Source organism: Ruegeria sp. BE3 (assembly GCF_056538865.1).
This window is the reverse complement of record NZ_JBQFTW010000008.1, coordinates 1-57671: the sequence shown is the minus strand read 5'-3', so window position 1 is coordinate 57671 and position 57671 is coordinate 1. Positions and strand designations below refer to the sequence as shown.

The following is a 57671-nucleotide window of genomic DNA, read 5'->3' as shown; positions in this document are numbered from 1 at the left end:
TGCGATCATTCGGTCGTTCCTTCAGGCCGGATTTGTACAAGACATGAAGATAACTGTGGTTCCTATACTACTGGGCGATGGCATTCGCACTTTCGGTGAAATGAACGGCGATGTTGATCTTGAACTGATCTCTGCCACTACCTTTCCATCGGGTATGGTCGATCTGGTTTACGAAGTGAAAAGTGCATGACCAAAACACCGACTGTCGGGTGACCAAAAGTCAGAGGAACGTCTGTCGAAACAGCTTATCCTGCAAACTGCCCTGCCCATTGTTCAAAAGCAGGGAGCCGATGCGCTTTCGTTTCGGCTATTGGCGGGTAAGCTAAAGGTCACGCCGATGGCGGTAGCTTACCATTCTTGCAGCAAGCGTAAGCTGCTGGCCGACCTGGTTGAATTAGCCTTTGCGAACACGCTTCAGGGCATCGTTGACGAAGGAGCAAGCGCGAAAGCGCGGAGCATATTAAGTGCCTACTATCTTCGGGCCATGTAGAAAGCGAACCTGCTGGGCGCAGTTCTGGATGATATCACTCTCATCAGCAAAGACCTGATGGACGCCACAGTTAAACTGCGGGCGTGCACGCAGGAAATCGACGATGGTGACGAGAACGATGTACTTTATTTGTGGTTTACAAAACCCATTCCAACTAAAGTTTGGTTTTGCTGGCTCTTGTCCTTCTTCGACACGCGGTATGTGCCCCGCTCTGTGATCAGTTCCCGAAAGTTGTAGCTGTCGGGGTGGTTCGCAGGGTCGGAAACTGAAGGGCTACTACCTTCGCGACAACTTATGACTTCAAGCCAAGCGTCGCGAAAAAATAGGTCAGCGCTATCGTTTCGATACGAAAATGACCAAAAGCATGAAATGCCCCTGGTGCCAACCAAGCCCACAAAGGTTTCACAGATTGCGCCTTCGGGAGCGGCAGCAGTGGTTTCGTAGCTTTCCAGCATAGTAATCCGATCACATTCGTCCGCCAAACCGGGTGTTGAACACAACGCCAGTAAAGCGACCATGGTGATTTGAAAGAACGGCAATCTGAAAATGCCCGTTTTGGACAGAATCTCAAAGTCGAATGACGAGTACTTTCTCAAGGCTGGCAAAGATCGGACATGATGAACTCGAATGTCGTCACCGTACTTAGCTGCTATTCTGCAGCGTCCGGAACCGTCGCCTCTGCGTATATACCTTTCACACGTTCCTTTGTCGGATCAAAATGCGGGAATGGAACGATCTTGGCTTTCAACCGTTTTTGCTGCCCGTCCAACTGCCCAATTTCAATGTCTGACCCAATGGTGGCATGGGTAACCGAAACCCGGCCCAATGCGATTACTTTGCCAAGAACGGGTGATTTCATTGCGCTGGTAATCTCGCCAACCTGCGCTTTTCCAACGCGCACGCAATCGCCCGGCGAGGGAACAGTGCCGCCTTCGATCTCGAAACCAACCAGTTTGCGGTGCGGGTGTGTCTTGCGTTCCTCGATCGCAGCCCGTCCAATGAAATCGTCGGTTTTTGACTTCAGCGGTACAGTAAAGCCAATGCCTGCCTCAAACGGGTCCGTCTGATCGTCGAATTCCGACCCAGCAAAGATCAATCCACCTTCGATCCGCAACATGTCGAGTGCCGCAAGCCCGAGCGGTGCGATGCCATATTTCTCACCGACGTCCCAAACGCGATCAAAGATTTCCGACGCGTCTTTGGGGTGGCAGAAGATTTCGTATCCAAGTTCACCGGAATAACCGGTCCGGGATATAACCACTGACGTCCCCTGCACATCGCCCACACGTGCGACAGTAAACCGGAACCATAGCAGTTCTTCGATCGTTGGTTGCTGAGGTGGCGTCCAGAAGATCTTGGAAAGAATGTCGCGGCCGTGACGCCCCTGCACCGCGATGTTGTGCAACTGGTCCGTCGAGTTACGCACCCAGACATTCATATTGCGTTTGAGCGCCTGTTCCTGCAGCCACAATCCGCTGGTGTCATTCCCGCCAATCCAGCGAAAGTTTGTTTCACCCAAACGATAGACGGTGCCATCGTCAATCATCCCGCCGTGTTCATAGCACATGGCCGTATAGACGACCTGACCAACACTCAGCTTTTTCATGTTGCGAGTCACACAAAGTTGCATCAGCTCTTCTGCGTCAGGCCCGACAACCTCGTATTTCCGCAGGGGGCTTAGGTCCATGACCGCGACCTTGTCCCGACAGGCCCAGTATTCAGCAATGGCACCATGATTGGTCATCGTGTTGGGCAGCCAATAGCCATTGTATTCTATGAAATCACGGGAGTGCCGTGCAAAGCAGTCGTGAAATGCTGTTTTCTTGGTTTCTTCCACATCCGCCTCCGCAGATTTTCTGTAGCCATAGGATCGCTTGAAATCCTCGGTCGCCTTGTAGGTTCGCACCTGAATATCTGTTGGATTCCAACCATTTGCCGGATCAATGTCGCAGGGGCAGCCGGTGCTGACGCAGACCAGATCCGTCAGTGCGCGCAGCAGCACGAAATCACCGGGCCGCGACCACGGGTCATCCATGCCTATTGCGTTGGTCTCGTCCAGCATTGTGTTGAAGAAGAAGTTGATCGCCGGCCAACCTCCGCGCGGCTTGATACCATACTGATCAAGATCCTTGTTGATATTGTCCGAACAATTCACGTGACCGGGATAGCCAAGGTCTTCGTAATACCGCGCGGTACAGGCAAGGCCGAACGTGTCGTGCCGTCCGCATGTATCCTGCACGATCTCAACCAGCGGTTCCTGATCCACTGACCAGTATTTCGAGAATATACCTGGTTGCGGATACAAGCTGCCCATCAGGCTGCGCGTTGTGGTGGGATCAATCTCGCGTTCGATCCCCTGATCTAATGCACGACGGCTGAACGCCTGAAAGTCTGAGCATTCGCGGCCCCTGATATCCACGATCTGGATGAACTCTCCGGCTTTGACCTCATAAGATTTGGCATTGCCAGGCTGAATGTTGATGTCTCTGAGAGGGTCGGCCAACGGATCGGGCGGGCCCACGTCCGGTTTTTCCAAGCCGGGAGCGGCACGCTGAATGTACAGGATAATGTCGGTCGGTGGGTTGTTGTCTTCCGGTCGCATCGCTTCACCGGGGGCAGAGACGATCAGAAGACCGTCGCATTCCGCCACGAAGTGCGCCATGTCACCGGGGCGTGATCCATCCGAGAAAGCCCTGATCGCATCCCCGCGTCCGATGTCGAAACCTGCAACCTCTAAGGCGCGCAACACTTTCTTGCCCGAAGCCGAGCCATTCGCCAGAGTTGCAATCAGCCCTTCTGGTCGACCGTGCCCCTGCACGCCAAGCATGGCAGCGTCCGAGCTTCGATCGGGGGCAAAGAATACCATCTCGGACGGTTGCATCCCATCGCGATCCAGCAAAGTGATCTTGTCGCCCTTCGACACCGGAACCGCACGCGACCCGGCTCCAGGGACGGGATGGCGTTCCGTTCCATGAGGCAGGATCGGAAGGCCGGGGGCCAGAACCCCGCTGCGTTCATACGGTACCTCAAAAACCGGCTTCACATTCATATTACACCTTCCTGAATGGATTCGGTTGCACCGCGGTGCGTCACCACCAAAAGGCATCCCGATTTGGTGTGTGAAAAATGGCTGGAACCTGCGGCAAGACTTACGAAGTCACCGCTGCGATAGCTGAATCCATCGTGATCGGTCAGGTCACCCTCAAGGACAAAGAACTCTTCCGGGCCATGATGGACATGCGGGTTCGAGCGCGTGCCTGGCTCCATTTTCATCAGATAGCTGCCTTGCCCGGTATCCTGGTCAAAGCTGACATTCTTCCACCAAACTTGTTCGTCGGGCAGGTCTGTCATCTGCATCCTGACAAAGCCGTTGTCGTCGAAACGGGCAACACTGCGTCTGTTTTTTAGCTGTGCCATCTCAGTCGAGCCCCAGTCGCTTTTTACGTTTTTCCGCCCAGCTGCTGATGGCCATGTCAAAGGTCAGCGCCATCAGCGACACGTTCAGGCCAAGGACAAAGTTTTTGCCCAACTCGGTACCTGCCAGCGTGCGTTGCAATTCCTGTCCCAGGTCCTGTGTGCCGATGAAGGCCGCGATGATGACCATGAAAAAGGCAAACATGATCGCCTGATTAAATCCGACGGCCATTGTTGGCAGCGCCAGCGGAAATTGAACCGACATCAGCTTTTGGCGCCGCGTGGACCCGGACATGTCCGCCGCTTCTGTCATTTCCGGGGGCACGCTGCTGAGGCCAATAATGGTGTACCGGATCAATGGCACAGCGGCGAAGATCAGGATCGAGAACACGACGGCCACATCATTGACGCCGAACAGCATGATTGCTGGGATCAGATAGATGAAACTGGGGAAAGTCTGAGCGGTGTCGCAGGCTAAAAGGATGCTCTTGGACCAGCGGGTGGATCGGGCCGCGACAACTCCCAGGGGGATACCGATCAGTGTCGCCAGCGCGACCGCCGAAATCACCGTGTAGAGCGTGATAACGGAGCGATCCCACCAGCCCGAGAAAGCCACGATCGTGAAGAAGACTGCAGCATAGATGCCGGGGCGGCGTCCGCCGATCCAATAGGCAAAGGCAACGACCAGCAGGATGAAGGCGGGGGTAGGGATCGCCAGCAACGTGTCTCGGAACGGGATCAGAACCTTGACGTTCAGGAACCAGCGCAACCATTCGGTCGTTCCCTTGATGGCATCAATCGCCAGAATCGACTTTATTACCACGTCAATTTCCTTGCCTTGGCTCAGGTGCTGCTTGCGGCCAACTTCGGCAAGGATCGGGAAGACCTGCGAGAGCAGGATAAACCCGACAAACAGACCCAGCGCGACCAGCGAGATCTGGTGCCGCTTCCACCATGGGGTGCCGCGTTCGAAATGAACGGGCTGTTTGACGACCCAAGCCTTTGACATCCGATCGAGCATGACCGCCAGAAGAACGATGGTCACACCAATCTCAAAAGAACGCCCGAGTTTGAAACTGCCCATCATCGCTAACAGCTTGGCGCCAAGGCCGGGCATGCCGATGAATGCGGTCAGCACCACCATGGCCAGACACAACATGATCACTTGGTTAACTCCAACCAAAATCTCGGTGCGCGCGGCGGGAACATAGACATGTCGCAGCATCTGCCAGCGGGTGCAGCCCGACATCTGACCCGCTTCGATCACTTCGGGACTGACCTTTTTAAGGCCCAGTGTTGTCATCAGGATCATCGGCGGGATGGCGAAGGTAATCGTTGCCACGGCACCGGCTGTTGGCCCGACTTTGAAGAAGATCACCGCAGGCAGCAGGTAAGTAAAGAAGGGCAAGGTTTGTAACACGGACAAGATGGGCTTCAGTATCCGCTCGAACCAGCCGTATTTCCACGCGGCGATACCCAGAACCAGACCCAGCAGGAACGCCAAGGGTGCCGCGACAACAATCACGGACATGGTTTGCATGGCGATTTTCCACTGTCCGATTGCGGCTGTCCAGATGAAGGTGCCCGCACCAAGGGCTGCCAACTTCCATCCCCCGACGGCATAACCGACAACAGCTGCAACAGCTGCAATCGCAGACCATGGGATTGGTCCCAGATTAGGCCAGCGGCGCTTGCCTTCCAAAAGGTTGGCCGATGTGTCCAACAAAAACTCCAGCGGGCCTTCGGCGATGAAGCGAGTCACATAGATCAGGCCAAGGTCGTTCTGGATGAAGTTGAAGATCGCATCCAGAAGCTGTGCTGTGGGTGGGATGGCCGCTTCGGGAATGCGGTTCAGCCATTCGGGCAAAACACCGACGACCTTGACAAGGATCAGTGCAAAGGCCACGGCCAGCAATGCCGTAAGCACGCGGGTACGCCCCCATGGCTTGTGCGAGGCCTCGTGCAGATCAGTGGATAGCGTTGCCATCATTCGGCTCCGAGCAAGACATTCAAAGCGGCGTCGCGTTCCAGAACACCGGTGACAATGCCCTTGTCATCGGCAACCGGCAGAAGGATGCGGTTGTCATTAACGAGAACCCGCGCCAATTCGTGGATGGTCGAGCCGCCATTGACGGGCGCTCCTTCAAGAGCATGTCCATTGATCGGTTTCGCCAGCCCTTTTGCGTGTACGACACGGGCTTTGTCGATGTCTTCGGTAAATTTTGCCACGTATTCGGTGGCCGGGTTCATGACGATCTGATCAGGTGTATCGCATTGTTCAACCGCACCGTTGCGCATGATTGCGATGCGATCTGCGAGGCGTAGCGCTTCGTCGAAATCGTGAGTAATAAAGACGATGGTCTTACCCAGCATCTCTTGCAGCCGCAGGAATTCATCCTGCATTTCGCGGCGGATCAATGGATCAAGGGCCGAGAACGGCTCGTCCAGAAACCAGATATCCGGCTCAATCGCCAAGGACCGGGCGATGCCGACCCGCTGCTGTTGCCCACCGCTAAGCTCGCGTGGGAAGTATTCTTCGCGGCCCTCAAGCCCGACCAGCTTGATGACTTCCAGTGCACGTTCACGGCGGTCATGGCGATCCTGACCGCGCATTTCCAGCGGGAAGGCCACGTTATCCAGGACCGTGCGGTGCGGCAGCAGGCCGAAGGACTGGAATACCATGCCCATCTTGTTGCGTCGCAATTCGATCAGGTCACGCTCGCTCAGGCCCATGATATCCTGACCATCAACCTTGATCGTACCGCCGGTGATGTCGTGCAGGCGCGAGAAGCACCGCACCAGAGTTGATTTGCCTGATCCGGATAGTCCCATGATGACCAGCATTTCGCCCCGGCCAACCTCAATCGAGACGTCCTTGACCCCGGCGATGTAGCCATCTGCGCGAATCTCGTCGAAGCTACGGCCAGCCGGCATGGAATTCAGATAGCTCTCGGGCGAAGGTCCAAATAATTTCCAGACATTTTGGGCTGAGATTACAGGCGCTGTGGCGGACATGGCTGCCTTTCTTTCTTGTTAAGCACGGCCTTGCTCCAATGAGGTCAGTAAGGCCGCGCCAGTTTCGTTGCGTGTGACCGGATTATCCGCTGCAGGCGCTGATCCAGGGATCAACAACAGCGCGGTTCGCATCCAGCCATTCGGCTGCTGCTTCTTCCGGTTCCAGCTCGTCCGTATCGACCAGCTTGGCCATCTCCGCGATCTGCGGATTGGTGAAGGAAATTTCAGTCAATACACAGTAGGCAGCGGGCCATTTGTCTTTCATACCATCCCAAGCGGCCTTTTTCAGGTAACCGGTAGCCGGATTGCCGCAATCATACAGCGCATCCGGGTTCGGACCTTTGGATGGGTCCTTATCGCATCCATCTTCCCAGGCCGGAAACTCGACAAACTCACCGGGCCAGACGGCTTCGGCAAAGTTGGGTGTCCAGTTAAAGACCAGAACCGGCTTCTTATCCGCCTCTGCGGCGCCGATCTCGGCCCATAGAGCCGCAGCCGAACCCGCGTTGATCACGGTGAAATTCAGATCGAGCGCTTCGGCACGCTCTTTACCATGCTTCAACCAGTCAACGGGGCCGTCCAGATACCGACCTTTGTCGCCGGTTTCGGCTGTCGCGAACAGATGGGCACAATCGTTCAAGGCTTCCCAGTCCGGCAGGCCGGGGCAGGACTCTTTGGTCCACATCGGATACCACCAGTCCTCGCGGGTGACAGCATCGTGGTCGCCTGCATCATGCAGACCGCCCTTTTCCAGAGCTGCGCGGAAGGATGCGCCAAACGCGCCTTCCCAGACTTCCATCTCAAGCGTGACGTCGCCCAGTCGCACCGACTCGTAGACCGCCTGACTGTCAGTCGTGACGTATTCGACATTATCGCCGATCTCTTCGAACAACTGGCCGACCACGTAAGACATCACGATCTGGCTGGACCAGTTGTGAATTGGGATGACGATCGGGTCGCTGCTGTCTTCTGCGATCGCACCGGTGCCCGCTACCGCTGCCAAGGTTGCAGCAGAAAGTAGGTTTGAAAGTTTCATGATTGCTCCCTGAGTGACGTTCGATTTTTGGATTGTGGGCTCTTCCGGCCCCGAATTTGCGTATTCTGCCTAAATTTGCGCGAAACGCAGAACAGAAATTTGAGAGGCGTTGCCCATAAAATCTTGAGGCTAATCCGGTTTTTTACTATCTTAACAGTCAGTTGCCTAATCGTTTTCAGCCGACGCGGGCAAATGCTCTTTGATTGCAATCAGCTTTAGATTGGGACTCCGCCGTCAGATGCCGAAGAAAGCACCAGTTACCGGGAAGGTTCTTCCGCCGCTCGACTACCTTTTGGCTTTTGAAGCGGCCGCCAAGGCCCAGAGCTTTGCGCAGGCCAGCAAGGTGCTCAACATTTCAGAAACGGCAATCAGTCGCAAAGTGCGTCTATTGGAACAACATTATGACGTGCCCTTGTTTGTCAGAGGCCATCGGTCGGTCTCGTTGACGCAGCAAGGTGCCATATTGTTGGCAACCGTGGAAAAATCACTGGATCTAATGCGGGAGGTCAGCCGGGATATGCTGGCCAAACATCAGGCCAACACGGTTTCGATCTCTGCGACCAACTCCGTTGCCTCGCTCTGGTTGATGCCGCAGCTACGCAAATTCAACAAATCCAATGGCCGCATCCGTATATCGCTGGTGTCTTCGGACAGCGACGCAGAGTGCCTGTCTGATTCTATGGATCTGACGATATTGCGCGGGGAAGGGGATTGGCCCGGATATGAGGCGCAGCTTTTGTTCGGGGAAACCGTTTTCCCGGTATGTAGCCCTGATTATCTCAAAAGTAATCCGAAGGCGGCAGTACTATCCGCGCTGCCGGAATTGGATCTGATTGAGGTGACCAGCAGCCACGCAGAATGGATGACTTGGCATACCTGGCTTGGCAGCAATGAAATTTCTACCTCATTGATGGAACGCGCTGTGGCCTTCAACACCTATCCTCTCTCTATACAAGCAGCTGTTGATGGTTTGGGCGTCGCACTGGGTTGGGCCCATCTTGTTGACCCCCTGCTTGAAAGCGGTGCGTTGGTCAGACCAATCCAGGACATATCGGTGCGAACACAGTCGGGATATTTTCTTCTGAAGAGCCCAACGCAAAAATCATTTCCCGAGCGACGTATCGTCGAGGATTGGTTGTTAGGGCTCAGCGCAGGGCGCAAACGTTACGCGTGATCCGATGGTGCCATCGCGCGATAATTGTTCTTTCCTTCAATGTCTCTGAAATTCAAAGGTTGACCGAAGGGAAAAAATATTTACCGTAATGAAAGTATCTGATTCCGCCCCGGGTCGCATATGCGGACGGGTCTGAATTCGTTCGGCCTACTTTTGCAGGGAGTCCAAAGCCCAATGAGCTACAAATCCGACATTGAGATTGCCCGCGAGGCGAACAAAAAACCGATTCAGGAAATCGGCGCGAAGCTGGGTATCTCCAGCGATGATCTGCTGCCTTACGGCCATGACAAGGCAAAGGTCAGCCAGGACTTCATCAACTCGGTCCAGGGCCGCGAAGACGGCAAGCTGATCCTGGTTACCGCGATCAACCCGACCCCTGCGGGTGAAGGTAAAACCACCACCACCGTGGGTCTGGGCGACGGCCTGAACCGCATCGGCAAGAACGCGATGATCTGTATCCGCGAAGCTTCGCTTGGCCCGAACTTCGGCATGAAGGGCGGCGCTGCAGGTGGCGGTTACGCGCAGGTTGTTCCGATGGAGGAAATGAACCTGCACTTCACAGGTGACTTCCACGCTATCACCTCGGCCCACTCGCTGCTATCGGCGATGATCGACAACCACATCTACTGGGGCAACGAGCAGGAAATCGACACCCGCCGCGTTGCATGGCGCCGCGTGGTCGACATGAATGACCGCGCTCTACGTCAAATCACTGCCAGCTTGGGTGGTGTATCTAACGGCTTCCCGCGTGAGGCAGGTTTTGACATCACTGTGGCGTCCGAAGTCATGGCAATCCTCTGCTTGGCAAACGACTTGAAAGATCTGGAAAAGCGTCTGGGCGACATCATCGTTGCTTACCGACGCGACAAGACCCCGGTTTACTGCCGCGACATCAAGGCCGAAGGCGCGATGACCGTGCTGCTGAAGGACGCGATGCAGCCGAACCTGGTTCAGACGCTGGAAAACAACCCGGCCTTTGTCCACGGCGGCCCGTTTGCGAATATCGCGCATGGCTGTAACTCGGTCATCGCGACCAAGACCGCGCTGAAAGTGGCCGACTATGTCGTGACCGAAGCTGGCTTTGGTGCTGATCTCGGTGCTGAGAAGTTCATGAACATCAAGTGCCGCAAGGCAGGCATCGCTCCATCGGCTGTTGTTCTGGTTGCCACTGTGCGTGCGATGAAAATGAATGGCGGCGTGGCCAAGGCTGATCTGGGCGCTGAGAATGTTGATGCGGTCAAATCGGGCTGTGCGAACCTGGGTCGCCACATCGAGAACGTCAAATCCTTCGGTGTTCCGGTTGTCGTTGCGATCAACCACTTCGTCACCGATACCGATGACGAAGTTCAGGCGGTCAAGGACTACTGTGGCGAGCATGGCGTAGAAGCGATCCTGTCGCGTCACTGGGAGCTGGGCTCGGATGGCTCTGCGCCTCTGGCCGAAAAAGTTGTCGAAATCGTCGAAAATGGTGCCGCGAACTTCTCGCCGATCTACCCCGACGAAATGCCGCTGTTCGCGAAGATCGAAACCATCGCCAAGCGTATCTACCGCGCGGATGAGGTTCTGGCCGACAACAAGATCCGCAACCAGCTGCGGGAATGGGAAGAAGCAGGCTATGGCAACCTGCCGGTCTGCATGGCGAAAACGCAGTACTCGTTTTCAACCGACCCGACTCTGCGCGGCGCACCCACCGGTCACTCGGTTCCGGTGCGTGAGGTCCGCCTGAGCGCCGGTGCCGGTTTCATCGTGGTTGTCTGCGGTGAGATCATGACCATGCCCGGACTGCCGCGCAAACCTGCAGCCGAAACCATCTGCATTAACGACGCAGGTGAGATCGAGGGCTTGTTCTAAGCCCCCAAATAAGACATCTCGTGGTCCGGGGAATTCCCGGGCCATGAGGAGACCACGATACCCACTCTGGCACCTCCAAAAGACTGCAATTCGATGCAGGAGTTGCGGGCTCAGATAGACCAGTTGGACCGCCAACTGATCGAGATGCTGGTGACGCGCGCAGGTTACATCGATCGCGCATCTGAACTGAAGCCGAACGCGGGTCTGCCCGCCCGTATCCCCGAGCGGGTCGAAGAGGTGGTGCGAAAGGTGCGCGCGGCTTCGGATGGGGCGGGAATGGACCCGGATTTGGCCGAACAGCTGTGGCGTATTTTGATTGACTGGTCGATTGCACGGGAAGAGCGTGTGCTTGGCTCAGACTGAATGACCGGGCGCGATAGTGCCCGATCCGTTTTGAAAGAAGGGATCAAAGGATGGTAGCGCAGGTTATCGACGGAAAGGCCTTTGCCGCCAAAGTGCGCGCGCAGGTGGCCGATCAGGTGGCTAAGCTGAAAGAAGAAAACGGGATCACGCCGGGACTCGCAGTGGTTCTGGTGGGCGAAGACCCGGCCAGTCAGGTCTATGTCCGTTCCAAGGGCAAGATGACCGTTGAGGTCGGCATGAACTCGTACGAGCACAAGCTGGATGCAGACACTTCCGAAGAGGATCTGCTGGCGCTGATCGATAAGCTGAATAATGACCCTGCCGTACACGGCATTCTTGTACAGCTGCCGCTGCCGAAGCATCTGAACGAGGATCTGGTGATCAACTCGATCGACCCGGCCAAGGATGTCGATGGGTTCCACATCTCGAACGTGGGCTTGCTGGGCACTGGCCAGAAGTCGATGGTCCCCTGTACTCCTCTGGGCTGTCTGATGATGCTGCGCGACTACCACGGCTCGCTGTCGGGCATGGATGCGGTTGTCATTGGTCGTTCGAACATCGTGGGCAAACCGATGGCGCAGCTGCTGCTGGGTGACAGCTGCACTGTGACCATCGCGCATAGCCGCACCAAGGACCTGCCGGATGTGGTTCGCCGTGCCGATATCGTCGTGGCGGCTGTCGGACGGCCCGAGATGGTGCCGGGCGACTGGATCAAGGAAGGTGCGACCGTGATTGATGTCGGCATCAACCGCATTGAGCGCGACGGCAAGAACAAGCTGGTCGGCGATGTCGATTATGCCAGCGCCGACGAACGCGCGGGCGCGATCACCCCGGTTCCGGGCGGCGTGGGTCCGATGACGATCGCCTGCCTCCTCGCGAACACACTCACTGCATGCTGTCGCGCTAACAAACTCCCAGAATTTGAAGGCCTAACAGCGTGAGCCTCGCTGCTGGCGCTTCAACCGGCAGAATGTCTGCCTGCGCCAGCGCGCACCAATATTGGTATAATGCGGGCCGTGCCGCGCGCATGGTGATCGTGTCCATTGGTCATTCGGCGTCGAATGCTGCGCGCGTCCGCGCGTTGGTAGCCCGCGCGGCACAAACTGGCATGGCGTTGGATCAGCAATTCTGGGGCAAGGATATGTCGCAGGATAAGTGCCGAACTCAGGTCAAGCAATTGAACGCGGCGGTGGATGTATATGCTGTCTTGTTGCTGCCTGACGCGCCTACACATATTGATATTCTCAACCTGCGAAGTGAATTGCAGGGACACAAAGATCTCAGTCGACCTGGCGCATGGCATCATCCCGGACCAGTTCGCCCGGGCGAAGTTGATTGCGTGTTATACAGCGCGATTGTGGCCCATCAGGCTCATGGTATTGCAATGGGCAAGCGGATGCTCAAATCGCAAGATAGCCAATTCCGAAAAAAGCTATGAGGCAACCAAGCCATTGAGAGATTGACATTTTCTCTCTCAGGATCGCCCAGGCCAGGACAACCGTCAATAACCCGAAGATCGAGGCCGCGACGGATGCATATTGGGCATTGGGCAACCCCCCGGCAGATACGACGCACAAAAGCGCCACCGCGTCGAGCGTGCCCATCAGGCACAACAGGGGAAGGGCCCGCGTGCCCGGCCAAAGCGACTTGCGGGATGCAAGGGCAATTGCGGCCAGGACCGGGATGGCGGTCAAGCGTCCAATCAGCGAAACGGTGAACTCATTACCAAGTTCGGCTGCATATTGTCCCAAAGCGAATGTCGCAGCAAACCCAATTGCAGCAAGAATTGAAAAGGCAATTGTCGGCCTGGCTGCAGGATATTCTGCTCCGTCACCCTTGGATCGTGCTGAGACAATGGACACGCCGACACCAATGGCGATGATTGCCAGCCAATGCCATATGCTGACTTCGGAACCGCGCCATATTGCAAGGGTGACTGACAAAACGGGATAGCTGGCGACAAGCGGGGCGACCAGACGTACAGGCCCGCGCTGAAACGCAGCATACATGCTGAGGCCAGCCAGCAGGTAAAAGCCGCCCGACGCAACTGCATAGGACACTGCCTCGACGGGCATGGGGGCAAACCCGGACCAGATCGCCACAAGTCCGAACTGAAGCACAGCCCCGGCAACCAGCACGGCCATCAACGCGGCGATGACGCTCACGGACTGGCTGACATATCGCACGGCAAGATCGTGAAAGCCCCAACATAATGCGGCCAGCAGACCCAGTACAAGGGCGCTCATCCGGTCGCCTCATGTATCTGGTCATGCCCACACATTACGTGCCCATCTTGCGATATCAACCGCGCCAACATGTCACTGGTGATAAACTTATTTTCCTGTTATGCAATATTTATTGACGGCTACAACTCGGGAAAGAGACGTATGTCATCTGCATTGGATCAAATCGGCGGTGAAGATCGACTTCGGGCTCTGGTCGAACGGTTCTACGACCGCATGGAGACCGATCCGGCCGTACATTCATTGCACAGGTTGCATTTTCGCGGACACGGGTTGTCTCATACGAGACAGGCACAGTTTGAATTTCTGAGCGGGTTCCTGGGCGGTCGGGCCTATTATCGTGAGCGATTTGGTCATATGGACCTGCGTGAAATTCATGCGCATGTGCCGATACGCGAGGCCGATGCCGAGCTTTGGCTGGATACGTTTGACGCCGCGTTGGCGGATTGCGGAATGGACGGTCCGGTGGTGGACAAAATGCGCAAAACTCTGCGCCGTGCCGCGTTGATGCTGGTCAACGATGTCCCAGACTGGAGAGTCGAAGCCGACAGCGGAAAGAACCTTGAGGTTCGTGGCTGATCAGATCTGTCGCAATCTGTCATAGAGGCTGGATGTGATCTTGAATTGTTCCGCAGCAATATTGTCGCTATCAGAGATCATCGTCTGCACCGCGTCTGCGGACCCAAGCCAATTCACAGCGCATTGATGATTTGCCGGATCGGTCATCCACGATTGGATCGTGCCCTGAACAAGTTCGGGGTGAAACTGCACGCCCCAGGCGCTATCTGAGACCCGCAAAGCCTGTACTGCGCAAGCATCAGATTGCGCCAGAACCGATGAGTTGGGCGGTAGGTCAATGGCCTCAACCCCATGCCATTGTAGCACCCGGAATTGATCGGGCAGGGGCTCGAACAGCGGATCACTGCGCGTGTTGTCAGTCAAATTAATAAAAAGCACACCGATCTCAGGCTTCTGCATAGGTACACATTTCCCTCCTAACGCATCAACCAGAAGTTGGTGGCCTAGACATATCCCAAAGTACGGTCGCTTGAGGTCTTGAATCCAGGTCCTGATCGCTTGTTTTTCGGGCACGAGCCACGGGTGCGCCTCGGTTTCCCAGACGTCCATCGGGCCGCCCAGAACCAGAAGCAAATCAAAATCGTCGAGTTGCGGGATTGGTTGGCCATCATACAGATGCACGACTTTGGCCGTATCACCGCATGATGAAATGTGCTCTAGAAACGCTCCGGGGTTTTCGCCCCACGAATGCTGGAAAATCAGGACATTCATTAGGCACGGGCCTCCATCCGAGCGTCTGTATCGGGGCGGCAGTGGTCTGCAGCCCCGAAGTTTCTTAGATATCGAGCGTGTGGTCCTTTTCCCAGCGTGAGAAATGGCTGACGAACGAGTTCCACTCCTGATGCTTCATCTTCAGAAACGCGCTTGAGAATTCCTGACCCATCATGGCTTTCAACTCGGTATCATTGTCGTATTCGCGCAACCCGTCGAGCATGTTCAGCGGTAGTTTGGGGGCGTCGGTCACGGTGTGGCCTTCGGCATACATGTCAATGTCCCAGCGACGTCCCGGATCGGCTTTGGAGCGGATGCCGGACAGACCCGCGGCGATGATAACTGCCTGCAGCAGATAGGGGTTGGTGGCTCCGTCGGCCAGGCGCAGCTCAAACCGGCCCGGACCGGGCACCCGGACCATGTGGGTGCGGTTGTTGCCGGTCCATGTCACGGTATTGGGGGCCCAGGTCGCGCCCGACATGGTACGCGGTGCGTTGATGCGTTTGTAGCTGTTCACCGTCGGGTTGGTGATCGCTGCCAGCGCACTGGCATGTTTCATGATCCCGCCCAGGAAATACTTGCCCTGTTCGCCAAGTCCCACCTCGCCGGTCGGACCGTCGCCTTCGCCGGCGAAGACGTTGGTTTTGGCGTCCGCTCCGGGTGCATCCCAGACCGAGATATGAGCATGGCAGCCATTACCGGTCAGCCCTTCGACAGGCTTGGGCATGAACGTTGCCCGCAGCCCATGCTTTTCGGCCACCGACTTGGTCATGAATTTGAAGAACGAGTGTTTGTCGGCGGTTTTCAAAACGTCGTCAAACTCCCAGTTCATCTCAAACTGGCCATTGGCATCTTCGTGGTCGTTCTGATAGGGCCCCCAGCCCAGTTCCAGCATATAGTCGCAGATCTCACGCACCACATCATAGCGGCGCATCACCGCCTGCTGGTCATAGCAGGGCTTTTCGGCGGTATCGAACGGGTCGCTGATCTGCTCGCCATCTGGGGTCAGCAGGAAGAATTCAGCCTCAATGCCGGTTTTGACATGCATTCCCATCTCGGCGGCCTCGCCGATCAGGCGGCGCAGTACATTGCGCGGGGCCTGGGCGACATCCTTGCCTTCCATCACGCAGTTACCTGCAACCCAGGCGACCTCGGGCTTCCATGGCAGCTGGATCACCGATGACGGGTCCGGGACCGCCAGCATGTCAGGATGTGCTGGGGTCATATCCAGCCAAGTGGCAAACCCGGCAAAACCTGCGCCATCTTCCTGCATCTCGGCAATCGCCTGCGCGGGTACCAGCTTGGCCCGCTGCCCACCGAACAGGTCAGTGAACGAGATCATGAAATACTTGACGTCTTTTTCTTTTGCGAAAGCTGCGAGATCTGTCGTCACGATGGCTTTCCTTTCCCTGTTGAATTTTCGATTTCCAAAGCAAAAGCGCGGCCCCCGTTAAGGAGCCGCGCAGCATCAGTTCAGAACCCTTCCTTGCCCGGGTACCAACTTGTCCCGGCCAATGGGACACGCGCCATTGCGGCGGCCTCCATCGTCAGGGCACACAAATCCTCGGGTTCAAGGTTGTGGAGGTGATTATGACCACAGGCCCGAGCGATGGTCTGCGCCTCAAGCGTCATTACCTTGAGATAGTTGCGCAGACGGCGTCCGGCCTCGATTGGGTTCAGACGGGCGGCCAGATCGGGATCCTGCGTGGTAATACCCGCGGGGTCCTGGCCTTCGTGCCAGTCGTCATAAGCCCCTGTGGTGGTGCCCAGCTTTTGGTACTCGGACTCCCATTTCGGGTCATTGTCACCAAGCGCCACCAGTGCGGCGGTGCCAATGGCCACTGCGTCGGCGCCAAGGGCCATTGCCTTTGCCACATCGGCCCCAGTGCGAATGCCGCCCGAGATCACCAGTTGCACCTCGCGATGCACGCCCAGATCCTGCAGCGCCTGCACGGCAGGGCGAATGCAGGACAGCGTCGGCAAACCTACATGCTCGATGAACACGTCCTGCGTCGCGGCAGTGCCGCCTTGCATACCGTCCATCACCACCACATCGGCACCAGCCTTTACCGCCAGTGCCGTATCATAATAGGGGCGGGTCGCGCCAACCTTTACATAGATGGGCACCTGCCAGCCGGTAATCTCGCGCAGTTCGAGGATCTTGATTTCCAGATCATCCGGGCCGGTCCAGTCGGGATGGCGACAGGCCGAGCGCTGGTCGATGCCTTTGGGTAGGGTTCGCATTTCCGCGACACGGTCGCTGATCTTTTGACCCAGCAACATGCCACCACCGCCGGGTTTTGCGCCCTGACCAACAACGACCTCAATCGCGTCGGCCTTGCGCAGATCATCGGGATTCATCCCATAGCGCGAGGGCAGATACTGATAGACCAATTTGCTGGAATGGCCGCGTTCCTCGGGCGTCATGCCGCCGTCGCCGGTAGTGGTCGACGTGCCCGCCGCTGATGCGCCGCGGCCAAGGGCCTCTTTCGCAGGGCCGGACAGGGCGCCAAAGCTCATACCCGCAATGGTGATCGGAATGTCCAGTTCAATCGGCTTTTTTGCAAAGCGCGTGCCCAACGTTACCGAGGTGTCGCAGCGCTCGCGGTAACCTTCGAGCGGATAGCGACTGATGCTGGCGCCCAGAAACAACAGATCGTCGAAATGCGGTACCTTGCGTTTGGCGCCGCCACCGCGGATATCATAAATACCGGTGGCCGCAGCGCGGCGGATTTCCGCATTGATCGGATTGGTGAATGTCGCCGACTGAATCGGCAGGGTGCGGGGGATCTGATCGTCCATGTCTTTCATACCCTTGTTCCTCAGTAAGCAGCGGCGTTGTCGACGTCGAAGTTATAAAGCTGACGGGCGGAACCGTAGCGTTTGAATTCTTCGGGGCTGGCATTCGCGCCCGCGCGGTCCAGCAGGTCCTTCAGGATATCCAGATGCTCGGGGCGCATCTCTTTCTCGATGCAATCGGCGCCCAGGCTCTTGACCGAGCCGCGCACGAACAGCTGCGCCTCATAAAGCGAGTCTCCTAGCGCATCACCCGCATCACCGCAGACCACAAGATTACCGGCCTGCGCCATGAAGGCCGACATATGACCGATATTACCATGCACCACGATGTCGATGCCTTTCATCGAGATGCCGCAACGCGAGCTGGCATTGCCCTTGATGACCAGCAAACCGCCATGGCCGGTGGCGCCAGCATATTGGCTGGCGTCGCCTTCGACAACGACCTGACCGGACATCATATTCTCGGCTACGCCGGGCCCGACCGAGCCTTCGACCTTGACCGTCGCCTGTTGGTTCATTCCCGCGCAGTAATAACCAGTTGAGCCCTTGACCGTCACTTCGATAGGCGCATCCAGCCCGACGGCAATCGCGTGGCTGCCTTTGGGGTTCACGACTTCCCAATGGGTCTGGTTGGTCTCGGTGGATTGCGACTGCAAGGTGGCGTTCAACCGACGAAGGCCGTCTGCTTCAAGATCATAAGTTTGCATGTTATGCGGCCTTTTCGTTGGTCGAGGGGCTGTCATTGTGGGACCAGAAGTAAACCGTCGCTGGCTCCGGCTCCCAGACGCGGGCCTCTTCGATACCCGGCAGGTTCACCAGCGCCCGGTATTCGCTGCCAAAGGCCACGTATTGATCGGTTTCGGCCATCACCGCAGGCTTACAGGCGATCGGATCGCGGACCACGCCGAACCCATCCTTGGTGCCGACGACAAAGGTGAAGAAGCCATCCAGATCCTCAAGGCTGCTTTCCAGCGCCTCACCCAAGGTGGCCCCGTTCATCATCTTCCAGGTCAGATAGGCGGCTCCAACCTCGGTATCATTCTCAGTTTGGATCACTACACCTTCACGGCGCAGTTTGCGGCGCAATGAATTGTGGTTCGACAGCGAGCCGTTATGAACCAGACACTGATCTGGCCCAGTGTTGAACGGGTGCGCGCCCATCGTCGTCACGGCAGACTCTGTAGCCATGCGAGTGTGGCCAATGCCATGTGTGCCGCTCATACTGCTGATGTCAAAGCGCGCGGCCACGTCTTTGGGGAGGCCTACTTCCTTGTAGATCTCCAGCATCTCACCCCGGCTCATGATCCGGACTGAAGGCCGGATTTCTGCCAACGCGACCCGTGCCGCTTCAAACTGCCCGGCCGGAACGTCCAGCACAGTGTGCGTGTCATTATCAGTCTGGCTTACCACCACGCCCAAGTGCTGCCCCAGCTCTTCGGCTAGACCGGCAAAGTCGTCCTTGGGATTGGGCGACTGCAGTGTCACCTTGGTCTTACCACCTGATTCCTCGCCATAAATCGCTATACCCGCGCTGTCGGGGCCGCGATCCGTCATCGTGATCAGCATGTCTGTCAGCATATTGCCCAGTTGGGGCGCAAGAGACTGGTCTTTGAGGAATAATCCAACAATTCCGCACATGGCTGGCAGATCTCCTTGTGTGTTTCGCTATGATTCTACGGTACCAACAATTCAAACGGACATCAATAATCACAGGAAATAAATTTTCCTGAGAGGCAATGGACAAGAAATTAGATTTATGCCCATTGCCAGCTTTCAAAGCCGGATCAGTATCGTTCCAGCTGTGCTTTCACTTTTTCTTCGTCGCCAGTGTGGCGGGCCTTCTCGAGGTGTTCACCTTCTCGGACAAATTGGATGCGATGCCAGCCGATCCAGAATACGACGCCCACGATGACCATAAGGACTTCGTAACCTTGGAAGGGATAGATCGGTCCGACTTCGGCCAGATCAACAGCCCAGCTTGTATATCCATTAGTAGACATTCTTTTTCTCCCTTACTCAGCGGCTACGCCACGGGCAGCCAATTCTTCTTTGTCGGCTGCAATGATCGCGGCTTTGGCGTCTTCATAGGCATGGTGTTCAGCGTAATCGAGGCCCTGAAGTTCGACTTCTTCCGGAATTCGAAGCACACCTGCGGCCGACTGGATTTTTGCAAGAATCCAACCTGGCAAGAAGCCAAGAACAAAGAACATGATGACAGCACCTGTGATCTGACCGACCGGGTTAATCGTCGCGTAACCTTCATATGGCGAAGAAGGCACGCCCCACAGGACAAAGCCAGAAATCACCAGGCCAACGAATCCTGCATAACCATGCACGGCAACGGCACCAACGGCATCATCCAGCTTGAACCGACGCTCGACCCAATAGTGCAACTTGTACACGATCACGACACCGATCGCGGCGATGATCATTGCCTGCACCGGGTGATAAAGATCGTTACCCGCAGATGCAGTGATAATACCGGCCAGTCCGCCCGAGAACGTCCAAAACGCGTCACCTTTGGAAACAACATACGCTGCCATCAACCCGCCAGACAGAGACATCAGGAAGTTGAAGGTAATCGCGGACAGCGTGGTCGGCGCCAGATAGATGTTGGTCGCGGTCCACGTAACACCCGTTATCTGACCGTCGATTGCCTCCGGAGATATCGCCGGAACATTGCATGCGGCATAGAAGCCCCAGAAACCAGTGTAGATCAGGAATATCCCGATGGTCAGCAGCCATGGGTTATGCGGCGGAATGTCCCGCGGCGTACCGTCTTTGGCAAATTTGCCTAGGCGGGGACCCAGAACCATGATCACCCCTAATGCGTAACCACCTGCGATAGCATGAATAACCCCGGAAGCATAAGCATCGTGGTACCCAAGAACGCGCACCATCCAACCGCCGTAGTGCCAACCCCACGCAGCGTCGATGATCCACCAGACTGAACCAATCATCACGGCATGGACCCACAAGGCCGAAGATCTAATCCGCTCGATCACAGAGCCAGATACAATCGAGGCTGCCGTCCACGAGAACAGCAGGAATGCCGCCCAGAAGACGCCGGTGATTCTGTCACCCAGATTGGTCGCCATGGTGTCGGCCCATGGCAGATTTGCAGCGCCCGCTTCGGTATCCAAACCACCCCAGAACGGAAAGTTTGGAAAGGCCCAGTAAATCCACCATCCAAAGAAGAAGAACGTGACCGTCACCAGTGGGATGATCATGATGTTTTTCATCAATGTGTGCATATGGTTACGAGCCCGGCTGGCGCCGACCTCGTACATGCAAAAGCCCACATGGATGAGGAACATGAAAACGACCGTTACCCAGTAGTAGAACTCGGTAAAGACCGTCGTGAGTGCATTTAGATTACCATCCACTTCGTAGTCTCCCTGTTGTTGCAGCAGGAGGTCTTTCTGCGAAGAATTTCCTGCTGGGAATAATTGTGCACTCAGGGGACAATTTCATTCGCGACCTGTCAATAGATATGTGGGGCAAACATCTTTGAGGCCAGTAATTCGCGCATGTTTCTTAATGCCAAATAAGTGGCTATGGCATTGATAAATAATCACTTATGAAACACTCGCGCACCCTACCCAGGGTGCAAAAATTGCAGGCAAATATTCCCAACAGGAAAAAAATCTGCACAGAGGTGTTGATTTTCGATCCGACTTCGGCCTCAATATGGTCAACAAAAAGCAATCAACGGGAGAGCTGAACAATGGCCATTCTTTGGAGGACGTCCGCCCTTGCGCAGCGCCATGCCGAGATCGGCGGCGAGCTGGAAGACTGGAACGGTATGGGAACCGCGTGGTTCTATGACCACAGCCCGGAACGCGCCAAAGCAGATTACGAAGCGATCCGCACCAAGGCAGGGCTGATGGATGTGTCAGGTCTGAAGAAGGTTCATGTGGTCGGCGAAGATGCGGCTTATGTCATTGACCGAGTCACTACGCGGAATGTGGAAAAAATCATGCCGGGCCGGTCGACTTATGCTTCGATCCTGAATTCCGAAGGTAAGTTTGTCGACGATTGCATCATCTACCGCCTGTCGGTGAACACCTGGCTTGTCGTACACGGCACCGGAACGGGGATGGAACAGCTGACATCGGTAGCCGCCGGTAAGAATTGTTCCGTCATTTTTGACGATGACTTGCACGACATGTCGTTGCAGGGACCGGTGGCAGTGGATTTCCTGGCCAAACACATTCCGGGAATTCGGGAACTGGCCTATTTTGGCATCATGCAGACCAAGCTCTATGGCTGCCCCGTGATGATCTCGCGGACCGGTTATACCGGTGAACGTGGGTACGAGATTTTCTGCCAGGCCAAGCACGCGGTGCACTTGTGGGACAACATTCTGGCTGAGGGTAAGGACATGGGCATTGTTCCGGTCCAGTTCTCGACGCTCGATTTGCTGCGCACCGAAAGCTATCTGCTGTTTTATCCCGGGGACAACTCGGAAACCTATCCATTCGACGACGAAACCTGCGGCGATACCCTGTGGGAACTGGGTCTAGAATTCACAGTTTCTCCGGGCAAGACCGGATTTATCGGCGCTGAGAACCACTATTCCTCGCAAGGCAAAGAGCGGTTCAAGATCTATGGTGTTAAACTGGATGGCACCACCCCGGCGGATGAGGGTGCTGACCTGCTGCAAAACGGTGAAAAGGTCGGTGTTGTCACCTTTGGCATGTATTCCGAAATCAATGGGCACAATGTGGGTATCGCACGGATGCCGGTCGCCTGTGCCTCGCCCGGCACCGAGCTGACAGTGCGCAACGGCGATGGGACAGAAATAGCGGCGACTGCGGAAGAGATGCCGTTCTACGATCAGGACAAATCGATCAGAACCGCAAAAGGCTGAGTTTCAGGGGGCGCTACGGACACACCGTGGCGCCCTTTTCCTATTTGAGGGCACAATGTCAAAGTTCGAATTTCCCAAGTCAATCGCAAGCCGCCCGGTCTGGGGCACGCTAGAGGTTCGCTCAGGTGAACATCATCTAATGATCGCCGAGGCCGAAGGGGCCGAAGCCGTTCTTGACATAGCGACACCTGATCTGATGGCTAAAACCCACCTGATCTACATCCCGAAAGGCGCGGATTATTCGGAAAAGCTGCAGGCGCTGAACCCTGCACAATTCTACGAAGGTCCGTCTTATGCAGCCGCGCTGCATCGTATTCGCCGCGTGTTGGAGGACGCGCATATGGGGTTGCAGGTCTATCTGACCGGTACCGAGGGCATGATGGGGCAGGCCATGAACGAGGTGATGGCTGTCGGTCTTCCGCATACTGCGATTCAGACCGAACATCGCGGCTCGGTCGCGCGCCGGATGCAATGCGTGCATTGCAAAGGCGTCACAGAAGATGTCGAGGTCGATCCGTTTATCTGCGCGCACTGTGGGCTAAATCTGTTTGTACGCGACCACTATTCCCGCCGTCTTGCCGCTTATCAGGGTGTCCGCGTTGATGCCGAGGACCATGGTAATGTGCCTGAGCCGAAGGGGATTTACGAATGAGTGGTGCCGAGAAAATTCAGGTCAAAGTGACCGAAATCACCCCATTGAACGAATTGGTGACGCGATTCCGGTTCGAACGCGTTGATGGTGGTCAGTTGCCGACCTTTTCGGGCGGAGCGCATACGGTTGTCGAAATGCAGGACGGTGGTATCACGCGGCTTAACCCGTATTCCCTGATGTCCGACCCGTTTGATCAGTCGTCTTATACCGTCTCGGTCCGGCGCGACGATCAGGGCAGGGGTGGCTCGTTGTTCATGCACCGCCAGGTCAAACTGGGCGATGAAATGACCATTAGCTATCCGGTCAACCTGTTCTCGCTTGATCTGCGGGCCCGCAAGCACCTGTTTCTGGCCGGTGGCATCGGTATCACCCCGTTTCTGGCGCAGATCAAACAGCTAGAACTTCTGCACGGTCATTGGGAACTGCATTATGCGTGCCGTAACAATGCGTTGGCATCTTATGCCGATCAACTGACAGACAGGCATCCAAACGAAACACATCTGTACTATGACGACCAAAATCAACAGATCGATCTGAAAAACCTGCTGAGCGGGCAGCCTTTGGGCACGCATGTCTATGTCTGCGGCCCCAAAGGCATGATCGATTGGGTGCGCGAAACTGCTGCCGCCGAAGGCTGGCCCGAGGATTGCGTGCATTATGAAGAGTTTCTGGCCCCGCAGCCCGGCAAACCGTTCGAAGCGCGCTTGGCGACATCGGACAAGGTCATTCATGTGGGTGAGAACGAAAGCCTGCTGGAAGCCATAGAACGCGAAGGCGTGGATGCACCCTATCTGTGCCGCGGCGGGGCCTGTGGCCAATGCGAAACCGTTGTGCTGGATCACGACGGCAATTTCGTTCATCGCGATCATTGGCTGACTGACGAAGAAAAAGCCGCAGGCAAGAAGATCATGCCCTGCGTATCGCGCTTCGAGGGCAAGTCCCTCGTGCTGGACCGCTGAGAGGAGGCCCACATGACCATTCAATTCAACGACGAGTCCTTCCGTGACGACTATACGTTCCACAACTCGGAATGGGCGATCAAACGCTTTCCTTTCCCGTTTCACGAAGACAGTTACATGTATTCCGTCAACATGGAACAGCACCGGGGCGGACCCGAGGGCTCGGTTTATGAAATGCGGTTCGATGTAGACGAACACTATGTATCCGAGATGAAAGACCGGGCCATCGTTCTGGATCAGGACCCTCTGCGCTGTCAGTCCCTGCCACACATGACATTGGCGGGTTGGGACCTGCTCGAGCTGATCATGGTCAGCAAGTCAGAGGATTATCCCGACCTGTTCGAATTGCACCGCAACGGCAATCAGTGGCGTTGGATCAACAAGCCACTGGGCATTGATCACAGTTTCACCTTCATGGATGAAACCACGCTGCCGTACGGGCCGATGGAATATATCACGCGTCAGGCACAGGGTGATTTCGCGGTGCTGGATCAGCGGGACGAGATGCTGTGGATGGACGCCGGGATGGTAACGACCCAAGCCGATTGGAGCCTGGATTTCGACATCGGCATGAACTTTTTCGAATGGCATGCGCCAGTTCCGAAAGCCCATGAGATGGGAATTTTCAAGCGCGCACTGAAATTCCTGCTGAACATTCAGCAAGGGGCTCCGGCGCGTCGTCTGAACTGGACGATGACGGTGAATCCATTGCTGGATACCAGCCCGGAGAACTATCACAAATGGGGTATTCAGAAGACAACGTTGACGCCTGAGAACATCGCTCACAAGCAGCATCTTCGGGTTGAGCTACAGACCTTCTTCCGGTTGCCACGGTCAAACGCGCTGGTATTTCCGATTCGCTGTTATCTGTGCAGTTTTCAGGATCTGATGACGGTACCGAAATGGGGTCGCCGCCTGCATCGTGTTATCCGCGATCTTCCGGTTGAGTTGGCCACCTACAAAGGGTTTATCGACAACCGTCCAATGATGCTGGACTACCTCAGCCAGTTTGACGACGGTCTTCCAACCTCACCGGGTGTATGGCCGGATCTGGAAACGGAACCGCCTTTGTCAAAGTAACGGGTATCGCGGCGGTCATGACTGGTCCGGACAAGACAATTTGGCAGGTACTCGGCAACGACTCAGCTTTGTATGACGTATTAGCCTTACTGCGTTCTTCGTTCCGATACATGGATGGCCGGATCGACCCGCCGTCCTCCGTTCATCGGCTGACCGTGGAGGGTATGCAGGCACATTGTCATGCCGGAGGTGAGATTTGGGCTATTGGCCGTCCGCTAACTGGCTGCATGTTCCTTATGCCAAAGTCTGGCAGGCTGTATATGGGAAAACTGGCGGTGCACGAGCGGATGCGCGGGCAGGGCCAGTGTTCGGTGATGGTAGACCACGCCGTACGTCGGGCCGCGGCCCTTGAATTGTCCGAGCTGGAGCTGGAAACCCGTGTCGAACTTACTGAAAATCATCGCGTGTTTTCACGCCTTGGTTTCACGATCGTAAGTATGGGAACGCACGAAGGTTACGACAAACCCACTGATTTCCTGATGCGCAAGCCAGTCAATTTGTCTGCGGATAGCTAATCACAGAAATGTATCTTGCCGGCAGGCTGACCAGTTTCTCTGGTCCATGCGGGGCATCCGCGTCAAAGAATAGGGTATCGCCGGGCTTCAATGGATAATTCTTATCTCCGTGGCGATAATCGACTTCGCCCTCCAACATGTAAATTGTTTCAATCCCACCGTGCTGGAACGTCGGAAAGACATCGGATTCTGCGGTAAGCGTGATCAAATACGGCTCGACAATCACACCGGACCCGTTAGCGCCGATATGACCCAAAAGATTGTATTGATGATTGGCGCGGGTTCCTTCGCGCTCAAGCTCTACACCCTCGCCCGCTTTTGTGTGAACGGCTTCCCGGCGTTCCTCGAACTGGCGGAAGAAGCTGGTCAGGGGAACCGAAAGTGCGTCGGCGAGTAATTGCAGCGTCGTCAGAGAGGGCGACGTGTTGCCGTTCTCTATCTTCGACAACATGCCAATTGATAATCCTGTCAGTTGGGCCAGTTCAGCGACGGTGATGTTTTGCTGTTTACGAAAGGCTCGGACCTCGCGGCCGATTGCTACTTCGAGCACCTTTTCACGTTCACTCGTTCGAACGGAATGCGGATCCTGAGTCAGATTTCCCACCATTTCTGTGTCGCGTTTTTTCAATGTTTCGCCTTCAATGTCTTGCTACACTTGTCCGAACCAACGGTGCAAGCAGCTGCGCCGTTTCAGCCAATCCAATTCGGGCTATCATAGCACCTATTTTTCCTGATAGTAAAATAATCATGCTGGTAGAAAAATGTAACGAGATTGGATTCTTGTTGTTCGACGGATTTCCGATGGCCTGCTTGACTTCGGTCATTGAACCTTTGAGAGCGGCAAATGAGATAGCGGGACAAGAGGCATTTTGCTGGTCATTGGTGACAGAAGACGGGGGCAAAGTCAGATCTAGCGCCAATGTCCGGTTCGAGGCCGAGCGCGACCTGTCCGACTGCCAGTCGATTGATATTCTATTCCTGCTCAGCAGCCCGACTTCAAAGTTTCAGAACCCGACTCAGGGTGATGGAGCATTACGCATGTTTGCGCGTCACGGAACCATTCTGGGCGGGATCAGCGCGGGCGTGTTTCCGCTGGTCCGCTCAGGCGTCATGAATGGTCATCCGGTGTCGGTTCACTGGTGCTACGAGGCGGCCTTTGAGGCCGAGTTTCCGGACATGGACGCCCGGCGCGAGGTTATTGTAACGGATAACTCACGCTACACCGCGGCGGGGGCCGCGGCCGCGTTCGATCTGGCGCTGCACCTGATCGAGGATCGTCTGGGTGGTGATGTCGCGCATGAGGTGGCCTGCTGGTTCCAGCACCCATTGATGCGGGGCGAAGGCGTGCGCCAACAGGTTCCAGACACCAGCAGGCCCGACACAGGTGAAAAGCTGCCGCCACTTGTGGCAAAATGCGTTGAGCTATACGCCAGCCGGATTGGCGATCCGTTGTCGATTGCCGAACTGTCAAAGCAGGCCGGTGTCACGCCGCGCCAAATCGAACGCGCCTTCAAACAGGCGACAGGTCAAAGCCCCAGCCACTATTTCCGCGCCATGCGCATGAAAGCGGCACGTCAGATGGTTGTCTATACCAAAGACCCCATTGCCGACATCGCAGCCGCTATCGGCTTTAGCTCGGTCACACCATTGGTGACACATTACCGATCTGCCTTCGGGCTAAGCCCCAGCGAAGACCGCCGCCGCATCAACCGCTTCCGAGTCGAAGACAACGCACCGCTGCCTTCAAGCTGAGCGAGACGCTCAAAGAGCGGATTTCATCGCTACCACAATCGCATGATGCATAGACCCTGCCGAAGAACGGGGACCATAAAGGCTGAACAATGCGGTGGACCTGCACAGAACGAAGCACCCGAGATGATGGATCGAAGTACGGGCCGTCTCGCCCGCACCCATCTTGCGGCAATCCAGATTACATAGCAGCTCCAGAACCGCCAGAATGTCTGCGCCCTCCAGATCGAACCGGGTCCAGGCATCGGTCTGTTCTGAAACGGACGCGGTGTCGCCGACACAGTCTTTCGTCTGATGCGCCAGTTCTTCATGAGTATCGAACGGGGCTTCGACCATCCACTGATCCGGTCCGGTCCAGAATGCCGAGACAACGTCACCACCGAACTTACCAACATCGGGTGCTGACGCACCGATTAGTCTTGCAAGCGCTTTGCGGGCTTCTGCTTCGAGGCCAGCGCGCGCGGCGACCGAGGCCAACGCAACACCAGGCACCTCGGTACATGTGACGGTTCCAACCGTATCGACATGGGGCTCAGATCCGCCCAAGGCGGTTATTGCAACAAGATCATGCACGAAGCCGTTCTCCCTCAGGGTCGACAAAATGAGCCGAGACAATCTCGACCTCGACGGTCAGATCGGTCAGCGGCGAGACAAGGCGCATTTTCTCGCCCTGACGGTCACCACCATTCTTCAGAAAGCCCAGGCCGATGTGACTATCCAGCGAAGGCGAGAACGCGGCCGACGTAACATAGCCCTGATCATGCGCGGCATCGACCGGGCCGGATGCATCCATGAGATGCGCGCCAGCGGTGATTTTGTCCGCGCTGTTCACGGGTTTGACGCCGACCATGTTCAACGCATCAGCCTCGTTCAGCCCCTCACGTTCGGACAGGGTCGAACCGATACTATCTTTCTTCTTGGACACCATCCGGCCCATGCCAAGGTTCAGCGCTGTGGTGGTCCCGTTGAGTTCATTCCCTGCGGCGTGCCCTTTTTCGATCCGCATGACGCCGAGAGCCTCGGTGCCGTATGGAACTACATCGAACTCTTCACCGTCCTGCATCAGACGCCGCATCAACGCATCGCCATAGCGCGAGGGAACCGCAATTTCGAACGCCAGCTCGCCCGAGAACGAAATCCGGAACAGACGCGCCCGCAGGCCACCGCAAACGGTGATATTCGCGCAGGCCATGAACGGAAAACCTTCATTCGAAATGTCAAATTCCGGGTCCACGATCTTCTGCAGCAGTTTGCGCGAGTTGGGACCAGCAACGGCATATTGCGCCCAGGCTTCGGTGGTCGAGATTAGTTGGACGTCCATGTCAGGGAACAGGCACTGCCGGACGAACTCCATATGATGATAGACTTTGACCGCATTGGCCGTGGTCGTTGTCACCACGAAATGATCCTCGGCCAGACGTCCGGCGGTGCCGTCATCCATGGCGATCCCGTCTTCGCGCAGCATCAGGCCATAGCGGGTTTTGCCCACAGCCAGTTTGGCAAAGCCATTGCAGTAGATGCGGTTCAGGAAGTCCGCAGCTTCGGTGCCTTGCACGTCGATTTTTCCAAGCGTCGTACAGTCGCACACGCCGACCGAGGCGCGGGTTTGTCGCACTTCGCGGTCGACGGATTCACGCCAATGCGTCTCGCCGGGCAGGGGAAACCACTGGGCGCGCAACCAGTTGCCAACCTCAACAAAGACCGCGCCCCGTTCCTTGGCCCAATAATGTGAAGGTGTGAGGCGGGTTGGATGGAATTCCTGCCCTTTCATGCGCCCGGCAAGCGTGCCGATAGGCACCGGTGTATAGGGTGGGCGGAAGATTGTCGTTCCCGTCTTGGGGATGGATTTACCGGCCAATTCCGCCATGATCGCCAGACCGCCCATATTCGAAGTCTTGCCCTGATCGGTTGCCATGCCCAGCGTGGTATAGCGTTTCAGGTGTTCGACCGATCGGAACCCTTCCTGATGGCTGAGCTTCACATCCTTGACCGTCACATCGTTCTGTTGATCCAGCCATGCGCGCGCGCAGCCCGGAACATACCAATACGGCGTTTGCGAGACTGGAGCATCCTCGGCCTTGGGTAAGTTGGGCAGCGCGCCGCTGAGTTCCAGCGCTTCAGCCGCCGCCTGGGCACCGGATTGCAACGCGCCATGGGTCGACATCGTTCCGTTTGCAGCACCCGCGACCGCAAGGCCAGGCGGTAGGTCTGCGCCGGGAACGAAGGCCGCTAGATCCTCGTTCCAGATCGGGCGTCCCCGCTGATGGCAGGTCAGATGCACGTTCGGGTTCCAGCCGCCGGACACGCCAAGCGCACCGCAGTCCAATGTGCGCTTAGACCCGTCGGCCAGTTTGACCTCGACAAAGCTCAGACCCAGACGGCCCTTGGTATCAACGACCTGAGCACCTGCGAGCACTTCGTATTCGTAGTTGATCGGCGCATCCGGTCGAACATCCACCACAGCCGCGATCTTGACGCCCTTGGAATGCAGATCGGCGGCGGTCCGATGGCCGTCGTCATTGTTGGTAAAGATCGCAACACGCTGCGCTGCCGTGGATGCGAACCGGTTGGCATAAGTCCGCAACGCGCTGGCCAGTATGACACCGGGGCGGTCGTTGTTTTCGAATGCGATGGGTCGTTCGGTCGCGCCTGCACACAGTAGGGCGCGTTTGGAATAGATACGCCACAGGATTTGCCGGGGCTTGCCCGAAGGCAAGTTGGCTAGGTGGTCGCCAGTACGTTCAACCGCGCCATAAATGCCGTGATCAAAGGCCCCGATGACAGTTGTACGCGGCATCAGGCGGACGTTCGGCATTGCGGACAATTCAGCTACCGTCTGCGCAACCCATTCATCCGCAGGGCCGTCGTTCAGCGAGAAGGTCTCACTGTTCAACCGCCCGCCAAGCGCGAAATCCTCGTCAGCCAGGATAACGTCCGACCCGGCCCGGCCAGCGGTCAAGGCGGCAGCCAAACCGGACGGACCGGCGCCAATGATCAGCAGGTCACAATGCCTGAACCCCTTGTCGTATTCGTCCGGGTCCTCTTGCATCGAAAGCGAGCCCAGACCGGCGGCGCGGCGGATCATCGGCTCGTACAACTTTTCCCAGAACGCAGCCGGCCACATAAAGGTCTTGTAATAAAAACCAGCCGACAGGAAATTCGAAAACCTGTCATTGATTGCCAGCGCGTCGAACTTCAGGCTGGGCCAACGGTTTTGCGATCGGGCCTCAAGCCCGTCAAACATCTCGATCGTTGTGGCGCGGGTGTTGGGCTCCTGACGGTTGCCCGAGCGCAGTTCGACGATCGCATTGGGTTCTTCCGATCCGGCGGTCAGCACACCGCGGGGGCGGTGATACTTGAACGACCGCCCCATCAGGCGTACGCCATTGGCCAGCAGGGCCGAGGCCAGTGTATCGCCAGGATGAGCAGCGTAGCTGCGGTTGTCGAACTTGAAATTCAGGGTTTTGGTGCGGTCGATCTGACCGCCGCTCAGCCGGTTGTCTTGAGTCATTTTGAACGTCCCTTTGCCCGGGCCACGTCTCGGGCCAATTCCACGCCTGTGATCTCATGCGTCACGGTATTGCGTGTCACGACCAGCCAAGACCGGTCACCGCCTTCGTGAAACCACAGCTCGCGATGCAGACCGGCGGGATTGTCGCGCAGATAGGCATAATCGTGAAACGCCGTCACCGCATCGTCGCCCTGCCAGTCGGGGCGGTCAATCAGCGACGCGTCGCCCAGATAGACAAATTCGGAACTGTCACGCGGGCCCAGCAAGGGATGATGGATGATCATGGTGCTGGTCCTCTCAGTGCAGGTTGGGCTGATTGCCCATGCCTTTTTCGTCAATCATGTGCCCGGTGCGGAACCGGTCAAAGCGATAGGCGGTTGCGGTCGGGTGTGGCGCATCACGCGCTAGAAGATGCGCAAAGCAATAGCCTGAGGCCGGGGTTGCCTTGAACCCGCCATAGCACCAGCCGCCGTTGAAATAGAGCCCGTCAATTCCGGTCCGGTCGATTATGGGCGAACCATCCATCGACATGTCCATAATGCCGCCCCACATCCGCAGCAGACGCGCCCGGCCGATCATCGGCATCAGCGCCATGCCGCCTTCGCAGACATCCTCGACCACTGGCAGATTGCCGCGCTGTGCGTAGGAGTTATACCCGTCCAGATCGCCGCCAAAGACCAGTCCGCCTTTGTCGGACTGGCTGACATAGAAATGCCCCGCGCCAAAGGTGATGACACCGGGTAGAACCGGTTTCAGACCTTCCGAGACAAAGGCCTGCAAGACATGGCTTTCGATCGGCAGGCGCATCCCCGCCATGCCCATCAACCGCCCCGAATTGCCTGCAACGGCACAGCCGACCTTGCCCGCGCCGATAAACCCTTTCGAGGTCTCGACACCCAGACATGTGCCGTCTTCGATCCGAAACCCGGTCACTTCGCAGTTCTGGATGATATCGACGCCGAAACTGTTGGCTGAGCGCGCATATCCCCAGGCCACGGCATCGTGACGCACGGTGCCGCCGCGCCGCTGCGCCAGACCACCTTTGATCGGGAACCGCGCATCGTTGAAATTCAGAAACGGATATTCCCGGCGTACCTGATCGGCATCCAGCAATTCGGCATCCGCGCCGTTCAAGATCATCGCATTGCCCCGCCGGGTAAAGGCGTCACGCTGTGCATCCGAATGGATCAGGTTGATGATTCCACGCTGGCTAACCATCGCGTTGTAGTTAACGTCCTGTTCCAGACCTTCCCACAGTTTCAGCGAAAACTCGTAGAACGGTTCATTCCCATCCAGCAGATAGTTTGAGCGGATGATCGTCGTGTTGCGCCCCACATTGCCGCCACCGATCCAGCCCTTTTCGATCACCGCGACCTTTCGGTGCCCATAAATCTTGGCAAGATAATGCGCCGTCGCCAAACCATGACCACCGCCGCCTATAATCACTATGTCATAATGCGGCTTGGGTTCTGGGTCGCGCCACGCCGGTTTCCAGCCTTTGTGGCCGGTAAGCGCCTCTTTGATGACTTTGAAGCCAGAATATCGCATGGATCGGACCTTTTTCGCCAGATTCCACGCAAATCATCTGAATTGATACTCTCAAATCCGACATCGATAGCTTTAAATCAGACCTGAAGGCCGGCGAATTCACAACGCCTTACGTGTCAGTACCAAGCAGCAAGACCTGGATGTCCGCAACATTGGTCCCGGTCGCGCCGGTTATCAGAAGGTCACCTGACAACGTCAGCGCCTTGTGACTGTCGTTGTTTGCCAAAAGGGCGGCAGGGTCATGCCCCGAAGCGCGGATTCGGCCGAACGTCCCAGCATCCACAATCGCACCAGCCGCCGGGGTGGGGCCATCGCGCCCATCCGTGCCGCCGCTGAGGAATACCCAGTTGCCGGGTATTGATCGTCCCTCCGCCAGTTGGGCCACCCGCAGTGCCAATTCCTGATTGCGCCCTCCGTGCCCGGAGCCTTGCAAACGCACAGTAGTCTCACCACCAAACAGCAGAGCGACTGGACGCTCAACAGTTGCGGACGGGATTGCTTGCAAAATCTTGTCTGCGGCATCTGACACGTCACCGATCAACGCGTCAGACGCAATTTCGGCGCGGCAGGTCTGCGATGCACATGCATGTGCCGCTTCAAGGCTGATCGTGTTCGATCCGATCAGGTGATTGGTTGCCTCAGGCGCTATGGCCTGTTTAGGAGTGCTTTGTTCCAGATGGGCGCGGGCAGATTTTGGTAACCGATGCCAGATACCGGCCTCGATGCAGGTTCTGCGGGCGTCGGCGCGGCTTCCGATTGGAAGGGCGGTCGGTCCGCTGGCAACAGCGCGCAGATCATCTCCGATCACATCCGACAGGATATAGGCCGTGACCGGGGCAGGCGAGCCGTGTCGCAAGAACCCTCCGCCCTTAACTCGGCTCAGGTGCTGACGCACAAGATTCATCCGCACGATGTCGAGCCCGGAGGACAGCAAAACCTCGTTGACCGTGATTTTGTCTGACAGGGTCAACCCTTTGACAGGCGCGGGAACCAAGGCCGATCCCCCGCCCGAGATCAGCGCAATGATCTGATCTTCCTCACGTGCTGCCTTGAGCAGTGCGATGATCTGTCTCCCGGCTTTCAGTCCTCGTTCGTCCGGGACGGGGTGCGCGCAATTCAATACGGTCGCTCCGTCCACATCGGTCTGGTTTTCGGCATGTGTCACGGCTAGGGCGATGTGGTCGCCCTGAACATGTAGCAATGCCTCTGCCATCATGGCAGGCGCAGCTTTTCCAACAGCGATAAGGATGCTGCGCCCGCCCTGTTTTGGTGCGGGAAGCGGTGCCGTTCGCAATTGTCTGCGCAGCGAATCTGCCGGATCTGCGGCGGTGACCGCCGCAGCGAAGATGGCTGCGGCGCTATCCCACAGATTTATTGAGGATTGCCCGGTCATAGTTCGCTCATGCGGCAGCGATCTGACCCGCCTTTTCGACCAATACTTCCGCCTGACGGATCGAGGCATAGTCAATCAGGCGACCATCCAAAGACACGGCGCCTTTGCCGGACGCTTCGGCCTCGGCCATTGCTACAAGAATGCGCTGAGCCTTGTTCACTTCGGCATCCGAAGGAGACATAACCTCGTTCGCCAACGCAATCTGGCTGGGGTGAATTGCCCATTTGCCTTCACATCCCAGAACAGCCGCCCGCTTGGCCGCCGCGCGATAGCCGTCGGGGTCCTGAAAATCACCAAAGGGGCCATCAATCGGGCGAAGGCCATTGGCACGGGCTGCAACAACCATTCGGGCCAGCGCATAGTGCCACATGTCGCCCCAATGGGACAGGCGGCCACCGTCCGCATCTGCGTCGGTCAGAACGGAATAGTCAGGGTTCACGCCACCGATGATGGTCGTCCGCGCCCGGGTCGAGGCTGCATAATCCGCAACACCAAAATGCAGACTTTCATTTCGTTTCGAGGCCGCAGCGATTTCGCTGACATTCTGCATCCCCAGCGCGGTTTCGATGATGTGTTCGAACCCGATACGCTTCTTGTAGCCCTTGGCGTCCTCGATCTGGGTCACCAGCATGTCTACCGCATAAACATCAGCTGCAGTGCCGACCTTGGGAATCATGATGAGGTCCAGCCGCTCTCCGGCCTGTTCGACCACTTCCACCACATCGCGATACATGTAATGGGTATCAAGCCCGTTGATCCGCACCGACATGGTCTTGTTGCACCAGTCAATATCGTTCAGTGCCTGAATGATGTTCTTACGGGCCTGTTCCTTTTCGTCAGGTGCGACGGCATCTTCGAGATCAAGGAAGATGACATCCACGTCCGATTGTGCGGCCTTTTCGAACATGCCGGGCTGGCTGCCCGGTACGGCCAATTCGCTGCGGTTCAGGCGGGCAGGGGCTTGGTCAATGGAATGAAAGCTCATGGGTTAGGGTCCTTCGTCTTACAGGTTCGGGTAGATTGGGAATCTGGCGCAGAGGTCGGCGACCTCGGCTTTGACCTTTGCCTCGACGGCGGCGTTGCCGTCTTCACCATTGGCGGCCAGACCGTCGACAACTTCGATGATCCAGTCAGCGATCTGGCGGAACTCGGTCTCGCCAAAGCCGCGGGTGGTCCCGGCGGGGGAGCCCAGGCGGATGCCCGAGGTGATGGTCGGCTTCTCGGGATCAAACGGCACGCCATTCTTGTTGCAGGTGATATGCGCCCGGCCCAAAGCCTTTTCGGTCGCGTTGCCCTTGACGCCTTTGGGGCGCAGGTCGACCAGCACCACATGGGTGTCGGTGCCGTGGGTCACAGTGTCCAGTCCGCCCTTGATCAGCTGATCCGACAGCGCCTGTGCGTTGGTCACGACCTGCTTGATATAGTCCTTGAACTCGGGGCGCAGCGCCTCGCCAAAGGCCACTGCCTTGCCGGCGATCACATGCATCAGCGGGCCGCCCTGAATGCCGGGGAAGATCGCCGAGTTCACTTTCTTAGCGATATCTTCATCATTGGTCAGGATCATACCCCCACGCGGACCGCGCAGGGTCTTGTGGGTGGTGGTCGTCGCCACATGCGCATGCGGGAAGGGCGAGGGGTGTTCGCCCGCCGCCACCAGACCGGCGAAATGCGCCATGTCCACGTGCAGATAGGCACCGACCATATCGGCAATCTCGCGCATGCGGGCAAAGTCGATCTGGCGCGGGATGGCCGAGCCGCCCGCGATGATCAGCTTGGGGTTACGTTCCTTCGCCAGCGCCTCGACCTGATCATAATCCAGCATGTTGTCCTGCTTGCGGACGCCGTACTGTACCGCGTGGAACCACTTGCCCGACTGGTTGGGCTTTGCGCCGTGGGTCAGGTGGCCACCTGCGTCAAGCGACATGCCCAGAATGGTGTCGCCGGGCTGGATCAGCGCCTGAAACACACCCTGGTTGGCCTGGCTCCCTGAGTTGGGCTGAACGTTGGCGAACTCACAGCCGAACAGCTGCTTGGCGCGGTCAATCGCCAGATCCTCGGCGATATCGACGAACTGGCAACCGCCATAGTAGCGGCGACCGGAATAGCCCTCGGCGTATTTGTTGGTCATCACCGAGCCCTGCGCCTCCATCACGGCGGCAGAGACGATGTTTTCCGAGGCGATCAGCTCGATCTCGTCGCGCTGACGGCCCAGCTCGGACGTGATCGAACCAAACAGCTCGGGGTCACGATCCGCTAGGGACTGGGTGAAGAAACCTTGGGTGCGTTGCGGGGCGTTCACGTTGAAACCTCCTGAAAAGGGTTAGCCGGTCCAGCCGAGGCCAGCGGAAATGGCATTCATGGATTGCAGCAAAGGCACAGGAACCGATCCTGCCTGCGGCTCGCTTCGGGCCTTTCGCAGCAGCTCGACTTGCAGCGCGTGAATGCGGGCCAGTTCGGCCCGTTTACGATCAAACCGCTCGCACAGACGAGGAAAACGGTGACCGATGGCCTGACCGCCGGTCAGAAACTGCACTGCGCTGCAGGCACTGTCGTATTCCACTTTGATAGCACGCGAGATGCGTTGGCGAGTCTCCGCATCGGGGACCAATTCGCCGTATTGTGCGGCGATATCCATATCCGCCTGATAGAGCGATTTTTCCATCTCATCGACGGCGAGGCGGAACAGGCGAGAGTCATTAAACATGTCCTGCAGCACTTCATCACCGCGCGCGCCACGGAATTTACGAAAGCTGGTCATAGCGGCGCCAAACCCGTACCAACCGGTGATCAGGTGACGGTTCTGCGACCATGCAAAAACCCATGGTATGGCCCGTAGGTCATCCAGACTGGCAGCACCGAACCGGCGGGTCGGGCGGGAGCCGATTTTCAGGCGGGCAAGTTCTTCGACTGGGCTGGCTTGCTGGAAATAGTCCAGAAAGCCCGGCATCTGAAGAAGCGAGACATAGGCCATCTGAGACAGTTCCGACAGGGCATCCAGCGCGTCGTCGAACTCGGGCCGGGCAGGGGTTTGGCCGGGGTTGGCTGTATGGCGCAGCGTGCTTGAAAGCAGCAATTCCAGATGCGCCGCAGCCGTACCGCGGTTGGCATATTTGGTCGAAACAACCTCGCCCTGTTCGGTCACGCGCAACCGCCCAGCAATTGTTCCACTGGGTTGCGCGGCGATGGCGCGTCCGGTAGGTGCGCCACCCCGGCTGACCGAGCCGCCGCGACCATGGAAAAATGTGGCCTTGAAGCCTTGAGAGGCCAGTGCCGACACGATCCGGCGTTGGGCACGCTCAAGTTCCCATGTTGAGCAGAAATAGCCGCCATCCTTACCGCTGTCCGAATATCCCAGCATAACCTCGATCACGTTACCGTCGGTTTTGAGGCTGCGGCGGGCAAGCGGAACGCCCAGAACACCCAGCAGGATCGCCGGGGCGTTGCGCAGATCGGCAATCGTCTCAAACAGCGGAACCACCGAAATATCCAGTGTTTCGGACCCGAACCCGGCATAACGGGCCAGCAGGTAGACGCCGAGAATATCATCGGCAGAACGGGTCATGGACAGGATGAACGGGCCGATTGCCTTGGGATCTGGCCCTGATCGCACGCTGTGGACCAGCGCCAGAAGGGCGAGCAATTCCTGTGCCAGATCGCTCAGTGCGTCGCGGCTTTGATAAGGCAGGTTCTGATCCGCCAGTTCGGTTCGCAAACGGGCAGACCATTCGGCCGTGCCATAGTCTGGAGCCTGGCTGGATTGTGACCAGATTTCGGCCAGAACATCGGTTGTGACGGTCGAATTCTGACGGATATCCAACGTTGTGGTTCGGAACCCAAAAACCGTCGCAGCTCGGCGCAGGGGGCGGATATGTCGTCGCGCCAGAATATCGGCATTGACCGCGCATAATGCGTTATCAAGCGCATCAAGATCGCTCACGAATTGTGAGATGTGATCATAGCCGCCATCTGTTAACCGATGGCGAATGGCATTTAGAGCTTGCCGAAACGGTTCGTTCCGATTGCGGCCAGCGTCCGGAAACCGGTCGATTATTTCTTGTATTCGCGCCCTGTTGAGCTCGGGCAGCGGCAATATGAGTGCACTTATACTTAACCTGCTTGCAGCCCGATCAAGGGCCTGACGGTAAAGGTCAAGAACCGTTTCACGCCCGCGTTGCAAGGCCAGCGCGGTCATCTCGGTCGTGACATTCGGATTGCCGTCCCGATCACCGCCGATCCAGCTGTGAAAGCGGATATCGGGTGTTTCGTTCAGTGTCTGGCCCAGCACATGCAGGCAGGCCTGATCAAATCGATCCATTACCTGCGGGACGGCGTCAAAGATTGCATCCCGGAAAAATTGCAACCCCCATTCGATTTCATCGTGCAGGCTTGGGCGCGACAGTCGAAGTTCACCAGTCAGCCACAAAAGATCGATCTCACCCTCCAGACCATTCAGCAATTCGGCGCGTTCGGTCGGGGTCCAGCGTTGGGTTTCAAGACCGACGAGGTTGCGGTAAATCCGACGGTGAATTTCCAGAACAGTGACCCGTTTGGCCTCGGTCGGATGCGCGGTCAGGGTGGGACCTGCACACAGATCAGCGGTCAGCTTTTCCGTCTGGCGATCCGTCAGGGACAGGTCAGACAATACCTCGGCGAATCCGCCCTCGACCGCTTCTGCCCCGCTTTGGGTCTCGGTCAGGCGACGGTCCCGGACTTCTGCGTTTTCGTCAATGATGCGCAACAGTTGGAACCAGATCGACAGGGCCTGTAGGTAGGGCGTTGCTTCAGGCCCGGTGGGGATGGGTTGCAACGGCGTGGCCTCGGCCCAGGTCGCTACATGGGGCGCCCGTTTCAGCAAAATGTTCCACCACAACACCCGCAATTCCGAGCGCAACCCTTCGGCATAATTCGAAGGTTCCGGGGTGGGTGGAATATTTCGGGCCATCGCTTGCATCAGATCACCTGATCCCGCGGAGTGCGGCCTGCAAAAAAATCGCCGAGATTGTCGAGTACACGGAACCCCATGGCTTCGCGGGATTCGCGCGTGGCGCTGCCCAGATGGGGCAACATCACCAGATTGTCGCATTGCAACAGGTCCGGGCTGATCCGTGGTTCGCCGTCAAAGACATCCAGTGCCGCGCCGCCGATCGTGTCGAACATCAGCGACTGTACCAGAGCGTGCTCGTCCACAACTTCGCCGCGTGCGGTGTTTATAAGGAATGCGTCAGGCTTCATCAGGTCGAGCCTGCGCCCATTGATCAGGTGCCGGTTCGTCGATCCACCGGGGCAATGCAGCGAGACGAAATCGCATCGTGGCAGCAAGTCATCGACCGTTTCGACCTGTGCTGCGTTGAACTGTTTCAGCACCTCGGTCGACACTGCGCTACGGTTCTGGACCAGAATTTTCATGCCAAAGCCGTGATGTGCGCGCCGCGCCATTTCCTGACCGATCCGTCCAAAGCCGATAATGCCAAGCGTCTTGCCGCTGACCTTCGTGCCGACAAGGTGGGTCGGACGCCAACCGGACCAGTTTCCAGCGCGCAATTCGCGCTCGCCTTCGCCAGCGCGACGGGCAACCATCAGCAGCAATGTCATGGCCAGATCGGCCGTACACTCGGACAGGACATCCGGTGTATTGGTCACGGTGATCCCAAGATTGCGCACCGATGGTTCGCAGATATGGCTGTATCCCACGCCATAATTGGCGAGGATTTTGGTCTGTGCTGCGGGTACGTCCAGCGCCTCGACGCTGAGCGTGTCCGTAACCGTGGGCAAAACTGCGTCATAGCTTTTCAGAGCATCGCGGATTTCGGCCGGGGACATTGGTTTGTCCCCGGTATTGAGCACGGCGTTGTAGTTCTCGGTCAACTGCGCTTCGACCGCAGCAGGCCAACGACGGGTGACAAGAACCGAAGGCTTAACCATCACGCAGCCTTTCCCATGACACGGGCAATCGTTTCACCGATGACGGCAGGGTTTTCGGCGACGGTCACACCGGCGGCGGACAGAATCTCGACCTTTTCCGATGCGCTTTCACCGAAAGCCGAGATAATCGCGCCGGCGTGGCCCATGGTCCGTCCTTTTGGCGCGGTCAGACCCGCAACATAGGCAATGACGGGTTTGGTGATGTGATCGCGGATATATTCAGCCGCCTCAGCCTCTTGTGGCCCACCGATTTCGCCAATCATGGCAATAACCTCTGTATCCTCATCCCACTCAAAGCGTTCGAGAATGTCACGGAACGAGGAACCGTTGATCGGATCACCCCCGATGCCGACGCTGGTCGAAACTCCGATACCGCGCTCTTTCAACTGCGCCGCAGCCTCATAGCCAAGCGTCCCCGAGCGGCCAATGATGCCGACATTGCCGGGTAGGTAGATATGCCCAGGCATGATCCCCAACAGAGCTTTGCCGGGGCTGATCGTTCCGGCACAGTTCGGGCCGGTCAGCACCATACGCTTGTCCTTTGGATAGCGATACATGTAGCGTTTGACGCGGATCATATCCTGGGCCGGAATGCCGTCGGTGATGCAAACGCAATAGCGGATACCCGCATCTGCGGCTTCCATGATCGAATCCGCTGCAAACGGGGGCGGGACAAACACAAGGCTCGCATCCGCGCCGGTGGCTTCAACAGCCTGCTTGACGGTGTCAAAGACGGGCACACCTTCGACGGTTTCGCCACCTTTTCCGGGAACGACGCCGGCGACTACATTGGTGCCATATTCCAGCATATCCTTGGTATGAAAGCGCGCCATGCGTCCGGTGATGCCCTGAACGATTACGCGAGAGTCGCGGTCGAGAAGAATGCTCATTATACAGCCCTCACCTTGGTGTTTTGGGTCAGATCGTTCTGCCATGCGCCCACCGCCCGTTCAGCGGCTTCCATCAGCGTAGTGGCTCTGATGATCGGCAGGCCGGATTTGGCGAGGATCTTCTGACCCTCTTCAACGTTGGTCCCGGCAAGTCGCACAATGACAGGGATGTTGATCTCCAACTCGCGCAACGCCTGTACGACGCCTTCGGCGACCCAGTCGCAGCGGTTGATACCGGCAAAAATGTTTACCAACACCGCCTGAACGTTCTTGTCGGACAGAACCAGTCGGAAAGCCTTGGCGACACGTTCCGGCGAGGCGCCGCCGCCAATGTCGAGGAAGTTCGCAGGCTCGCCGCCCGCCAGCTTGATGGTGTCCATCGTGGCCATGGCCAGACCTGCACCGTTCACGATGCAGCCGATATTGCCTTCAAGGCCCACATAAGACAGCCCCCGGTCCGCCGCACGGCTTTCGCGCGGGTCTTCCTGACTTTTGTCGCGCAATTCGGAAATCTGGGGGTGACGGAACAATGCGTTGTCGTCAAAGCTCATCTTCGCATCCAGCGCCAGAACCCGATCGTCGCCAGTGACGACCAGCGGGTTAATCTCGACCATGGTCGCGTCCAGCTCACTGAAGGCGGCATAGCAACCCTGCAACGTGCGAACCATTTGCTGCACCAGACGGGGTTCAAGGCCCAGATTGAAAGCAATCTCGCGGGCCTGGAATTCCTGCAACCCAACGGCAGGTTCCACGATCGAGCGCACGATGCTGTCAGGACGTTCGGCGGAAATCTCTTCAATCTCCATTCCACCTTCCGAGGAGGCTACGATCATGACCCGCTGGCTGGAACGGTCCAGAACGAAACCCAGATAAATCTCGCGATCGATCGGCACGGCGGATTCGACATATACACGATAGATGCCTTTGCCTTCCGGTCCGGTCTGGTGGGTCACCAGCTTGCGGCCGAACATCTCATCGCAGGCCGTATGTATCTCATTTTCGCTGTTACATAGCTTGACGCCACCCGCTTTGCCGCGGCCACCTGCGTGGACTTGTGCTTTGACAATCCACTTGTCTCCGCCAAGCTCTCGGGCGCGATAGGCTGCCTGTTCAGGGCTATAGGCCAACGCGCCGGACGGTATGGCAACACCGAAGTTCGAAAGAACTTCCTTCGCCTGATACTCATGAATATCCATCTGCATTCCTCCCGTTTATGCAGTGCGTTCAAGCAGCGATCGACGTGCCGTAACGGCTTTCGAGCAATGCCTCGATCTCTTCGAAATCGATGGTGCCGCCCAGTTCGCGCATGGCTTCGGCGAATAGACGGATGATCTGGCTGATCGCCTGGCGGTTCAGCTGGTTGAGGATGCCGATCCGGACCTGCACCGGGGCGCTCAGCGTCGGCCAGATACCGAACCCACGCGCCCGGCAATTCTGGACCAGCTCCATCTCGCGCCCGGCCAGATCCGGTGGCAGGTTGAGGACCAGAAGGCTGGGCATGTCCGAAGTCACTTCGCATCCCATTGCGGTTACGGCATCGCGCAGCACCTTTTCATGTGTGCGGTACGAAGCTGACCGCTTTGCCAATCCTTCAGTCAGCGTCAGACGAAGGGATTCATGGAAGGCTGCCACAGCGTAGCCGGAATGGGTCCGATGATAGGTACCTTTCTCGACGTCCTGCCCATCGACGATTCCCCAATGACGGGCCTCGAAAATGGGATTGTGGACATAGCTATAGGCACCTGTTGATTTAAGGCTGTCGATATATTCATCGGAAAAGCTGACCGGCGCATAGGTCAATGGCAAGCAGCACAGGCCCTTTTGCGGGCACGAGGCCCAGCCAGCGATGCCCGGATAATCGTCGATCCGGAAATCCTCGATACCCAAAGACGAAACGGCATCGATCAGACCCATTGCGCCGTGACGTTCACAGGCATCCGAGAACCCGCGCAGATCATTGATACGACCCGAACCCGTTTCCCAATGCGCCATGAACGCCCATTTGGGCTTGTGCTCGGCCAGTGCGGCCTCGACCATTTCACTGGTCACCGATTGGCCATGCGGCACGTCGATGGCGGTGACACTGGCGGCCTGCGGGTCCAGAGGGTTGGCGGCATGCTCTTCCGGCGTGGCCGCCTTGATGCGAAGGGTCAGCGTGTCGATGCCTGAAAATGTGCCGTTGTTAAATGCAACAACCTTGTCGCCGGGCATGACGGCCGAGAACATGGTGTCCAGAGCGCTCCAGCCGGTGCCTGCGACTGCGAATGTATATGTATTCGAAGTGCCCCAGATCTCGCGCAGCATGTGCTTGCATTCGACCATGCCGCGCAGAACGTCGCCCTGCATGTGATCCGCAACTCCGGCGTTGGAGAAGGCCTGAAGAACGCGAGCGTCGGTGTTGCCCGGTCCCGGACCAGCAGCCAGCGTCTCGGGGATTTCGAGCGTGGGGTAAATCTGGAAAGTCATTCGATCCTCCTTGATCGTCGGGGTGGCCGACCACGCCCAAATATCGTGTTGTGGATCAGAAAAGCGTTGCTTGCTTCATCGCGCAACGTAACTTACTACTGCTTTAGGCCTTCTAATAAGATGGGAAGAAACCTACCCGTTTTGGCAAGAATGCCGATGTATACCAAGAATAGACCTATACTAATGGGTAGTTAATTGGAAATTTGGATGTAAAAACAATGTCAGACCCATCAGAGCAACCGATTGACGTAATGCTTGCCGACAACAATCCACTGGTGTTGTCGGCCATGTCAGAGATTTTTGAACGCGATCCACGATTCTCTCTGGTTGCCACATCTGCAACCGCCGAAGGCTTCCTGGGCGCGGTCATGAGAGTACCGGTAAAGGTCTGCGTAATTGCCTGGAATTTGCCGGTCCTGGGTGCAGCCAAACTGATCGAAGTTTTGCGTGAGCAAGAAAACGCGCCCCGTTTTGTCGTCTACGGCGATGAGACAGGAGATGTTCCGCGCCTTGCAATGCAGGCTGGCGCAGCGGGGTTCGCATCCCGGTCTGGTGAGGTCGAAGGATTGTTGGAAACCTGCGCGGACGTGGCTGCGGGAAAAATGGTGTTTCCGTTCGTCGATGTTCGTAAGATGCAGAGAAACCCGATCCATACCCTGTCACGTAAAGAGCGCATCATACTTGAAGCGCTGGCCAAGGGCTTATCGAACCGCGATCTTTCGAAAGAGCTGCAAATCTCAACCAACACTGTCAAGTTTCACCTGTCCAATATATATGAAAAGCTCTCAGTCAAAAATCGGGCTCAAGCGATTGCATTCTTCTACTCTTCTGGCGCAGCCTCAGATTAATTGAATTGCGCCAATAGCCGGGCGTGTACTATCAAACACGCGATATCTGGGTGTAAGCTAAATTATGTTAAATCGAGGTTGAGCGGTGGCGGATCCCGAGACCCCGCACATCGCAAACCCCGGGCTAACTGCCATTTGACGTTGTTCCGCTTGTTTTCAAGCTTCGTGCCAGTTCGCTCAGTTCTTTGTAGAGAACCCCTGCGGCTGGATGCCACTTGGCCACATCTTCTCCTTGCTTGGAGACAACAAATTCATCACCCCGCAATGCGGGACCCGTCAGTGCGTCTTGAGGACCGTGTGCCAAGACGTTCTCATACGTCCCGCGCAGGAGCGTTGCATTCAGCCGTTGGGCAATATCGTCCGGTACGCCGGAAGCCGCCCAGGCTTCGCGGGCGATGGCTTGCAAGACCACGGTGAAGTTGTTCGAAATCACTGCCGCCGCATGGTACAAGCTCTTTCTTTCAGAACAGATTGGAAAACATTGCGCTCCCATTTTCTCAATCAATGATCGGACAAACTCAACAGCATCATCGCCCTCAAGGCCACAAAGCGCACCCGTGAACTGTTTTTTAGAGGTTGCCGGATCGGCAAATGACAGAACCGGATGCATGCTGGCAAGCCGCCAACTCAGTTCGCGAAGCGGTGCCATTTGATCTGCTGGGAAAAAGCCGCTGCAGTGAACGGGGTGATGTCACGTTAACTTGCCGTTTGGTTGTTCATGTCCGTAATTGGACGTAGGTGACATCGATGAAGTCATCGCTAATCAGCTACAAGCGCCATCGGTTTCCTCCTCAGATCATCGCGCACGCGGTGTGGTTGTACGTTCGCTTCAATCTGAGCCTGCGGGAAGTTGAAGAGATGATGTTGCAGCGCGGGATTGATGCGTCTTACGAAACTGTCCGGCGTTGGGTCATCAAGTTCGGGCCGACGATAGCTCAAAACTTGCGTCAAAGACAGGGTCGTCCAGGTGATGTCTGGCATCTGGATGAAGTTGCCGTGAGAATTTCAGGTCGCAAGTATTGGCTTTGGCGCGCGGTCGATCAGCATGGTGTTGTTTTGGAGGAAATCCTTCAACCGAAACGGGACAAACGGGCGGCAAAACGGCTGTTGCGCCGCCTGATAAAGCGTCTTGGTTTCATTCCCAAGCGGATCATTACGGACAAACTGCGCTCCTATGGCGCTGCCAAGCGAGAAGTCGCGCCGGGGTTGGCTCATTGGTCGCACAAGGGCTTGAACAATCGAGCCGAAAATAGCCATCTCCCATTCCGAAAGCGGGAACGGACGATGCAGAGATTTCGGTCCCCAGAAGGTTTGCAGAGGTTCGTGGCCACCCATTCAGCCATTCGGAATTGCTTCTGTGCACCCGCTCGTCGTCGTTCAGCCTTAACAATTCGATATCACCGCCTCGAGGCATTTGACGCCTGGAATGCCGCTACTCGAGCCGCTTGAAATCCGAGCATCAGCATTCCTTGGTGCGCCGGAAGTTAATGTGACAACACCCTTTGACAACTCTCTCTACTGACGCTTTCTGTTTCCCGGATTTCATTCTCATCTCCACTCTCTGATGGTTACGATGAGCCTGAAATCCTCCGCTACGCAATCAACCTAGTCTGTTCCATGGGTGCTGATGGCGGACACAACAAGCGGCCCAAACCAGATTCTCGGCACACATTTCAAATTCTACGGTCGCAGCCCGCATTCCGGTCATTCGCTGCGTTTGTGTACGCCGGTGCCGGACGAGCGCTCTCAACGAGCGCAATTCTTCCGATCAATAGATGTGACCATTCAGTTACCGATGGCCTAATACCACGCTGGTCGTTATGCAGAGTAAGGGAGGCAACTTTGGAGCGACAGCTTGCGGCAATTCTGGTCGCCGATATGGTCGGCTATACTCGTCGAATGGAGCGAGACGAAGCCGGCACGCTTGCGGCGTTAACCGCTCACATAGATGGTACAGTTGCACCACTGATCAATCGTCACCACGGGCGGATTGTCAAACTAATGGGTGATGGCCTTTTGGCCAGCTTCACTAGTGCTTCAGACGCGGTTTCTTGCGCCGTTGAATGGCAACAATCACCCTTGGAAGAGCCAGACCCGTTACTTTTCCGCATTGGCATCAATCTTGGTGACATCCTCAAGCAAGAGGATGATGTCTTTGGCTCCGGTGTTAACCTTGCTTCGCGTTTAGAGCAACTTGCCCCGCCGGGAGGTGTGCTCGTCTCGGACGCTGTCTATCGCGTGGTTGGCAACCGCATTTCGGTCGTGTGGGAGGATGCAGGCACACATATCATCAAGAACATCGCTGAGCCTGTTAGGGCCTGGCGCATTGGAGGGGCGGAGCAAGCACAGCCTGACGCGAAGCCAGCAGCTACACCCCGCAAAGCCACCATCGCAGTCTTACCACTGCACAGTTTAAGTGACGACCCGGAGCAGGCATTCTTCAGCGATGGCATCGCGGAAGACATTATCACCGGGTTGTCTCGATTTCGTACTCTCCAGGTTGTCTCCAGAAACGCATCTTTCCGTTTCAAAACACAGGAAACCGATCCGGCAGAGATCGCAGCAGAATTGGGAGCTGATTATCTCGTAACAGGCAGCGTTCGAAAGGCCGGTAGTCGGGTAAGAATTTCCGTACAGCTCGCGGAAGCAAGTACGGGCTCGCAGCTATGGTCAGAACGATATGATCGCGAGTTGGAAGACATCCTGTCCGTTCAGGACGAGGTGGCCCGCAACATCGTTGCGGTCCTTCCGGGACGTGTTCAACACAACGTTGCCGACCGATCATCGCAAAAGCCAGCAGATGAGATGAAGGCCTACGAGCTGATGCTTCGAAGCAAAGCTCTTCGAGATGGCCTAAATGCCAGGGATACGGCTAAAGCACGAGCTTTGCTGGAACGGGCCATTGCGCTCGATCCGTCCATTGCTCGGTCTTACATGTACCTCTCAGACACCTATGTTATCGATCTTTGGTTAGGATTGGCGGGCTCTGACGCTTCCGATCACATCCTGCATATCGCTCGCAAGGGTGCTGCACTGGACAACCGGGACGTCTACATTCAAGACCAACTGGGTTTTGCTTATCTTTGCGCAGGCCTTTGGGACGAAGCAAATGCACAGTTCGAAAAGACGTTATCGCAGATCGAAAACGAAGCGGAGTCCATGGCGTGGTGCGGTTATGCTTTTCTGTTGCTGGGGAGACACGAAAAGGCGAGAGAGGTCGTGTCGCAAGCGATGCGATTAGATCCGTTGCATCCCCCTTCGATCGATTGGATCATGGGGCAGATAGAGTTCTTCTGCGGAAACTACGAGGAAGCAATCGGCTTTTTGATGGGAGAGGCACGGCTCAACTCGTTAGCTGCGGCATTCGTGGCAGCATCTTACGCGCATCTTGGCCGGCAATCCGAGGCTTCGGCTGCATTGCAGGAATTTATCGCGGAGCGCCATGACGAATTTAGGAGTCGAGGCATCGAAGTGCCCAAAGATAATCTCTCCACTCTTGCGCGTGGTTATGAATCTATGTGGCGGCATCGAGACGATTTCGAAGTTCTGGCAACCGGTCTGCATAAAGCTGGTTTGCCTGTCTGACTCACTTAATCAAAGGTCCGCGTAAGGCGTTATGCCAATCAATCTCGGCGTCTGAGATTCCTGAATCTTGCCGTTCAACCCTGCTCATTCTGGTTGGGTCTATTCGCTTTGCAAACAGCGAACGGAGCGACGCTTTGACTTTTTCGCACAAGGCGTACACACTTTTGACTCCTGAGGCCGGGACTTCACGATGTGATACAAAATCACGAGTATAGGCGTACTTCATGGATCTCTCCTTTATTAGTCATGCACCTACTCTCATAGAAAGCTTGGCATCCCACAAACGCCGTTTCTTGACATTTATTGTTCCAAAAAGTCACAATCAATCATGCCAAGAAACTTACCTCCCCTAAATCCGTTGCGTGCCTTTGAGGCCGCCGGGAGGTTGGGTAGCTTTACCCGTGCAGCGGAGGAATTGAACGTATCGCACTCCGCAATTTCCCGTCACATTCGCGGGTTGGAAAAGCGGCTTAACGTGCATTTGTTTCGGACGCAAAAGTCTGGTGTTGCCCTTACCGAACAGGGACAAATTTACTTGGGACAGATCACACCTGCACTTGACCAAATTGCCATCGCAACTGACGCTCTGACTTCCGCGCCCAAAGGTGTTGTTACCATGACGACAGAGAGCGCCGTCGCGCAAAAATGGTTGGTTCCACGGCTACCACGTCTGAAAGCCGCGCATCCAGAGATAGACTTACGTCTATCGATCACAACAGAGGTCATGGATATTGAGGCGCACGATTTCGATCTGGGCCTAAGATATCTGCGCACCCCCCCAGACGAAAGGTACGACCTGTTGTTCCCATCTCTGGTCAGAGCTTTTGCCGCGCCAAACTTTGCGCCAATTAAAGGTTCTGAGGCCGACCTTAAAGTTCTGGCAACCGGCCCATTGATTGAAGAGGCAACATTCCGTCTTTGGCCAGAATGGTTCTCGAAATCTGGTTTGAAAGAAGTTCCAACTCTTGATCTGCCTCACCCATTAGGAGCACTCCTGTCAATCCAGTCAGCCGTCGCCGGCCTGGGGGCGGTTCTGATGGACAAGCACCTTTGTCAAACAGAAGTTGAGACAGGTGCGTTGGTGAGCCTTAACGTCGTAGAAATTCCCTTTGGTGGATATTACCTCGCCACCAACCAGCGCGCGGGACGGCGGCGAGCTGTCCGTGTTGTTCGAGAGTGGTTGCAACAGGAGGCGCAATCCCCGGAAGGTGTGGCTACTGCTTAATTTTGCTATGCGCAGAATGAAGTCGCCGCCACTGTGACGGCGGACAATCGGTCACCGAGTAGCTTTCTTTCTTCAAAACCTGATAAGCGAAAGGCTGACAGGCACAAGCGGCACTGAAAAACATACCCAAGTACTTAATCCAGATCCTCGGCAAGATCGCAGATGGTCTGCTACGTTGTAAATTGCAGTGGTGACCAAAAAAAGTTTGAATTCATTGCGGTGGGCGCAGGTGTTTGGGTATATATTGTTCTTCGCAGATGACGGGTTCCCCGACCCTTTCAAAGCGATACCCGGTGGCGTGGAAGCAAATGCGACCGCCGCGGCGGTCATTCAGTTCGATGGTCCAGGCAAATTCGGAATAGTCCATTCCATGGATCCGAACTGGTTCTTTGGACCGGGTAATCCGGTCGATTGGCAGCGGTGTAACGGTCGATTTCGGAAACGAAAAGGAAACGGACAGATCGGAAACGCCCTCGAAACACAGATTGACCTGGGAAACGGAGAAACTGAATTGCCCATTGTCCTGCCTGATCCATTCCTCAATATGATCAATGTCGAGTTTTAGCTCACTCACCCAGTCATCGTTGTCTGGGTCAGGCGAAATCAATTTTAGGGCATAAATGGAATTGTCGTGGAATTCATGACTGACGTCCTGGAAGAGCTTTTGTCCGTTATCCATCGCAATCACTCGAATCCGAATTGTTGCTGATACACTCGATTTCGGGGTTTCAGCCAGTTTAATGTGGCACCATGCCAAAGGTAACGACAACAACGGAAGATCTTGCGACCCAGATCATTGCTGCATTTGACGGCCTTGATCCACCTGCTGATGATGAACTTCTTCACCCCGAATGTATGGATGACGTGGATATTTTTGAATTCTACGGCGGGGTCAAATGGCATGAGATGACCGATCAAATGATCGTTTACGGTTACGCTGCCCCCACTGCCTTCAGCGCCAAGGCATTTCAGTACTATTTGCCTGCATATCTGCTTTGGGCTCTGCGAAATTCAGACAGTCCGGAATATGCCAGTGAAAGCATCCTACTTGCACTCGACCCCGGCACATCGAAAGAACTGCTGCATGAGTTCAGGAAGTCCAAGTTCAACCAATTGACGCCTGCACAGAATGAGGCCGTGTTGAGTTTTTTGAACTATTTCAGCGACCATCCTGAGCTTGGTGAATTTGCAGAAGCCGCTTTGGTCAACTACTGGATTGAATAAGGCGTGTGGTCACCGGTTCGATGATTTTTATGCATTTGATGTGGCTCTTCGCAGCGCTTTTTGTCCTAACCGGTTTTCCGCCATTCGCAAGATTTGCGAAACCAAGGCTGATACAAATTCACCATTGCTCAACCAAATCGGGACTATGATTGCGCTACGCTACTTTTACTAAAAGAAGATCGGTAATTCGCGCGCGGTGACCAACTAGGGCTGGTCACCGTGCGCGTGCCATGTGCATCAGTTGTTCGCGGTAAGCGGGTCGATGATTTGGTGAACCTCGGTTATCTTCCCCACCGGAATCCCCGACAACTCTGAATGCTTCTGAATCTCGGCTTCGCTTTCAGCCAGATAGATGCAAAATGTTTTGTCTCCGGCAACATAGGAATGTTGCCATTGAATTGACGGGCCGACGTCGACAAGTGCTTTATTTGAAGCACGCGACGCGGCGCAAAGCTCGGTCAACGAAAAATCTCCAATGCCAGGAATGTCCCGTTCGATTACAAATCTCTTCAACATTTCTCCACCTCCGTTTTACCGTGTACAGAGATTGTGGCACTCAGGCTTCAAGATTCCGAACCAAATTTTCTTTGCTGAACTAAAGAAAAACCGGCGTAGTAGTGCAGAAATTTGCGCCGTCGAAAGAAAATCTTTATCAAACTTCTATGTCTACGCACCTCAAGTCTCTTCAAGCTATCGAAGTAGCCCTTCGAACTGGTTCGCTCAAAGCAGCCGCCAGCGAATTGGGGATCACCCCAGCTGCGGTTGGTCAAAGGATCCGGGCACTGGAAGACTACCTTGGAACAGACCTTTTGGTCCGTGGTCGGTCGGGTTTACACCCAACACCCGAACTGTCAGGGGCACTGACGGATCTTCGTACTGCATTTTCGGCACTTGAACGCGTATCAACTGCGCTCGATTTTCAGCGTGTTAGCGAAATTCACATCGTTGCCGACCCGGATTGGTCCGAATTGTGGCTGGCACCTCGGTTACCGAAATTTAGAGAAGACCATCCAAACATTCTTTTTTGCATCAACGGAGCGGGGGACGTTCCGATGCGGCTGGGGGCGCCAGATATCCGCGTTGAATACGGCGGACGTGAAAAAGGGGAGCCGCTCTTTTTTGACTATCTCGTCCCTGTATGCAGCCCAGACAACTTACGCAGAATAGCTGATTACGACACCGAGCACGAAATGGAAGGGATGCCGCTACTTCATTTGGAAGAGCACAGAAGTAAAGAAGACAGGCCAGGATTTCGTGAATGGTTTCAGACTTTCGGAATGCGGCGTACTGGTGCTGACCGAGGACCGTATTACAAGCGAGCGGAGATGGCCCTTGAAGCAGTGAGAGAAGATGTGGGCTTTCTCCTTTGCGGCGCTTCTTTGATAGAGAACGATCTGGAAGAAGGGTCCTTGGTGCTTCCCTATCCTGTTGAAAAAGGGCTTTCAGCGCCAAACCCATTTCGGATTCACCTGCGAGAGCAAACGTTGCAGCGTCCCCAATTGCGCCGTTTCGTAGATTGGCTCAAGCGCGAAGCCACCGAAACCCAAGAGCGGATTAATGGCTACAAGAACAAAAGTAAGGGTTTACAGATCAACAGTTAACCCCGCTCGTATGCAAATGAACTCGACCCCCGCATTGGAGTCAGAAGCTGACCTGAAACCAATGCCTAATCGACAATTCACCTTCAGGTCGGGCGAAAACGGCCCACAAGAGACGTTCGACACCCAGCTGGCTTTCTGCGGTCGCAGCCTGCTTTGCTGACATTCGCTGCAAATGCAAAATCTCGACATCTGCGAATTCACAGGATGCGGGACAAACCTGCCATTGGATTGAAAGTTGCTGCGGTGTCGATCCTTGGAGCTATGGGCTCCCTCCGGACCTTCGTCGCCGGACTTTTAGGTGGACGTAGCGCGAGGCTTTTCGGCTGTGTATCAAATGTCCGGCTTTGTAGCTCGGTGATAAACTAATGTCTCAATCGCTTTCACCATCTTTGTGGCAGACGACCTCAAGCTTGATGCCGTGTGGGTCGAGCCAATAGGCCGCATAGTGCGTCCCGTATTGAGGAAACTCTTGGGGTGCGTTCAGAATATGTGACTTCCGCGAGAGTGCCCAATTGTACGCCTCACGCACGACCTCACGCGTTTCCACCGAAAAGGCTAAGTGCTGTAACCCCGTAGCATGGCGCGAATAGTGCCCATTGTCCCTCGCTTGGTAGAAGAACAGCTGCGTCCCGAGTTTTCCATCCGGTCCGTAGTTGAACTCCGGTTCGGTTTTGAACCACTCCTTGAAACCAAGGATCGGCATTAGATCGTCATAGTAGGCCTTCGCCGTCGCAAGATCCGGCACCGCGACACCGATATGATCTATGAACCCCGTTCTGGGCATGACTGCTCCACAGATTAATTAGTCTTGTGGCACTAACGTTGTGCCGTGATCAGCGAGCTGATTTTTTCTCTTGGATTCGACATCAAGGTTATATTGGGCGTTTCACAAGATGCAAATGTCGAAAGGCTGGCGCTTGTTCCCGACCGTGGTTGCGTGGCTGCCAGTGTGTTGCACTCTGTTTGCTATGCCAGTCTGTTGCTAACCTCGACCAAATTGTCATCGGGGTCGCGGAAGTAGACAGACATCAGCTTTCCGACGGCGCCCAGTTTCTCAGAAGGCCCTTCGACGATAGTGACGTCATGCGCGCGAAGCTTCTCGGTGATTTCTTCGATTGGCGTATCTGTCAATAGGCAGAAATTGCCGCTTCCCGGAACAGTTTTCTTCGCCAGATTTGGTGCTGTGCCCGCATCTTGGAGACTGATTTTGTTTGAACCGAAATGTAGGGACCATTTGCCGGGGCGTTCCTCTCGCGGGGACATACCTAGCAGGTGTTGATAGAACTCAAGCGTTGCGTCGACGTCGCGAACGCAGAGCACGATGTGATCGAAGCCGTAGATGTTCATGGACAAAGCATAACGGAAAACAAAGAAACATCCGAGACGCAAGACCATGGAGATGATGGAGCAATGTCAGCCCGCCAACCTAGACACCCCGTCGGATATCAGGGACACATCGTCGTCCGCGAAGCGGTTTGAGACTTGGTCAGCGGAAACCATAAGGGCCAGCAGCCGCGTGCACGGCGCAAACAGGCCGGGCACACGACTGCATCTGACAGACGCTCGTATCAGCTCAAAATACCTTGCCATGCAGGAACCATCCACGCAGGACCTTCGCTACATTTGTACAATCTGCATGCACGACGTTCACGCACGCAATTTGCGAAGATCGTCCGGCACCCTCACGCATACGGGGTTTTGTTGCATTTTTTGAGGTACGATGTTGCCATTGTAACAGGAGTTTGCGGCTCCACACCCAAGCACACCATTGTTGCACTGACAATCTTGTTGATCTTAATCGGCGATTGGGTTTCAACTTTCCGGCAACAGTTCGCCTAAACTGGCAGTTGTACTGGAAGACGCTGCAGTTGAGACCAGTTTCCTTTTGGGTAGTACTACAAGTTGCATCTTCGTTTCAGCGTCGATGTATCATTCGACAAAAGGACCGGTGGGAGCAAGATACCGAATGCTGACAGCAGTATTGATCGTTCTCGCTACTATTTCTTCGGTTTACGGCGTTTACTTCCTTGCCCGGCTGGTACTGGGCTCGAACCCAAACCAAGAAACGCGAGACCTTGCAGCCTCAATTTTGTTCCGAATTGCCGCTTTGCACAGCCTGGTTCTTGCCTTGGTCTTTGCCTCCGAAGTAGTTGACTACCATCAATTGTCATTCGAAAGCGCCGTCGAAACCAACGCTGTGTCTGATGCGTATTACGACGCGATCAGATATGGTGAGGAAGAAACGGGGGCGATTCAAGCTGCGCTTCGCAATTATTTGTCGATTGCTGCTAACTCGGAATGGGAGAGCCTGGGAAAAACAGGAGATTTACTTGATTCAGGATGGGAAGCCTGGGGCATCGCCTACGATGCGGCACTAGAGCTTGATCCCCAGACCGCACGCCATGAGTCCATCCGAGACAACTTACTCGATAACCTTAGTCTCGTCTCTGACAGCCGCGATCTCAGAGAATATCAAGCAAAATCGTCCTTGAGCTCTCTGTTTTGGATTGCCGCAATATCCGGCGTTCTGCTCTTATCCATCGGGTATTTCCCATTCCCGCCGATTAGAGAGAACCTCATCCTGTTGGGGGCTTTTGCGACATATACCGGGTTTGTTCTGTTTACCACTTACGCTATGTCTAATCCCTATCGTATGCCGGCGGCCCTGGACCCTGTCTTATTTCATGATTTGGCACAGGAGCTTGGCAATTGAGGCTCCACATCTCTTGGGCTATGCCTACTTCAAACCTACGATCATATTGCCGTTCGTATGCACTATCCAGAAAACCAGCACTTGATAAAGTCAGAAGCAAGTTAGGTGCTTCTCGAGTGCGAAAGAGTATGATTGCGACGCATTTCTTTCGGAAACTACTTCCTGTGTTTTTCACGGCAACTATTTTGGTTGCCGCCTGTTCGCGTCCTCCTAACGTGATTGGTGTCGCCGATCCTGAAAGAAGCCCTGAGATGGAAACGCAGGTCTCTCGTCACGATATATTTATAGCCACAACACGTTCACCCTCGCCCGATACCGCTGAGCTTTTTTCGTCAGAAAGATCTGACAAGTTGGGATTGGCGGTTGTCACCGTGACGATCCCACCCAACCACCAGCCCGGTGAAATCACGCGCCCCCGGAGGCTCCCTCCGGACGCCAGCCGGGACTTTACGGTCGTTGATCCAATAGTGTTTCAGGATAGCTCGGGGTTTGTGGCAAAAATCAACAATGCACTCTCCGAAAGACCGCGAGAAAACAGAGACGTGTTGGTCTTTGTCCATGGCTACAACAATACACTGAGTGACGCGGTGCTACGCGTCGCACAATTCGTTGAAGATTCCGGATTTGAAGGCGTGCCGGTCTTGTTTTCCTGGGCATCAGCCGGTCAGGTTGCGAAATATGCCTATGACCTGAACAGCGTCCTTGCGGCTAGGCCGTTGTTGGAAGAGGCCTCCGGTCTGATCGTTCAAACAAATGCCTCCGGGTTCGATGTATTTGCACATTCCATGGGAACACTTTTGGTCACAGAAGTCATGGTCCAGTCGGACTTACAGGGATCGCTCGGCAGTTCAGGGCGTCTAAGGAACATCCTGTTTGCGGCGCCGGATATAGACGTGGACGTGTTCGCGTCTCAACTCAGCCAGATTACCAACAACCCTGGAAATCTTTATGTCCTCATTTCCGATGGCGACCCCGCATTGGGGCTCTCGCGCCAGGTTGCCGGGGGCATCGACCGCGTTGGAGATGCTGAGGTGGACGAACTGGCCGGACTTGGCATCACTGTTATTGATCTCAGCGACATCGATGATTCCAGGACCGGGTCGCATTCCAAGTTTGCGGGCTCACCCGAAGTGGTGCAACTCGTAGGACGCACATTGCAGCAGCATGGATATTCGGAAAAGCGGACCGACACCATTGTGCTGGATGCGTTGCAACTTATCCCGAACACGGTGGAAAACTTAAGCAACTAAGAGGCTCAAGCGACAGACAGCGCAGATTGGCAAGTCTGATTGGCACGGCGATGACCAAATGCGCCTCTGAGCAACACGCATTTTTGGAGGACTAACAGTGAAACGAGTACTGGCCCTGCTGCTCATAATCACGTCCGGGTGTGACGTTACTTCCGATGATCTGGCGCAGCCCGCCTATGTGATCGATGGGGATGTGTCGCAAACTTTGTACTGAGATTGACGAGCACCCAGGTTTCGAAGTCTGTTCCCGTCGAATAAATTTCGAACAGGTTTAAACATGATCTCACTTAAAGGCTGCCAATTTCCCAAGGATGCAGTTCTGTACGCTGTATATTTCTATTTGCGCTACACAGTGTCGTATCGTGATTTGGAAGAGATCATGGCCGAACGAGGCGTGCAGGTGGACCATGCCACTCTCAATAGGTGGGTTGTGAAGTATTCACCGATGATCGCCGTGAGCGCGCAATCGAAGAAGCGACCAACGCTGACTTCCTGGCGCATGGACGAAACCTATCTCCGTGTTCGCGGCAAATGGATGTACCTTTATCGTGCCGTGGACAAAGCTGGGAATACCCTTGATTTCATGCTGTCTGAGCGACGAAATCGTCCAGCAGCCACCAAGTTCTTTTCCAAAGCACTGTCGTCAAATGGGATCCCAAACAAAATCGTCATAGACAAAAGTGGTGCAAACGCAGCTGGCATTCGAGAAGTGAACAGTATCCTGAAGCGGTTCGGCTGCCTAACCAAAGTACAGACGATCAGGTCCAAATATTTGAACAACATGATCGAACAGGATCATCGCTTTATCAAACGTCGCGTACGGCACATGTGTGGGTTCAAATCGTTCAAATCCGCATCAGCTACTTTGGACGGCATCGAAGTCGCAAACATGATCCGAAAGCAGCAATTCCCTAACACTATCACGTCGGGCTTTCGGCTGTTTGCCGAGATCGCAGGATAACTGCGTCTAGCATATCACTGGCCTTTGCCGTTCTAAAAGTTTGCGACACATCCGGTTTACTTGCGTTGGAGACGATCAATGTCGGGTCTGCGCAGAAAGCTGACTTTGCAAAGTTGCCGTTCAACGTTTCGCTTGCCCGACCTGACCGTCCCAGATGGTCGGAGGCTCTTCTTGGAAGTGCGGCACTTTAGATTGTTGTCCTAATTGAGGCAAATTTAGGTACAGAGCATTTTTGGGCTACGTCAGCCAACGTAAACGCCAGGGAATATGGGCAATACGAAATCCAATTATCCAGATGACAATTGACGAACTATTGGTCGACTAATCTCATTGTCCGAGCAAAACCTACCATGCGAGCTTCAGCGCTGCTTTCGTTTGACCGAAATAATGCATCCAGAATGTTTTGGATGCCTTGCAGGCACATCCCGTGCCATTGCGTCCACGTTTCCCAGGTGCCGTAACGCTCCGTTGTTCAGCAACACGCCTCGCCCAGCATCATAACGGCGCTGTCCAAATCCGCTGGCAACGCATTCCCAGTCTTCCTTGGCCGCCGCGTTGCGGAATCTCGGTAGGTCGTGCGGGTCATGTCGTCCAGGTGTTGCTGCGACGTGATCGTGTTTCTTCGCATTGCTTTGGTGCGTTAGATGGTGGGTCACTTGTGTTGTGCCAGGTTGCTGGACAGTACCGGTTGTCGGCCTCGGCTTAGGGCGCATGATTGTCACGACGCCTTGTGGCTTCGGATGCCCTGGGACTGCCACGTGAGTTGCCGTCGGTTTTGGTGTCAACTGTGGAACCTGGCCAGGAACCGCCGTGGGAACCTGATTGGGGGTTGCGGTTGGGACAAGCGGTGGTGTCGCCGTAGTACCGCTGGGTTGCGGAACACGGCCGGGCACTGCGACCGGAATCTGGTTTGGTGTTGCAGTTGGGACGAGCGGTGGCACAGCAGTTTGTCCAGTGGGCTGAGGTGGGACCTGACCAGGAACTGCGACTGGTATTTGGTTTGGTGTTGCGGTGGGCACAAGTGGCGGCAC

At 55.9% G+C, this 57671-nt stretch carries 54 protein-coding genes (1 of these 54 running past the window's edge); 22 read left to right on the top strand and 32 right to left on the bottom strand.

Features of this window, described 5'->3' with window-relative positions:
* Positions 1 to 190: the 3' portion of a dihydrofolate reductase family protein gene (locus ACR0AZ_RS16625; protein ID WP_480667903.1), read on the top strand. 350 nt of this gene lie to the left of the window's left edge; the window shows 190 of its 540 coding nt (coding positions 351–540); its start codon lies beyond the left edge, outside the window; its stop codon occupies positions 188 to 190.
* A 425-nt stretch (positions 191 to 615) separates the two neighbouring features.
* On the opposite strand, the gene ACR0AZ_RS16620 is transcribed toward ACR0AZ_RS16625, so the two are convergent.
* The 6 genes from ACR0AZ_RS16620 to ACR0AZ_RS16595 all read right to left on the bottom strand — a co-directional run bounded on the left by ACR0AZ_RS16620 (position 616) and on the right by ACR0AZ_RS16595 (position 7955).
* Positions 616 to 1086, bottom strand: a complete 471-nt coding sequence (locus ACR0AZ_RS16620) for a hypothetical protein (RefSeq protein WP_480473081.1) — start codon at positions 1084 to 1086, stop codon at positions 616 to 618.
* A 53-nt stretch (positions 1087 to 1139) separates the two neighbouring features.
* Positions 1140 to 3539, bottom strand: coding sequence for a trimethylamine N-oxide demethylase (locus tag ACR0AZ_RS16615; protein WP_480473083.1), 2400 nt, complete (start codon positions 3537 to 3539; stop codon positions 1140 to 1142).
* Positions 3536 to 3907 carry a cupin domain-containing protein gene (locus ACR0AZ_RS16610; RefSeq protein ID WP_480473085.1) on the bottom strand — a complete coding sequence of 124 codons (372 nt, stop codon included), beginning with the start codon at positions 3905 to 3907 and terminating at the stop codon, positions 3536 to 3538. Before ACR0AZ_RS16610 ends, ACR0AZ_RS16615 begins: the two co-directional genes overlap by 4 nt.
* 1 nt (position 3908) lies before the next feature.
* A complete protein-coding gene (locus ACR0AZ_RS16605; protein ID WP_480473087.1) occupies positions 3909 to 5891 on the bottom strand; it encodes an ABC transporter permease in 1983 nt (660 codons plus the stop codon).
* Positions 5891 to 6919 (bottom strand): quaternary amine ABC transporter ATP-binding protein, encoded by a 1029-nt coding sequence (locus ACR0AZ_RS16600; RefSeq protein ID WP_480473089.1) that lies wholly within the window; start codon positions 6917 to 6919, stop codon positions 5891 to 5893. The genes ACR0AZ_RS16605 and ACR0AZ_RS16600 overlap by 1 nt, the downstream gene beginning before the upstream one ends.
* 82 nt (positions 6920 to 7001) lie before the next feature.
* On the bottom strand, positions 7002 to 7955 hold the full coding sequence (locus tag ACR0AZ_RS16595) for an ABC transporter substrate-binding protein (RefSeq protein WP_170694193.1): 954 nt from the start codon (positions 7953 to 7955) through the stop codon (positions 7002 to 7004).
* 238 nt (positions 7956 to 8193) lie between these two features.
* On the opposite strand from ACR0AZ_RS16595, the gene ACR0AZ_RS16590 reads away from it, so the two are divergent.
* From ACR0AZ_RS16590 to ACR0AZ_RS16570, 5 genes are all read left to right on the top strand, one after another.
* Positions 8194 to 9129 (top strand): LysR substrate-binding domain-containing protein, encoded by a 936-nt coding sequence (locus ACR0AZ_RS16590; RefSeq protein ID WP_480473093.1) that lies wholly within the window; start codon positions 8194 to 8196, stop codon positions 9127 to 9129.
* Between the two features lie 174 nt (positions 9130 to 9303).
* On the top strand, positions 9304 to 10980 hold the full coding sequence (locus ACR0AZ_RS16585; RefSeq protein ID WP_480667902.1) for a formate--tetrahydrofolate ligase: 1677 nt from the start codon (positions 9304 to 9306) through the stop codon (positions 10978 to 10980).
* Positions 10981 to 11073: 93 nt separating this feature from the next.
* Positions 11074 to 11343 (top strand): chorismate mutase, encoded by a 270-nt coding sequence (locus ACR0AZ_RS16580; RefSeq protein WP_480667901.1) that lies wholly within the window; start codon positions 11074 to 11076, stop codon positions 11341 to 11343.
* 50 nt (positions 11344 to 11393) lie between these two features.
* Positions 11394 to 12284 (top strand): bifunctional methylenetetrahydrofolate dehydrogenase/methenyltetrahydrofolate cyclohydrolase FolD, encoded by an 891-nt coding sequence (gene folD / locus ACR0AZ_RS16575; protein ID WP_480473099.1) that lies wholly within the window; start codon positions 11394 to 11396, stop codon positions 12282 to 12284.
* Positions 12281 to 12781, top strand: coding sequence for a hypothetical protein (locus ACR0AZ_RS16570; protein ID WP_480473101.1), 501 nt, complete (start codon positions 12281 to 12283; stop codon positions 12779 to 12781). The genes folD and ACR0AZ_RS16570 overlap by 4 nt, the downstream gene beginning before the upstream one ends.
* Here the strand turns inward: ACR0AZ_RS16570 and ACR0AZ_RS16565 are convergent.
* A complete protein-coding gene (locus tag ACR0AZ_RS16565) occupies positions 12744 to 13589 on the bottom strand; it encodes an EamA family transporter (RefSeq protein WP_480473103.1) in 846 nt (281 codons plus the stop codon). The genes ACR0AZ_RS16570 and ACR0AZ_RS16565 overlap by 38 nt on opposite strands.
* 141 nt (positions 13590 to 13730) lie before the next feature.
* Between ACR0AZ_RS16565 and ACR0AZ_RS16560 the strand changes: the two genes are divergently transcribed.
* A complete protein-coding gene (locus ACR0AZ_RS16560) occupies positions 13731 to 14165 on the top strand; it encodes a group II truncated hemoglobin (protein ID WP_480473105.1) in 435 nt (144 codons plus the stop codon).
* Here the strand turns inward: ACR0AZ_RS16560 and ACR0AZ_RS16555 are convergent, their stop codons facing one another.
* The 7 genes from ACR0AZ_RS16555 to ACR0AZ_RS16525 form a co-directional block, all read right to left on the bottom strand.
* The gene (locus tag ACR0AZ_RS16555) at positions 14166 to 14876 is read right to left on the bottom strand and encodes a type 1 glutamine amidotransferase (protein ID WP_480667900.1); all 711 of its coding nucleotides are present in this window, start codon (positions 14874 to 14876) and stop codon (positions 14166 to 14168) included. It abuts the gene before it with no gap.
* A 64-nt stretch (positions 14877 to 14940) separates the two neighbouring features.
* Complete coding sequence (gene glnT / locus ACR0AZ_RS16550) at positions 14941 to 16269, bottom strand: type III glutamate--ammonia ligase (RefSeq protein ID WP_480667899.1); 1329 nt, start codon at positions 16267 to 16269, stop codon at positions 14941 to 14943.
* 80 nt (positions 16270 to 16349) lie between these two features.
* Complete coding sequence (locus tag ACR0AZ_RS16545) at positions 16350 to 17678, bottom strand: FMN-binding glutamate synthase family protein (protein WP_480667942.1); 1329 nt, start codon at positions 17676 to 17678, stop codon at positions 16350 to 16352.
* A gap of 20 nt (positions 17679 to 17698) precedes the next feature.
* On the bottom strand, positions 17699 to 18382 hold the full coding sequence (locus tag ACR0AZ_RS16540; RefSeq protein WP_480473111.1) for a protein GlxC: 684 nt from the start codon (positions 18380 to 18382) through the stop codon (positions 17699 to 17701).
* Between the two features lies 1 nt (position 18383).
* Entirely contained in the window at positions 18384 to 19313 is a 930-nt protein-coding gene (locus ACR0AZ_RS16535; protein ID WP_170694317.1) for a class II glutamine amidotransferase, read from the bottom strand.
* A 146-nt stretch (positions 19314 to 19459) separates the two neighbouring features.
* Positions 19460 to 19675 carry a hypothetical protein gene (locus ACR0AZ_RS16530; protein ID WP_010437786.1) on the bottom strand — a complete coding sequence of 72 codons (216 nt, stop codon included), beginning with the start codon at positions 19673 to 19675 and terminating at the stop codon, positions 19460 to 19462.
* Positions 19676 to 19687: 12 nt separating this feature from the next.
* Positions 19688 to 21061, bottom strand: coding sequence for an ammonium transporter (locus ACR0AZ_RS16525; protein WP_480473113.1), 1374 nt, complete (start codon positions 21059 to 21061; stop codon positions 19688 to 19690).
* A 341-nt stretch (positions 21062 to 21402) separates the two neighbouring features.
* Between ACR0AZ_RS16525 and ACR0AZ_RS16520 the strand changes: the two genes are divergently transcribed.
* The 5 genes from ACR0AZ_RS16520 to ACR0AZ_RS16500 are packed head-to-tail and all read left to right on the top strand — an operon-like array spanning position 21403 to position 25754.
* Positions 21403 to 22548, top strand: coding sequence for an aminomethyl transferase family protein (locus ACR0AZ_RS16520; RefSeq protein WP_480473115.1), 1146 nt, complete (start codon positions 21403 to 21405; stop codon positions 22546 to 22548).
* A 55-nt stretch (positions 22549 to 22603) separates the two neighbouring features.
* Complete coding sequence (locus ACR0AZ_RS16515) at positions 22604 to 23200, top strand: dimethylamine monooxygenase subunit DmmA family protein (protein WP_480473117.1); 597 nt, start codon at positions 22604 to 22606, stop codon at positions 23198 to 23200.
* Complete coding sequence (locus ACR0AZ_RS16510; RefSeq protein WP_480667898.1) at positions 23197 to 24159, top strand: PDR/VanB family oxidoreductase; 963 nt, start codon at positions 23197 to 23199, stop codon at positions 24157 to 24159. The genes ACR0AZ_RS16515 and ACR0AZ_RS16510 overlap by 4 nt, the downstream gene beginning before the upstream one ends.
* A gap of 12 nt (positions 24160 to 24171) precedes the next feature.
* Positions 24172 to 25239 carry a heme-dependent oxidative N-demethylase family protein gene (locus tag ACR0AZ_RS16505; protein WP_353013980.1) on the top strand — a complete coding sequence of 356 codons (1068 nt, stop codon included), beginning with the start codon at positions 24172 to 24174 and terminating at the stop codon, positions 25237 to 25239.
* 17 nt (positions 25240 to 25256) lie between these two features.
* Positions 25257 to 25754, top strand: a complete 498-nt coding sequence (locus ACR0AZ_RS16500; protein ID WP_480473121.1) for a GNAT family N-acetyltransferase — start codon at positions 25257 to 25259, stop codon at positions 25752 to 25754.
* Here ACR0AZ_RS16500 and ACR0AZ_RS16495 read toward each other — a convergent pair.
* Positions 25732 to 26361: a helix-turn-helix domain-containing protein gene (locus ACR0AZ_RS16495; protein ID WP_480473340.1), complete on the bottom strand. Its 630-nt coding sequence runs from the start codon at positions 26359 to 26361 to the stop codon at positions 25732 to 25734. The genes ACR0AZ_RS16500 and ACR0AZ_RS16495 overlap by 23 nt on opposite strands.
* A 140-nt stretch (positions 26362 to 26501) precedes the next feature.
* On the opposite strand from ACR0AZ_RS16495, the gene ACR0AZ_RS16490 reads away from it, so the two are divergent.
* A complete protein-coding gene (locus ACR0AZ_RS16490; RefSeq protein ID WP_480667897.1) occupies positions 26502 to 27506 on the top strand; it encodes a GlxA family transcriptional regulator in 1005 nt (334 codons plus the stop codon).
* Between the two features lie 9 nt (positions 27507 to 27515).
* Here the strand turns inward: ACR0AZ_RS16490 and ACR0AZ_RS16485 are convergent, their stop codons facing one another.
* The 12 genes from ACR0AZ_RS16485 to ACR0AZ_RS16430 all read right to left on the bottom strand — a co-directional run bounded on the left by ACR0AZ_RS16485 (position 27516) and on the right by ACR0AZ_RS16430 (position 43233).
* Complete coding sequence (locus tag ACR0AZ_RS16485) at positions 27516 to 28076, bottom strand: sarcosine oxidase subunit gamma (RefSeq protein ID WP_480473123.1); 561 nt, start codon at positions 28074 to 28076, stop codon at positions 27516 to 27518.
* Positions 28069 to 31014, bottom strand: a complete 2946-nt coding sequence (locus ACR0AZ_RS16480; RefSeq protein ID WP_480473125.1) for a sarcosine oxidase subunit alpha family protein — start codon at positions 31012 to 31014, stop codon at positions 28069 to 28071. The genes ACR0AZ_RS16485 and ACR0AZ_RS16480 overlap by 8 nt, the downstream gene beginning before the upstream one ends.
* The gene (locus tag ACR0AZ_RS16475) at positions 31011 to 31298 is read right to left on the bottom strand and encodes a sarcosine oxidase subunit delta (RefSeq protein ID WP_480473127.1); all 288 of its coding nucleotides are present in this window, start codon (positions 31296 to 31298) and stop codon (positions 31011 to 31013) included. Before ACR0AZ_RS16475 ends, ACR0AZ_RS16480 begins: the two co-directional genes overlap by 4 nt.
* A gap of 13 nt (positions 31299 to 31311) precedes the next feature.
* Positions 31312 to 32562 (bottom strand): sarcosine oxidase subunit beta family protein, encoded by a 1251-nt coding sequence (locus tag ACR0AZ_RS16470; RefSeq protein ID WP_480473129.1) that lies wholly within the window; start codon positions 32560 to 32562, stop codon positions 31312 to 31314.
* 109 nt (positions 32563 to 32671) lie between these two features.
* Positions 32672 to 33955, bottom strand: coding sequence for a glycerate kinase type-2 family protein (locus ACR0AZ_RS16465; protein ID WP_480667896.1), 1284 nt, complete (start codon positions 33953 to 33955; stop codon positions 32672 to 32674).
* 7 nt (positions 33956 to 33962) lie between these two features.
* A complete protein-coding gene (locus tag ACR0AZ_RS16460) occupies positions 33963 to 34940 on the bottom strand; it encodes an HpcH/HpaI aldolase/citrate lyase family protein (RefSeq protein WP_480473133.1) in 978 nt (325 codons plus the stop codon).
* A gap of 18 nt (positions 34941 to 34958) precedes the next feature.
* On the bottom strand, positions 34959 to 36254 hold the full coding sequence (gene glyA / locus ACR0AZ_RS16455) for a serine hydroxymethyltransferase (protein WP_480473135.1): 1296 nt from the start codon (positions 36252 to 36254) through the stop codon (positions 34959 to 34961).
* A 21-nt stretch (positions 36255 to 36275) separates the two neighbouring features.
* A complete protein-coding gene (locus tag ACR0AZ_RS16450; protein ID WP_480667895.1) occupies positions 36276 to 38906 on the bottom strand; it encodes a phosphoenolpyruvate carboxylase in 2631 nt (876 codons plus the stop codon).
* Positions 38906 to 39877 (bottom strand): 2-hydroxyacid dehydrogenase, encoded by a 972-nt coding sequence (locus ACR0AZ_RS16445; RefSeq protein WP_480667894.1) that lies wholly within the window; start codon positions 39875 to 39877, stop codon positions 38906 to 38908. Before ACR0AZ_RS16445 ends, ACR0AZ_RS16450 begins: the two co-directional genes overlap by 1 nt.
* The gene (gene sucD, locus ACR0AZ_RS16440; RefSeq protein WP_480667893.1) at positions 39877 to 40767 is read right to left on the bottom strand and encodes a succinate--CoA ligase subunit alpha; all 891 of its coding nucleotides are present in this window, start codon (positions 40765 to 40767) and stop codon (positions 39877 to 39879) included. The genes ACR0AZ_RS16445 and sucD overlap by 1 nt, the downstream gene beginning before the upstream one ends.
* Entirely contained in the window at positions 40767 to 41963 is a 1197-nt protein-coding gene (locus ACR0AZ_RS16435; protein WP_480667892.1) for a malate--CoA ligase subunit beta, read from the bottom strand. Before ACR0AZ_RS16435 ends, sucD begins: the two co-directional genes overlap by 1 nt.
* Positions 41964 to 41991: 28 nt before the next feature.
* A complete protein-coding gene (locus ACR0AZ_RS16430; protein WP_480473145.1) occupies positions 41992 to 43233 on the bottom strand; it encodes a pyridoxal-phosphate-dependent aminotransferase family protein in 1242 nt (413 codons plus the stop codon).
* A gap of 218 nt (positions 43234 to 43451) precedes the next feature.
* Between ACR0AZ_RS16430 and ACR0AZ_RS16425 the strand changes: the two genes are divergently transcribed.
* Positions 43452 to 44081, top strand: a complete 630-nt coding sequence (locus ACR0AZ_RS16425; protein ID WP_480473147.1) for a response regulator transcription factor — start codon at positions 43452 to 43454, stop codon at positions 44079 to 44081.
* A gap of 124 nt (positions 44082 to 44205) precedes the next feature.
* Here ACR0AZ_RS16425 and ACR0AZ_RS16420 read toward each other — a convergent pair whose 3' ends face one another.
* Positions 44206 to 44730, bottom strand: a complete 525-nt coding sequence (locus tag ACR0AZ_RS16420) for a DUF2520 domain-containing protein (protein WP_480667891.1) — start codon at positions 44728 to 44730, stop codon at positions 44206 to 44208.
* Between the two features lie 98 nt (positions 44731 to 44828).
* Between ACR0AZ_RS16420 and ACR0AZ_RS16415 the strand changes: the two genes are divergently transcribed.
* From ACR0AZ_RS16415 to ACR0AZ_RS16405, 3 genes are all read left to right on the top strand, one after another.
* Positions 44829 to 45530, top strand: coding sequence for an IS6 family transposase (locus ACR0AZ_RS16415; protein WP_480473149.1), 702 nt, complete (start codon positions 44829 to 44831; stop codon positions 45528 to 45530).
* Positions 45531 to 45923: 393 nt separating this feature from the next.
* A complete protein-coding gene (locus ACR0AZ_RS16410; protein WP_480473153.1) occupies positions 45924 to 47666 on the top strand; it encodes an adenylate/guanylate cyclase domain-containing protein in 1743 nt (580 codons plus the stop codon).
* Positions 47667 to 47994: 328 nt separating this feature from the next.
* A complete protein-coding gene (locus ACR0AZ_RS16405; protein WP_480473157.1) occupies positions 47995 to 48891 on the top strand; it encodes a LysR substrate-binding domain-containing protein in 897 nt (298 codons plus the stop codon).
* Positions 48892 to 49102: 211 nt separating this feature from the next.
* Here ACR0AZ_RS16405 and ACR0AZ_RS16400 read toward each other — a convergent pair whose 3' ends face one another.
* On the bottom strand, positions 49103 to 49570 hold the full coding sequence (locus ACR0AZ_RS16400; RefSeq protein ID WP_480473159.1) for a hypothetical protein: 468 nt from the start codon (positions 49568 to 49570) through the stop codon (positions 49103 to 49105).
* Positions 49571 to 49641: 71 nt separating this feature from the next.
* Here ACR0AZ_RS16400 and ACR0AZ_RS16395 point away from each other — a divergent pair, with 71 nt between their 5' ends.
* Positions 49642 to 50115, top strand: a complete 474-nt coding sequence (locus ACR0AZ_RS16395) for a DUF6714 family protein (protein ID WP_480667890.1) — start codon at positions 49642 to 49644, stop codon at positions 50113 to 50115.
* A 237-nt stretch (positions 50116 to 50352) separates the two neighbouring features.
* Here ACR0AZ_RS16395 and ACR0AZ_RS16390 read toward each other — a convergent pair whose 3' ends face one another.
* Positions 50353 to 50631 carry a DUF4242 domain-containing protein gene (locus ACR0AZ_RS16390; RefSeq protein ID WP_480473163.1) on the bottom strand — a complete coding sequence of 93 codons (279 nt, stop codon included), beginning with the start codon at positions 50629 to 50631 and terminating at the stop codon, positions 50353 to 50355.
* 101 nt (positions 50632 to 50732) lie between these two features.
* On the opposite strand from ACR0AZ_RS16390, the gene ACR0AZ_RS16385 reads away from it, so the two are divergent.
* Positions 50733 to 51716 carry a LysR substrate-binding domain-containing protein gene (locus ACR0AZ_RS16385; protein ID WP_480473165.1) on the top strand — a complete coding sequence of 328 codons (984 nt, stop codon included), beginning with the start codon at positions 50733 to 50735 and terminating at the stop codon, positions 51714 to 51716.
* A 370-nt stretch (positions 51717 to 52086) separates the two neighbouring features.
* Here ACR0AZ_RS16385 and ACR0AZ_RS16380 read toward each other — a convergent pair whose 3' ends face one another.
* Positions 52087 to 52500 (bottom strand): VOC family protein, encoded by a 414-nt coding sequence (locus ACR0AZ_RS16380; RefSeq protein WP_170720362.1) that lies wholly within the window; start codon positions 52498 to 52500, stop codon positions 52087 to 52089.
* 182 nt (positions 52501 to 52682) lie between these two features.
* Complete coding sequence (locus tag ACR0AZ_RS16375; RefSeq protein ID WP_170720367.1) at positions 52683 to 53063, bottom strand: VOC family protein; 381 nt, start codon at positions 53061 to 53063, stop codon at positions 52683 to 52685.
* A 619-nt stretch (positions 53064 to 53682) separates the two neighbouring features.
* On the opposite strand from ACR0AZ_RS16375, the gene ACR0AZ_RS16370 reads away from it, so the two are divergent.
* The 3 genes from ACR0AZ_RS16370 (at position 53683) to ACR0AZ_RS16360 (ending at position 56640) form a co-directional block, all read left to right on the top strand.
* The gene (locus ACR0AZ_RS16370; protein WP_170720370.1) at positions 53683 to 54429 is read left to right on the top strand and encodes a bestrophin-like domain; all 747 of its coding nucleotides are present in this window, start codon (positions 53683 to 53685) and stop codon (positions 54427 to 54429) included.
* Between the two features lie 116 nt (positions 54430 to 54545).
* Positions 54546 to 55679, top strand: a complete 1134-nt coding sequence (locus ACR0AZ_RS16365) for an alpha/beta hydrolase (RefSeq protein ID WP_480473262.1) — start codon at positions 54546 to 54548, stop codon at positions 55677 to 55679.
* Positions 55680 to 55956: 277 nt separating this feature from the next.
* On the top strand, positions 55957 to 56640 hold the full coding sequence (locus ACR0AZ_RS16360; protein WP_480667889.1) for an IS6 family transposase: 684 nt from the start codon (positions 55957 to 55959) through the stop codon (positions 56638 to 56640).
* Positions 56641 to 57671 lie beyond the last annotated feature (1031 nt).

Bases quoted from the DNA above. Each gene is read 5' to 3' on its own strand.
- ACR0AZ_RS16520 (WP_480473115.1), top strand. From the start codon at position 21,403: ATGGCCATTCTTTGGAGGACGTCCGCCCTTGCGCAGCGCCATGCCGAG.
- ACR0AZ_RS16460 (WP_480473133.1), bottom strand. From the start codon at position 34,940: ATGAGCTTTCATTCCATTGACCAAGCCCCTGCCCGCCTGAACCGCAGC.
- ACR0AZ_RS16495 (WP_480473340.1), bottom strand. From the start codon at position 26,361: ATGGTGGGAAATCTGACTCAGGATCCGCATTCCGTTCGAACGAGTGAA.
- ACR0AZ_RS16370 (WP_170720370.1), top strand. From the start codon at position 53,683: ATGCTGACAGCAGTATTGATCGTTCTCGCTACTATTTCTTCGGTTTAC.
- ACR0AZ_RS16380 (WP_170720362.1), bottom strand. From the start codon at position 52,500: ATGCCCAGAACGGGGTTCATAGATCATATCGGTGTCGCGGTGCCGGAT.
- ACR0AZ_RS16610 (WP_480473085.1), bottom strand. From the start codon at position 3,907: ATGGCACAGCTAAAAAACAGACGCAGTGTTGCCCGTTTCGACGACAAC.
- ACR0AZ_RS16430 (WP_480473145.1), bottom strand. From the start codon at position 43,233: ATGACTTTCCAGATTTACCCCACGCTCGAAATCCCCGAGACGCTGGCT.
- ACR0AZ_RS16515 (WP_480473117.1), top strand. From the start codon at position 22,604: ATGTCAAAGTTCGAATTTCCCAAGTCAATCGCAAGCCGCCCGGTCTGG.
- ACR0AZ_RS16500 (WP_480473121.1), top strand. From the start codon at position 25,257: ATGACTGGTCCGGACAAGACAATTTGGCAGGTACTCGGCAACGACTCA.
- ACR0AZ_RS16545 (WP_480667942.1), bottom strand. From the start codon at position 17,678: ATGGACGATCAGATCCCCCGCACCCTGCCGATTCAGTCGGCGACATTC.
- ACR0AZ_RS16470 (WP_480473129.1), bottom strand. From the start codon at position 32,562: ATGCGATATTCTGGCTTCAAAGTCATCAAAGAGGCGCTTACCGGCCAC.
- ACR0AZ_RS16580 (WP_480667901.1), top strand. From the start codon at position 11,074: ATGCAGGAGTTGCGGGCTCAGATAGACCAGTTGGACCGCCAACTGATC.
- ACR0AZ_RS16360 (WP_480667889.1), top strand. From the start codon at position 55,957: ATGATCTCACTTAAAGGCTGCCAATTTCCCAAGGATGCAGTTCTGTAC.
- ACR0AZ_RS16390 (WP_480473163.1), bottom strand. From the start codon at position 50,631: ATGTTGAAGAGATTTGTAATCGAACGGGACATTCCTGGCATTGGAGAT.
- ACR0AZ_RS16480 (WP_480473125.1), bottom strand. From the start codon at position 31,014: ATGACTCAAGACAACCGGCTGAGCGGCGGTCAGATCGACCGCACCAAA.
- ACR0AZ_RS16590 (WP_480473093.1), top strand. From the start codon at position 8,194: ATGCCGAAGAAAGCACCAGTTACCGGGAAGGTTCTTCCGCCGCTCGAC.
- ACR0AZ_RS16565 (WP_480473103.1), bottom strand. From the start codon at position 13,589: ATGAGCGCCCTTGTACTGGGTCTGCTGGCCGCATTATGTTGGGGCTTT.
- ACR0AZ_RS16490 (WP_480667897.1), top strand. From the start codon at position 26,502: ATGCTGGTAGAAAAATGTAACGAGATTGGATTCTTGTTGTTCGACGGA.
- ACR0AZ_RS16505 (WP_353013980.1), top strand. From the start codon at position 24,172: ATGACCATTCAATTCAACGACGAGTCCTTCCGTGACGACTATACGTTC.
- ACR0AZ_RS16510 (WP_480667898.1), top strand. From the start codon at position 23,197: ATGAGTGGTGCCGAGAAAATTCAGGTCAAAGTGACCGAAATCACCCCA.
- ACR0AZ_RS16475 (WP_480473127.1), bottom strand. From the start codon at position 31,298: ATGATCATCCATCATCCCTTGCTGGGCCCGCGTGACAGTTCCGAATTT.
- ACR0AZ_RS16375 (WP_170720367.1), bottom strand. From the start codon at position 53,063: ATGAACATCTACGGCTTCGATCACATCGTGCTCTGCGTTCGCGACGTC.
- ACR0AZ_RS16405 (WP_480473157.1), top strand. From the start codon at position 47,995: ATGCCAAGAAACTTACCTCCCCTAAATCCGTTGCGTGCCTTTGAGGCC.
- ACR0AZ_RS16560 (WP_480473105.1), top strand. From the start codon at position 13,731: ATGTCATCTGCATTGGATCAAATCGGCGGTGAAGATCGACTTCGGGCT.
- ACR0AZ_RS16585 (WP_480667902.1), top strand. From the start codon at position 9,304: ATGAGCTACAAATCCGACATTGAGATTGCCCGCGAGGCGAACAAAAAA.
- ACR0AZ_RS16395 (WP_480667890.1), top strand. From the start codon at position 49,642: ATGCCAAAGGTAACGACAACAACGGAAGATCTTGCGACCCAGATCATT.
- ACR0AZ_RS16415 (WP_480473149.1), top strand. From the start codon at position 44,829: ATGAAGTCATCGCTAATCAGCTACAAGCGCCATCGGTTTCCTCCTCAG.
- ACR0AZ_RS16600 (WP_480473089.1), bottom strand. From the start codon at position 6,919: ATGTCCGCCACAGCGCCTGTAATCTCAGCCCAAAATGTCTGGAAATTA.
- ACR0AZ_RS16400 (WP_480473159.1), bottom strand. From the start codon at position 49,570: ATGGATAACGGACAAAAGCTCTTCCAGGACGTCAGTCATGAATTCCAC.
- ACR0AZ_RS16615 (WP_480473083.1), bottom strand. From the start codon at position 3,539: ATGAATGTGAAGCCGGTTTTTGAGGTACCGTATGAACGCAGCGGGGTT.
- ACR0AZ_RS16450 (WP_480667895.1), bottom strand. From the start codon at position 38,906: ATGCAAGCGATGGCCCGAAATATTCCACCCACCCCGGAACCTTCGAAT.
- ACR0AZ_RS16435 (WP_480667892.1), bottom strand. From the start codon at position 41,963: ATGGATATTCATGAGTATCAGGCGAAGGAAGTTCTTTCGAACTTCGGT.
- ACR0AZ_RS16605 (WP_480473087.1), bottom strand. From the start codon at position 5,891: ATGGCAACGCTATCCACTGATCTGCACGAGGCCTCGCACAAGCCATGG.
- ACR0AZ_RS16530 (WP_010437786.1), bottom strand. From the start codon at position 19,675: ATGTCTACTAATGGATATACAAGCTGGGCTGTTGATCTGGCCGAAGTC.
- ACR0AZ_RS16540 (WP_480473111.1), bottom strand. From the start codon at position 18,382: ATGCAAACTTATGATCTTGAAGCAGACGGCCTTCGTCGGTTGAACGCC.
- ACR0AZ_RS16465 (WP_480667896.1), bottom strand. From the start codon at position 33,955: ATGACCGGGCAATCCTCAATAAATCTGTGGGATAGCGCCGCAGCCATC.
- ACR0AZ_RS16535 (WP_170694317.1), bottom strand. From the start codon at position 19,313: ATGTGCGGAATTGTTGGATTATTCCTCAAAGACCAGTCTCTTGCGCCC.
- ACR0AZ_RS16420 (WP_480667891.1), bottom strand. From the start codon at position 44,730: ATGGCACCGCTTCGCGAACTGAGTTGGCGGCTTGCCAGCATGCATCCG.
- ACR0AZ_RS16555 (WP_480667900.1), bottom strand. From the start codon at position 14,876: ATGAATGTCCTGATTTTCCAGCATTCGTGGGGCGAAAACCCCGGAGCG.
- ACR0AZ_RS16445 (WP_480667894.1), bottom strand. From the start codon at position 39,877: ATGGTTAAGCCTTCGGTTCTTGTCACCCGTCGTTGGCCTGCTGCGGTC.
- ACR0AZ_RS16595 (WP_170694193.1), bottom strand. From the start codon at position 7,955: ATGAAACTTTCAAACCTACTTTCTGCTGCAACCTTGGCAGCGGTAGCG.
- folD (WP_480473099.1), top strand. From the start codon at position 11,394: ATGGTAGCGCAGGTTATCGACGGAAAGGCCTTTGCCGCCAAAGTGCGC.
- sucD (WP_480667893.1), bottom strand. From the start codon at position 40,767: ATGAGCATTCTTCTCGACCGCGACTCTCGCGTAATCGTTCAGGGCATC.
- ACR0AZ_RS16425 (WP_480473147.1), top strand. From the start codon at position 43,452: ATGTCAGACCCATCAGAGCAACCGATTGACGTAATGCTTGCCGACAAC.